The sequence below is a fragment of the Bartonella bacilliformis KC583 genome (genome assembly GCF_000015445.1).
Lineage (GTDB): Bacteria > Pseudomonadota > Alphaproteobacteria > Rhizobiales > Rhizobiaceae > Bartonella > Bartonella bacilliformis.
Genome location: NC_008783.1, coordinates 255001 through 312671, shown reverse-complemented (window position 1 = coordinate 312671; position 57671 = coordinate 255001). Strand labels below are relative to the sequence as shown.

Sequence of the window (57671 nt, the reverse complement as noted above, 5' to 3'; positions counted from 1 at the left end):
AAGCCCATTTGGACGTGTCCATGCATTTATAACTTGTCCAACAGGATCGGGCAAACAAGCAATCTGACGAACACTATCTATCATTGCACATAGACGTAACTCATCTAATTTTAGCCGATCAATCATTGCTGCTGCCATATTATTTTGTGCAGCATTGATTAAATCTTGATTGTTAGCACATAAAATCTCATCTGCTTGAGATTCCAAACTGAGAGCTATCATTTCTAACGCATGTTTTTTTTGTTCAGCAGAAACAACCGCAAGTACTAAAGCAGCATTACGTGCTTTTTTCCCCATGATTTTCATTTTTTCTTGCAAAGTCATGCAATCATCCATTTTTCCAAAATGCAGTGAGAAATAACTTTTTTAAATAGGATCAGTCAAGCAGCGTAAAACCATATCATTGCGATGTACTACAGCAGAATGCGGTTCATACCCAAGAATTTGTTCTATTTCCTCGCTTTTATACCCCATAATATTCACAGCGTCATCTTTATCATAGCTTACAAGACCACGAGCAATCTCAACCCCACCTTCATCAACAATTGCAACCGTATCTCCTCGAGAAAATACACCTTCAACCGCTATAATCCCTACGGCCAATAATGATTTTCCATCTTTAAGAGCTTTAACCGCTCCTTGATCAATAGTCAAAATACCGGATGGATCTAAATGACTAGAAATCCAGGTTTTCCATGCATTTACTGATTTTTCATTAGGAGCAAAAAAACTGCTGCGTTCCCCTTGGTCAATTGCTGTAAGAGGATTCATACGCTTTCCTGAGGTGATGATCATAGCTGTTCCAGCAGAATTAGCTATTTTTCCAGCATCAAGTTTAGTCTTCATTCCACCCCGTGAAAGCTCTGAAGCAGCAACACCTGCCATTTTTTCAATATCACTTGTGATGGATGCAATAAAAGGAACAAATTCAGCCGTTGGATCTAAATGAGGAGAACATGTATAAAGACCATCGATATCTGACAAAAGAACCAAAAGATCAGAGCCCATCATCGTCGCAACACGTGCAGCTAAACGATCATTATCACCATACCGAATTTCGCTTGTTGCAACGGTATCATTCTCATTAATCACAGGAACTGCTCCAAAACGTAAAAGCGTATTCATAGTAGCACGCGCATTGAGATAACGTCGACGCTCTTCCGTATCTAATAGTGTTAGTAAAATCTGTCCAGTTTTCAATCCATGCTGAGCAAGCACATCAGTATACGCTTTAGAAAGTTCAATTTGACCTAAAGCAGCACATGCTTGACTTTCTTCCAATTTTAAAACCCTTTTAGGAAGATGTAGCAATGTTCGCCCTAAGGCAATAGCACCAGAAGATACCAATAAAATTTCAACACCCTTTTGGCGCAATACAGCCACATCATTTACTAAACTTTTAAGCCATTCAATGCGCAAACCTGTTTGAGGATCAACCAAAAGTGCAGAGCCAACTTTAATGACAATGCGCTTATATTGTTCAAGTTTTTGCAATTGAACAACCATCTTCATCAATCCTGATGTTTGTTGATCATATCTGCACGCGCCATTTCAATAACGTGCGCGACAGAGCGCAAAACATTATCTAATCCTTCATGACTTACTGCAGAAAACATCATAACAGGCTGACCAACACTCTTTTGTAAAGCCTCTTGTTTCGCTTTACACTCTTCAATAGGAAGCGTATCTACCTGACTTAAAGCTACAATTTCAGTTTTATCGCTCAAATTATTTCCATATGTCTCAAGTTCTCGACGGATAATTTGATACGCTTTTACTACATCTTCCTCTTGAATAGAAATTAAGTGCAATAAAACACGACAACGTTCCACATGCCCTAAAAAACGATCACCAATCCCTACACCTTCATGCGCTCCTTCAATTAAGCCAGGGATATCCGCTAAAACAAATTCACGCGCATCAATGCGAGCAACACCAAGATGAGGATATAAAGTCGTAAAAGGATAAGCAGCAATTTTTGGCTTCGCAGTTGTTACTGATGCCAAAAAAGTTGATTTTCCAGCATTCGGCAAACCAATAATCCCACCATCAGCAATCAGTTTCAAACGTAACCAAAGCGCACGCTCTTCTCCACTTAAACCTGGATTTGCACGGCGGGGTGCCCGATTTGTAGATGTTACAAAATGAAGATTCCCAAAACCGCCATTTCCCCCTTTTGCAAGACAATAACGTTGACCAACCTCTGTTAAATCACAGATTAATGTTTTGTTATCTTCTTCAAAAATTTGTGTTCCAACTGGCACTCTCAGAACGACATCATCACCTTTTGCACCTGTCATATTGCGCCCTTTGCCATGACCACCGTTTTTTGCTCTAAAATGCTGTTGGTAACGATAATCGATCAACGTATTAAGCCCATCAACAACAAGAGCCCAAACATCACCTCCACGCCCTCCATTGCCTCCATCGGGCCCTCCAAACTCTATGAATTTTTCACGACGAAATGATACCGCCCCTGCTCCGCCACTACCAGAACGAACATAAACTTTAGCCTGATCAAGAAATTTCATAGAAACGCTCACGACATTATTGTTATAGACAATGCCCTTTCTTAACAGTCTTTCATGATTTACAAAAGAAAAACCGTACACAATATCATTGACAATTATTTGAAAACACTTTTACATTTCGATAGGCTTCATTATTTCCAACTCTTTTATATAACAAAGACTATTGCTATGTTTCATCTTTTTCTTTAATCGGTTTTTCCTTTAAATTGAAGAGCTAAAAGATAAAGCTCTACAGACTCTGCTCGACTTGCAGGAGGTTTAACATGATGCACTTTCTTAAAATTCTGTTTCAATGTTGCAAGAAGATTGCCTTCTGCTCCTCCTTGAAAAGTCTTTGTTAAGAAATGCCCACCAGGCTTAAGAACCGAAATAGAAAAATGAACAGCAGCTTCACATAAAGCAATTGTCCTCAGATGGTCAGTCTGACGGTGACCTGTCGTTGGCGCAGCCATATCGGAAAGCACCACATCTGGTTTTGATCCCAAAGTGCTTATTAATTCTTGTGGGGCATCTTCGTGAAAAAAATCCATTTCTAGTATGGCCACTCCTGGCAGTGGTTCCATATGTAAATAATCAATACCAACCACGCTAGGATTGTAATCTTTTGATTCCACAAGACGCGCTGCCACTTGACACCATCCTCCAGGTGCTGCTCCTAGATCAATGATCTTTTGACCTTTTTTGAGTATCTTATAGCGCTCATTTATTTCGATTAATTTATAAGCTGCACGCGAACGATAACCATCTGCTTTTGATTGATGGACATAAGGATCATTCAAATGCCTCTCTAACCATCGCCGCGACGACGCCTTAATCGTTCCAGCTTTCTTTTTAACCCGCTGATACAATTCGTGCGATCCTGCACCACCGCGCCCACCTGCTGTTCTTCTTGTTGTTTTTTTCATTACTGTTCATTAATTTCTATATTCTAATCACTCTAAGCGCTTAAGACATATTTTTTATGATAACATCATACACTTGTCGCTTAGTAAAACTTTATTAAAATCCTTGTTTCAATATCAAATAGCATGATCGCATCGGTATCGGTGTATTTGATTTAATGAACATTCTACACTTTGAAACAGTAAAATACTCTTCTGTTTTTTATCAACAACTTGCAGTTTAAGGCCAACCTCACTCAAAACATACCTAAACACATGTTGACTATCTTCAACCAAATGCAAAGCTTTTTTGTCATCAAACGGTACATTTATAAACTTGTATTCTCATTTTAAATGCATTCATATTCCATTTGTTCAATTTAAAGCTTTGGCATTGAGAAGTCTATGACTAAACAACTTTTTCTTTAACTCTACAATAGCTGAAAAATATCAAAAACTTAAAAAATGCGATTTTACAATGAAACATAAAATAAGCAAATGACAAATCTTTGTACATCAATCAAAAGCAGTATAAACAAAGAGAAGACTTTCATGGAAAATCATATAATCGAAAAAGACTCTATCACCCTGCATATCAGTGCCTAACCATTGCATCTTTTATCGTCTTTATTTTGATTTAACAATAAACTTAAGCATTGGTAAATTTTAGTTCTGCACATCAAATCACTGCCATATTTTATTGTTGTAAAGATAAAAGTGCTTCACTCAATCCCTCAAAGGGAGCAACAAAAGAAAATATCTTACCACTTGTGACCTGATAAGAAATACGCACTTTTCCCCTCTGCTCTATTTGCTGACGCAAAATCAGACCTAAAGGCGATTGAGCTAAACAAACCTTAGCATCGCACTGCGTATAACCAATAACTATAGGATCTGAAAATCCCTCTACTGATACCCGGATCGGAACACTGATATCTGCGCTGGGTAACATCCGTAAAAGCATAACTGCCTGACCACTGGTCGTTAACACAAGAGACCAACTAAAAATCGTATGACCTTCTTGATCATGGATTGCCTGTGTCACATTACAAACGCCTCGCTTAACCGTTTGGCTTTCATCGCAAATCAAAGTCCAATCACTAAATTGCATAATGATCCGGCGTGTTTCACCTGGTAAACCACCAGGGACAGAAAGTTGCGGTGGATGCACTGTATAAAGATTGCTTTGTTCATCAGCAAAGCTTTCGCCCTTGTTTAACAAGAATAAAACAAGGGCGAACAAAAAACTGGCTATACTCTTTCGATTGTTCATCATCAATTTAGTGTAAGGCTTAGCCCTGCACCTACTCCCCAATGACCTCCGCCACTAGTTGCGGATAAGTTAGAGCGGACCCTACCATTTTCAGATGTATAAGCACTACCTAAAGCAACAGCAGATTCACCGCGCCACATACCAGCTCCAAACGCAAGACTGAACTTTCCAGGTGTATCATCATAACGCAAGTTAGATACGGCCAAACCAATTGCTGCACCTTGTCTGGCCTCTTTGCGTGCACCATCAATTTCATAACTCAAAACATTGAATTTCTGATCTGTATAGTCTTTAGCTTTTGCAACAGCTTCATCAACAAAATCAACAACGATATTCTTTATCTTTTCATCAGTATATTTTTTTGCATCATCAAGAACAAGTTGCATTTTCTCCTTGGTATAGTCATGCAGCTGACCACCATTGACTGCTTCTTGTGATCCTTTTTCAACTTTACCATCAGCTACATTATCAAGTGTTACGGGTTTGCTTTCATCTCCACCTTGTAAAGTGATTTTGTTAGTCTTTTTGCCGTTTTTATCTTTGTCATAGCTCACGACACCATCCGTAGCATCCTTAATTTTATCCTTCATATCATCAACTGCATTTTCGATACCGTTTAGCTTATCATCAAAACCATTCACCTTATCCTTAAGATCGTTAACTTGATTTTGAACACCTTTAACATCTTCTTTAACATCCCATAGCTGACCACCATTAATGGCATCTTTTGACCCTTGTTCGACCTTACCATCAGCTACGTTGGTGACTGCACCAGGCTTACCATTATGACTAGCATCAAAAGTTCCTATATTTTCATTCCAATTTAAAGAATCTTTACCCCCATTTTGAGTAGCCTCATTAACACGATTATTAATATCTGCCATACTCTTATTAACGCCATCAAAAGCATCGGCAACATTATTGTAGGTCTTCTCAGCAGAATAAGAGCCATTATTACTAAATTGAGCAACCTTGAAAGTAGGAGCTATCCATTGGCCATTATTATATCCAGCACCACCACCCAGATACAAAGCAAGCTGATTGCTTACAACATAAAGTTGATTCCCTGTGATCGCTTCTGTTGAACCTTCAGAAACATCTCCATCTAAAAGAAATTTTAGTTTGCTATTTTGAGATTTTTTCCCTTTTTCTGCAGCATGAAGAGCAACAAAAGCATTTTCTTCATCGCTCCACAACAAAGCATCTTGTTCCAGATTTCCAGAATTAATTTTTGTGAGAAATTTATCAACACCATCAAAAGCAGAACTAATATCACGATATGTCTGACCCTGGATTTCGTAAATTGGGGCTACACCTTTTAACACATCTGCATAACCGCCTAAATACTGCGATATATTCGCTGCAGCATTATTTACATTCGTTTCAAGTATCGACACATCACCTTCTAAAATTGCTATATCAAGAACTGCAGCTTTTATATTTGTATCCAGCGCATTAACCTTCTCTCTAGTTGTCCAAAGCTGCCCACCTGTTACCGCATCAGTTGAATTTTGAGAAATTATTCCAGCCTTTAAGCCTGTAAGCTGTCGAGTTTCTTGCTTACTATTTGCAATGTCAATTACAGTGCCTTCTTTTTCACTACCAATAGTAATAATACCCGTCTTAACATCTTGCTTAACAAGGCTATCACCCATCGCACTGGAAATATCATTTTTGATTTCCTCGATAGACTTATCAAATTTGCCGAAAGAGTCATCAACACCAGCAAAAGCAGCCCCAACATCACGATATGTCTGACCCTGGATTTCATAAATTGGGGCTACACCTTTTAACACATCTGCATAACTGCCTAAATACTGCGATATATTCGCTGCAGCATTATTTACATTCGTTTCAAGTATCGATACATCATTTTTTACAATTGCTATATCAAGAATTGCAACTTTTATATTTGTATCCAGCGCATTAACCTTCTCTCTAGTTGTCCAAAGCTGCCCACCTGTTACCGCATCAGTTGAATTTTGAGAAATTATTCCAGCCTTCAAGCCTGTAAGCTGTCGAGTTTCTTGCTTACTATTTGCAATGTCGATTACAGTGCCTTCTTTTTCACTACCAATAGTAATAATACCCGTCTTAACATCTTGCTTAACAAGGCTATCACCCATCGCACTGGAAATATCATTTTTGATTTCCTCGATAGACTTATCAAATTTGCTGAAAGAGTTATCAACACCATCAAAAGCAGCCCCAACATCACGATAGCGATTCCCCTGAATATTAAAAATTGGTTGTTTATCCCCAAAACCGCCTACCCCGAATGATGCACCACCACCTAAAAATTTTTCCACTGTCTTATAGGCACTATAGAGTTGTCCTCCCGTTACTGCCATACTTGAATTTGATGCAATGACACCATCTCTAATGCCCTCAATATAGCGTTTATTGCCATTCTTATGATTCACACTTATTGACTGAACAGAAGCCTTATCCCAACCAATAGAGATTTGGCCAGATCCGTACACATTAAGTAAACGGAACTGAATGATGTCACTTATATCTGTATCTCTCGTTTGCACCCATTTTCTTAATGCTTTTAACTGTGCAACATTCACTGCTTCGTTATCTTCACGCCCAGCCGCTACTCCTGTAATTTGTCGTGATCTCTTAATGTCCATATTACCGATACCAAGCTCACCATGAGTACTTTTCCATAAATAGTCACTGCTGGTTGAAATCCCATCAGTTATAGGATCGTAACCAGCAACATTAGGGCCACGGATAGCCTGAGATCCATAGCCTAACGCAACAGAAGCAAACCCCTTCGCTGCAGTAAGCTGACCAATACACAATATATCCTTAGAAGCGGTATTACATAACAAATCATCAAGACTTCTCGTCTCAGCAATTCCAAACCTGCTGTAAATTTTATCACCAGAAGAATTATTAGCACTAATAAAAACATCTCCTCCACCGAGATTAGGCTTATCTTGAGTCATGAACGTTGTTACGATAGGAGTGTCATTTAAAATATCCGCTAACTTTGCACCCTCCTCTAGATATGTCTTTTCCTCGCCTTCTGCTTCTTTTGACAAACTTCTTGAACTATCCGACTGTACATCCCCTTCTTTTGAGGCTTTATCGATTTGAGAACCATAATTATCTGAAACACGATTGTCATAAGAGTGAGCATAATGCGCTAAAGAAATAGAAGGCAAATCTTGACTATCCATACGCTCTCTAAAACCAAAACACATAGCAGTTGGTGTATCAAAACTGATAGCACAATTAATGGGCGCATCCCTTCCTTCATAATTGCTATGCATTATTGAAATTGAGTCTGTCGCCATTCGATCAGCTGCATTCATCAATGAACCAATAGTAATATTTTCTTTTAATAATAAATTCCTTGTAGGTGCAGCCACATTCAGCGTTTTATGCTTGGCTTGCGCAACACCATCCATCAAAGCGATATTTTTATTCAATCCCCATAAATGAGATGTATCAGCTCCCTTCTTATTTTGGGATCTATAATCCTTTAAACTTTCAGATTTTTTTGCATTTTGAGCTGTTTCTTCTATAGAAGCAGAGTGCACAGGAAAAACTAATGCAACACTCGATAAGAGTGCTGTCATTGCAGTCCCCAATATTACAGCTTTGAACAAAAATGACCGATAAGGGAAATGACAATCATCCAAATCATTCCCTTTTGCATCCAAATTATTTCCCTTTGTTGTTGAATTTTTTTTCATAACAAACCCCCTCAATGAAAATAAATCCTAAAAATAGAACAAGCATTGTTTCAGAAAAAGTTTTCCCCTTCGCAAAATTGTTTTTGCGCATCTACCAAATTAAAAAGATAAGCAATTATAAATTAGATACCGAAGCTTATTGCGGCATCACTCTAAAATCTTTGAAATATATTGGAGCTCAGAAAAGATGATCGCTCGCTTCTAACTAAAAATTTTTAAACCCAGAAAAAAATAATTTTTAAAATACTCTGTATAATTTAAGCTTAAATTATAAGCTCCCTAATCAAAATAATGCAGCCCGCTCTTTTGATAAAGACGAACTTTACTCTTATCATAAAAATAAAATGGATAATCTTCAAAGAAAAATCAGATCTGAGAGAAAAATAAAGCCTCTTTACTCGAAGGTTTCGAAATAAAGAAAAACAATAAAATCTCCCCAATGGCATTGCCCCCCCTTTTAATCATAATAGCTCTTCCTTTTTACAAAAAAAAAGCCCTATAAAAATTACTTCGCTCTTTTATAAAGAACATAAAGAAAATAGCAAGAAAAAAAGTGTAAACTTTTAGTTGTTTTCAAAAATTCATATTGAAATACATTTTGATTATAAAAAAATACAAATTGATATTTTAAAATTCTAATATTTCAAGAACTAAAAAATAACCGCATTATAAATAACGTCTAGTAATAGCTTGGGAAAAGCTTTATTAATTCAAAAGTACCGTAACTGCCTAGATAAAAATAAATACATTAAAGAAAAGACTCTTAATATTTCTACCTTATAATAAAACACCTACTCATTAACTTAAGAAACACTGCTTTTATCAATCAAAGCTCTCTTTGCTAAAAACCAGAGAAGTATTTTGACATATTTCTCTGAAATTCTGCACTTATTTATGCTTTTTGTCAGTAAAATAATCAAAAACGAATCGAATATATTATTAAAAAATACCTTTAGAGTCTAAAATGATTGAGCAAAAACTTTATAAGCCTAACACGGTGTATACCTAAATCTTGACTCTCTCTTATTCTAGCGTAATCCATAAAATCTCTTGTTGCTCAATCAATATAATCTCTACAAATAGCCTTTCCCTTTTTATTTCCTCACTATAAAAATTTTTAACCACTCGTTCAACAAAAGTTCACAAGAAACGAACTATCTTTTCTGTTTTCTTTCCATGTCATTCTTATTATCTCCTTGTATTGTTAAAAAGGAAAGTGCTTCACTCAATCCCTCAAAGGGAGCAACAAAAGAAAATATCTGACCACTTTTCACCTGATAAGAAATACGCACTTTTCCCCTCTGTTCTATTTGCTGACGCAAAATCAGACCTAAAGGCGATTGAGCTAAACAAACCTTAGCATCACACTGCGTATAACGAATAACTATAGGCTCTGAAAATCCTTCTACTGATACCCGGATCGGAACACTGATATCTGCGCTGGGTAACATCCGTAAAAGCATAACTGCCTGACCACTGGTCGTTAACACAAGAGACCAACTAAAAATTGTATGACCTTCTTGATCATGGATTGCCTGTGTCACATTACAAACGCCTCGCTTAACCGTTTGGCTTTCATCGCAAATCAAAGTCCAATCACTAAATTGCATAATGATCCGGCGTGTTTCACCAGGCTTACCACTGGGAACAGACAATTGTGGTGGATGGACTGTATAAAGATTGCTTTGTTCATCAGCAAAGCTTTCGCCCTTGCTCAATAAAACAAGGGCGAACAAAAAACTGGTTATACTCTTTCGATTGTCCACATTAATTCAGCGTAACACTGACTCCTGCACCTACCCCCCAATGGCCTCCAGCAGTAGCGGCGGATACATTAGCGCTAACCTTTCCGTCCACAGACATAAACCCTGCACCAACAGCAAAGCCATATTGATGACGCCACATACCCGTTCCAAATGCAAGACTTAAACTCCCAGGTGTATCATCATAACGCAAGTTAGATACGGCCAAACCAATTGCTGCACCTTGTCTGGCCTCTTTGCGTGCACCATCAATTTCATAACTTAAAGCATTAAATTTCTTATCCGTATAGCCTTTTGCATCTTTCAGAACACGCCTCGTCTGTTCCTTTGTATAGTCCGTCTGTACTTGCATAAAATCATACAGCTGTCCACCATTGACTGCTTGTTTCGATCCTTCTGTGACGTTACCATCAGCAAGATTGTCAAGGGCTACAGGTTGGCTTGGATCTCCACCTTGTAAAGCGATTTTGTTTGTCTTGTTACCGTCTTCATCTCTGTTATACAGAACAGTGGCATCTCTTAATGCTTGTAGCTGCGCAACATTCACTGCATCAGTATTTTGAGTACCTGCTGCAACTCCTGTAATCTGCCGTGTTATATCTCTCTCAGCATCACCAACACTAACCGCACCATACCTACTCTTCCATGCAGAATTAGTGTTTTTCGTTTCATCATTACTTCTAGGATCGTAACCCGCAACACCAGCTGGCGTATTAACCCTGGACCCTACCCCCAAAGCAACACCCTGGTTAACATCTACGTGCGAATTCCTACCTAAAGCAAGACCACCTTCCGCACCCTCAGCTACAAAAGCTCCCCAGCCCAAAGCGACACCTCCTGGACTTCCATCTCGCACCTGCGCACCTAACCCTACAGCAATAGCTGCTTCAGAATTTTCTCCAGTATAAGATTTAGCACCCATAGAAAGAGAATTCGTAGCCAGTGCCCTTGCTCCAAATTCACTATCAGGATCACCACCGATTGCAACAGAACCATCACTGTAAGCTAAAGTTTGCGGACCTAAAGCAAGACTATTTTTTCCCTTTGCACTTGCAATCCCACCAACAGCAACCGCTCCCATATTTTGTGCATCCGCTCCTATACCCACAGCAATAGTTGCAGGCGCCATCGCACGCGCACCAAAACCATAGGCCTGTGCTCCAAAGGCATTTACAGCCGTTGCGGCCCCCACACCTAGAACCCCTGAATAATGCCCAAGTCCAACTGAATAAACCTTAAATTTACCAGAATTACCTTTATGAACTCCAGTCCCTTCAATCATATTTAGTGCCTGTAATGAAATACCATTTGAATCACCCAAGTTGTGCAACCTTTCGACGATAGTTTCACAATATTTCTCCTCTAATTCTAATGGCAACACTCGTCCATCGCCTACTTCCCTACTCAACCTATTAATCACCTCATTCATATTTCTACAATCGCGGTCACCGCTATTTGAACTTTGCTGAAGCTCAAAAGCACCATCAACTATAGGAACACCATTGTGTTCACTTAGAGTCACGTGCTCAATAGGTTGCCCTTCAGCAGGAAGAATAGTTGATAAAAGCGCAGCTATTGCAATTCCAAGAAATCGCTTAAGCCAAAAATAACTAACGAGGACACAGCCCACTGCCCCTCTCTGAGGTTGAATTTCCTTCATGATAACCACCTAGTTTTACAGAGTCCAACGCCCCTCCCACCAGCAGTAAACCACCCTCTTAAAACTACAGTGCATCAGAAATTAATAACACGGCAGCACAACGCCAAACCGCACTGCAAAATCGCTTAAGAAGCTTCAAAAGAGATACAAAAATCCCACGGAAGATCATTAATCAAGAATATTTACTTGAAGAAAGATTCACTCCTCCTTCAAGAGCATCATCCAACAGTAGGAATAAACTCTCTTCTAATAAAAATGTTCTTCTCTCGCGACAAATTGATCACCTCATTAGAGTCTCCAGCGACCAATCGATTGTGTAGGTAGAGTGCACTAAAAAAATGACAAGGGTCACAACGAATAATTTTTTAATTTATTTTCAAATAATGTCTTTTTTCAATATTGCGTGGATAAAACTACATAGCTTCAATTACAAACTCTATTCTCTCACCTCGCAAAGAGAGAATATTTCAAAAATCTAAACATAGAAAAAACAAAATATTTGTAAAAAAGAAAAATCGACAGCCAAGAGACACAATTTAACAATGCATGTTTTAAAATCATGCTATTGTGAAATACAAAACAACTCACTTTAAGTTAACGGTAGAGAAAAAAAGATCAAACTCTCGATACAAATTTTATATATAAGCGCCCCAGTTATACTCCACCTACTTAACGACCTCTCCCAAAATCGACATGATACCAAAAAAGAAACACACGCTTAAATTTTACAAAAATTCAAAAAATATAAGAAATACCCTCTTTATCCTGAACGCAGATGCTAGCCATAAAGAAATTCAGTGCAGTCTCTCATTTTATCCAGCTTTATACAATTTCTACACTTATTATATCATTTTATATCATTCCAACATAACAAAAAAGCAGTAAAAAGAAGATTTTCATCCATCCCTTACTGCTTAAAAATTTACAAATAAGTCTAATAGAACGACTGGCTTATTTTAAAGAATATTCATTCTACTTTGCTTCTACTGCTGCAGGAATAACAGAAACGTAGGAACGATTATTAACTTTCGTGCGAAAAGAAACCGTCCCATTTGCAAGGGAAAAAAGAGTATGATCTTTTCCAATGCCAACATTTTCACCGGGATGCCAACGTGTACCACGCTGACGAATAATGATATTGCCAGCAATAACAGCTTCACCACCAAATTTCTTGACACCAAGACGTTTCGACTCTGAATCGCGACCATTACGCGAGGATCCCCCAGCTTTTTTATGTGCCATGGATATTCTCCTTTAATCTTTTTTACTCTCTGACGCAGCTTCTACCTTTTGTGACACATTCCGTTTCTTAACAGTTTTTGTAGCGGTTTCTTTAACAGAATCAGCTTTCACTTCCTTTGGCGCAGCTGCTTTCTTTTCATTCGACTTCACAGTTGCTGTTTTGGTCTTTAAACCGCCAGTCAAAATCTCTACAATACGAAGTGTTGTTATTTCTTGGCGATGACCGCGGGTGCGCTTAGAATTTTGACGACGGCGTTTTTTAAATGAGATCACTTTACGAGCACGCTCTTGCCCTATAATTTCAGCTGTAACGGAAGCGTCAGCAACAATAGGCGCACCAATAATCGCATTATCGCCTTCACCGACCATCAATACATCACTGAAGTTAACGACATCACCAGCATTGCCAACAATCTTTTCAACTTTTAATACCTGATTAGCAACAACGCGATATTGCTTACCACCAGTTTTAATGACTGCGAACATTTTTTATCCTTTCGTTCGATCCAGATCTTATTTTTTCACTGTGATTAATGGAAAAAACGTCTGCTTTTTATCAGTCTTAGTAATTTTACAAAGGAACGGAAAATATCTTTTGAAACACAAATATGCACAGATCTCCCCATGCTCCTCTCGCATATATGATAGAATTTTTGTTTTCTGTCAAGAAAGGTCACTAAAAAAGCAAAAAGGGGTTGTACTTGAAGCGATTGAAGGTTATCTAGCCGCCATACACTTAACGATCACACAACGAAAAATTTTATGCTTTATTGATATGGAGAGATGGCTGAGTGGTTGAAAGCACCGCACTCGAAATGCGGCATAGGGGCAACTCTATCGGGGGTTCAAATCCCTCTCTCTCCGCCACACTATAACCTGAAGCGGATAGTGCTTGTAGTTCCTTCATTCAACATATCTATTCTGAATATGTTTTAATAAGCCTAATGTTGAACCATCTCGATTATCAGCTTCATTTTCTCCGCGAATAACAGGTAACAATTCATTGGCGAATTCTTTTCCAAGCTCAACGCCCCATTGATCAAATGAATTAATATTCATCAAAATACCTTCAACAAAAATACGATGCTCATAAAGCGCCATCAAGCGACCAAGTGTAAAAGGCGTCAATAAATCCTGAATGAGCATAATGCTCGGTCGATTCCCTTGCAAACTTTTATGGAATGCTAAATTATCCGCTTCATCACTCTCTCCGCCATCATTCATGAGAGTATGATAAACATCTTCATGACTGCGGCCTTTCATCAAAGCTTCTGACTGCGCTAAACAATTCGCCACCAATATATCATGCATATGATTTAAATTGGGTTCATGCCCTTTGACAAATAAAATAAATTCTACAGGAACAATATCTGTTCCTTGATGCAAAAACTGAAAAAAAGCATGTTGCCCATTTGAGCCTGAATCTCCCCAAACAACAGGACCAGTTGAGAAAGTTATAGGTCGTCCCTCTAATGAAACATGCTTCCCATTTGATTCCATATCAAGCTGTTGTAAATAAGCTGGGAAACGCACTAAACGCTGTTCATAGGGAACAATAGCACGCGACGAATACCCACAAATAACACGATGCCAAAAACCCAAAAGTGCAAATCGGATAGGAATATTCTGATGCAAAGGTGTATCTTTAAAATGTTGGTCCATTTGCCGAGCTCCCTCGAGAAACTGGCGAAAATTCTGGTCACCTATTGCTAACATAACAACAAGACCAATCGCCGACCAAATGGAATACCGCCCTCCTACCCAATCCCAAAATTCAAAAATTCTTGAAGAATCTATGCCAAATTCTATCGCTTTATCAATCGCACTCGAAACAGCAACAAAATGAACTCCGACAGCGTTTTCTCCTAAATGTGAATGAATCCACTGACGTGCAACGCGAGCATTTTCTATTGTTTCAGTTGTCGTAAAAGTTTTGGATGCAATGATAAAAAGTGTTGTTGCCGGATTTAAATCAGCAAGAATATCCGTAATATGCGCACTATCCACACTAGAAACAAAATGACAATGCGGACCATCATGATAAGGCTTTAAAGCACTCGTAACCATTGCAGGTCCAAGATCAGAGCCTCCAATGCCAATATTCACAATATCAGTGATCCTCTCACCACTGTATCCCTTGTAACTTCCATCACGAATCATTTTAGAAAATTTTACCATACGGGCAAGAACAGATTGAATATCTTGAACAATATCACGATCATTCAATATAAAAACTTTATCAGCAGCAAGACGTAATGCAATATGAAGAACTGAACGTTTCTCTGTTGTATTAATGATCTTTCCTGAAAACATCGCCTCGCGCTTGCCTAATACATCTGCCGCGATAGCAAGATTATCTAAGAGTTGTAGTGTATCCAATGTTACACCACATTTAGAAAAATCAAAAAGAAGATCATCAAGCCTTATAGACAAACGAGCAAAACGCTGCTCATCCTCTGAAAAATGCTGACGAATATCACATACCTTATCCTGGGTGACATGTTTTTTTAAAGCTTTCAGACTTTCCTTAAAGGCTTTCTTATCGGGAAGCATCAAGTATATCTCCTATAGCCATTGACAATAAAACTTTAAATATAAAAGGCAAAAGAACAGAGAACTTCCTCTTTCATTGCAACCAAATTGTCTCCTATTCATACATAAAATAATACAATTATAATCAATAAAAATACCAACGCGACATAAACAAAAGCTTTAAAATTTATCGGCCTTGCATTCTATAAAAATCATGTAGCTTGGTTTAATTCTCTTTCTAATTGCTTGGCTTCTTCTATTTTTGGTCTTATAAAACGCCCAAGCAAAAGGTAAACAACTGGTGTTACATACAAAGTAAAGATGGTCGCCAAACCCAAACCACCCACAATAACCCAACCTAAAGCTATACGCGCCTCTGCACCAGCACCTTTTGCTAAAATTAGAGGAATTCCCCCTAAAATAGCGCAAATCATCGTCATACACACTGGACGCAAACGGACATTAGCAGCTTCTTCTACAGCTTCACGCACGCTTCTACCTTGATCACGCAATTGATCTGCAAATTCAACAATCAAAATACCATTTTTAGCCATAACACCAATCAATAAAATTAAACCAATTTGACTATAAATATTAAGGCTAACACCACTCAAAAGCATAGCAATTACTGCGCAACCTAATCCTAACGGAACAGTAGCCATTATTATAAAACCCGAAACAAAACTTTCAAACTGTGCCGCCAAAATTAACAAAATAATCAAAAAAGCAATACCAAAAACAACCATTAAATTAGAAGATGTTTCACTAAGAGTGGCGACTTCTCCTAAAGGAACAACATAACTCCCCTCTGATAAGAGAGGAGAAGAAATTTCTTGTACAATTTGATACGCATCCCCTAAAGTAATATTTGGAGCAAAATTCGTGCTTAAAATAACAGCATTCATGCGTTGCTCCCGTTTTAATTGAGGCGCAATAGCTTTTTCATGCAAATGTGCAATCATTGATAAAGGCACATATTTGTTATTTTTTGCTTTCAAAAGAATATTTTCTAAATCAGCAGGATTATCAATAAACTTTTCACGCGATGTCAGTTTGACATCGTAAGAATGATCATCCACATAAATGGAACCAATTTTTCTTCCATCTAACATTGTCTGCAATGTATTACCTAAATTAGTAATATCAACCCCCAAATCAGTGGCTTTTTCTCGATTAATTTCAATAAAAAATTGTGGTTGTGTTGCATCACTAGCAAGCTGTGGACGAATAAAACGTTGATCAGCCTGTAAAGCATTTACAAGCTGATCAGCAATTGATTGTAATTTTTCATAATTATTCCCAAGAATTGCAAACCGTAATCCTTGGCCGGTTCCCCTGACCCCAAGAGAATTACCTTGTGCAGCAAATACAAATACTGCTGGGAATTGCCTAATCTTGGAATTAATATCGTTCACAATTTCTTGTTGACTACGCGAGCGTTTATCCCAAGATGAAAGCAACAAGATAAGAAAAGCATTATTAGATGCGCCTCCAGCTCCTGCAATAGAATAGCTGTTAACAATTTCACCAGCATCACGCAACGGTTGTAAACTCTCTTCAATTTGCTTTACTTGCTCATTCAAATATTGCGTTGAAATACCCTGGGGCCCACGAATGACCAAAAAAATCATTCCTCTATCTTCTGCTGGTGTTAGCTCCTGTTGTAATTTCATATAGCCTCCAATACAAAGGCCAAAAAAAACAAATGAAATAAGTATAACAGTCCAGGGCCGTCCCAAACATTTATGCAAATAATAAGCATAATTCCTGCTAAAAAAAGCACCCAATTTATCCAATATAATGAAACGACGTACGTCTTCTTTATTCTCTTCAACATGTTCTTTAAGAAAACGCGCAGCAAGCATAGGACAAAGAGTTAAAGCAACCACTGAAGAAAGTAGAACAGAAATTGCCAATACAAAACCAAATTCCCTAAAAAGCCCCCCAACTTGCCCAGGAAGAAAAGAGATAGGTACAAAAACAGCTACCAATGTTAATGTTGTTGCAACAACAGCAAAAAATACTTCACGTGTTCCTAACACCGCTGCAGACCGAGAACCGTGTCCCTTATTGCGCCACCGAACAATATTCTCCAGCACAACAATTGCGTCATCTACAACAAGCCCTGTTGCTAAAACAAGCCCTAAAAATGTAAGAATATTTAAGGAAAAACCTGCAAGATAAATCGCAGCAATTGTTCCAATTAAAGCAACTGGTATCGATAAAGCAGGAATCAGCGTTATACGAATATCTCTCAGGAAAATAAAAATAACAAAAATAACACTCAGCACAGCAATCACTAACGCAATCTCAACCTCATGAAGAGCGCTCTTAATAAAAATAGAATCATCACTGATAATACTGATCTGCACAGAAGGAGGAATAATCATTTTAAGACGGTCAAGAGTTATTCGAACATCTTTAGAAATATTAAGAGTATTAGATTGTGCCTTACGCACAATACCTAGCCCTATCCCCTCTTCGCCGTTAACACGCAAAATAACTGTTTCTATATCAGGCGATAAAGTAACACGGGCAACATCGCCAATAAGCACATGTGGCTTTAATAAAACTCGCTCAAAATCTTCCGGTGTTGCCAAATGAGCTGTAGCACGAACAATTAAGGCCTGTTTAGCATTACGCAATGACCCCACAGGCACATCAACCATCATATCAGAAAGAGCACTTGAAATATCTGCTACACTTAATCCATAATTAGCAAGCTTTACTTGATCGATATCAATCTGAAAAATTTTTTTGCGAGCACTATCAACTTCTACATCAGCAACCCCCTCAACAGCGGAAAGAACGTCAACAATTTGATCATTTACAATGGTCGTCAGATCATCAATATTCATTGTCGGTGAGGTCACAACCAAATACATCATTGCCGCTGCATTCGAATCGGCTTTAATGATTAGAGGTGAATCTGCATCTTTCGGTAAAGAATAAGCAACACGAGAAAGAGCATCACGAATGTCAGATGCTGCAACATTCAAATCAACCCCAACATTAAACTGAATCTCTACACGAGAACGGCCAAAAGAAGACGTTGAAGAAATCGTTTTAACCCCCGAGACACGAGAAACAGCATCTTCTACAATTTTCGTAATTTCACGATCTATTGTTTCCGCTGAAGCACCAGCAAAATTCGTCATAACCGTTGTTACAGGAATATCAATATCGGGCAACTCACGTACATCAACGCCCATCCATGCCGAAAAACCTGCAATCATAATCATGGCATTTAAAACAAAAGTAAAAACCGGCCTACGAATAAAAAACGCCATGATATCGTTTTGCTGCAACTTTGCTAAAAGCTGTTTTGTCTCAAGTTGTTGACTCATTGTACATCCTGTTCATTGGCTAATGACTTTTGATGAGCCTTTGAATCTTGAATAAGAACACTCCTACCTGACTGGAGCATTTGTACCCCTTGGATGACAATTTGATCATCTTTTTCTAAATCAGCCTTCACAAATACCTGATCTGCCTTACGTTGAATAATAGATACTGGAACATATTCCACTTTACCATTTTTCACACGCCAAACGAATGATCCTTTACTGTTCCATTGAATTGCAAGAGGATCAACAACTGGAAATAGCCCTTCAAAAAATTGAAAAATAACGGAAAAAGACATACCAGGCATAAGTGTTTCTTGTTCATTCTGCAATTCAACTTGAACATGCAATGTACGGCTTTCGGCATCAATCATATTATCAATCGCATAAATACGACCAACAAAATTCTTGTCTGATTGCACTGTTGGCGCTATCGTTACTTCATCTCCTTTATGAAGATACGATGCATACTGTTCAGAAACCCACACATCAACAAGAATGCGCTCTCTATTCTCAATACGACCTATCACACTATTAGAAGATACAGCATTTCCCACACCAATAGGTAAAATACCAACGGTCCCGCTAATCGGCGCACGAATTGTCCTCTGATCAAGAGCCAAATTAGCATCGAGCAAAGCTAAATTTGCATTCTCTAACTCTAAACGTGCAGTAATTTCTTGAATCTCTGTTGCTGTATTGCTAGCACGCAACTTCATAATACGTGAAAGCGTTAATGCACTATTGTCATGGTGAATTTTTGCTTTTGCAACAGCTATTTCTTCCTTCTCAGAATCAAGCTTTGCAATCAAATCACCTTCTTGCACTTTAGCTCCAGATGACACAAAAAACTTATCAAGAACACCCGCTGACCAAGGGGTTAAATCTACTGCTGCAATAGCTTTTCCACTACCAACAGTATGAAGCTGTTTATAAAAATTTTGAACTTTAACAAGATCAACAACAACGTTCGCCGGCGGTATTTCCGCAGACGATTTCACTATTGTATTCGATGTATTTTTTGTTTCATTTGCTGCAGATGTGGTTTTTTCTGAATTATATTTGAACCCCAAATAAGAGGCAATCAGAACGATACTTAACAGCACGAATGGAATGATTTTTTTTAACAATCCCATACATCTATCCTTGCTTTACTTTACAATAATATAATAGGAATTTTTTCCTAAAATGATCTTCGACAGGAATATTTAGATTTTATGCAAAAATGAATTATAGACAGTGCATTACCCCCCTCTATAAAAACATATCTCATCTATCTATTTTGTTAGCTTGACTATCTTTAGGAGATAAAATCGTCAAGTTAACTATCGTTCATATTGAACTTCCACCGTAAATTTCAGGAAGAAAGCACTTCGCAAAACCAAAAATAATGTACAATGTCTTGCAAAAAATATATATCCTACTCATTAGAAGACAAAAAAATCACCAAGTTTCACTTGCAATTCGTCAACGAAACGATTAGGAACCCCATATCCTAACTGATAAAAAATTAAGTGCACCCGTAGCTCAGCTGGATAGAGCACCAGACTACGAATCTGGGGGTCAGGAGTTCGAATCTCTTCGGGTGCGCCACTTTATAAATTTCAAAAATCTCTCGACATACTTTCTGGCTACACCGTCAATTACATGATAAATCCATCAGGATAAAATTATATCATAAAAAATTTTCCTCTTGATAGAATCAGAGTCTATCGTTTGCAGAATAATCATGATCATGCTTAATTCTTTACTCTACCGCATCGTTAATTTTTGTTTGAAAATGAAATGAAGATTTTTTAAATGAATATCTGTAAACTCAATCATCAATCAAAAAGCTATTTATAGCAAAAAGAATAAGAGTTTTTTTAAAACCAATATAGACAAGCATCTCATTTATATGGTATGCGCCCTTTGTATATTCTTTTGACTTTGTTCAAAGGAGAGTAGGTTTTTGCCTATTTATTGATGACAATCAAACAAAGCAGGGTAAACTGTGCAAGTACTCGTTCGTGATAATAATGTTGATCAAGCGCTACGTGCGCTGAAAAAGAAAATGCAGCGTGAAGGTATCTTCCGTGAGATGAAGATGCGTGGATACTATGAAAAACCATCTGAAAAGCGCGCTCGTGAAAAAGCTGAAGCTATCCGCCGTACACGTAAATTAGCTCGTAAACGTGCCCAACGGGAGGGTATTGTGAGCAATGGTCGAACTGCTTCTGTACGATAATACTTTTTGTATTGTTGATATATCGTAAAAAGAGAGCACGAATGAGGGGGATATACACACTCAAAGTGCTTGCACCAGATAGCAATGTTTAGGTGATTTTTTACTTCAGGTTTGTTTTGATACTTTACCTAATTGTGGTGGTTGGTTTTTATTTATCATTGAAACGCTTCTTAGGATTCACGAATAAGTAAAAGCAAAGAGTGATTGTGAATTTATCGTTCTGTGTCCAAAGCAGCTTGCTAATATCGGTGATACACATTGAGAATTTGAGTTTCATACAATTCGATATCTTATGTCATTTCAATCAAACACACAGATATTTTAGAAATCATTCAAATCATAAATGACTCAATTATTATATAACAATATTACTCCTGATTTCACTTTTCTTATTAAAACTGCTCTCGACAAAATATCTACGCAATTATTATCTTTGAGAAGGTGAAAAATCTTCTTATCTCAAAAAATCTAATAGGCGTGCTCTACAAACAATGGCTCTGTAGACTCGCCCCAAATAGAGTAATAATGAGATAAAAACTTATCAGCGCTCGTCTGACCTGTTGTAATCACTTCTTCTAAAGGATCAAGAAAATTCGTCTCATCAAAACCATCAGAACCATATTGTTTGCGACTTTTTAAACCTTTGCGTGAAATAGCAATAGCCTGACTTGCTAATTCCAAAATTGTAGTCTGACGGAAAGGTGTTTTTATCCCTTCTTTGGCAACACGGTTACGCATATCTAAAACTTCTTCATAACACCAATCTTTCGTCAAAGCCTCAGCCTCACTTAGCGCTTCACTGTCATAAAGAAGCCCAACCCAAAAAGCAGATAAAGCACAAATACGCTGCCAAGAACCACCATCAGCACCTCTCATTTCTAAAAAGCGTTTTAAACGCACCTCAGGAAATAAAGTTGACAAATGATCAACCCAATCTCCCATAGTCGGAGTTGAATCTATAATCTGTCCTTTTAATGCTCCATTCATAAATTGACGAAATGTCACATGCGTACAATCGTGATAATGTCCATCGCGTATAATAAAATACATCGGAACACCAAGTGCCCATTCAACGTAATCAGCAAAGCCAAAGCGATCAGAAAATATAAAAGGGAGGATCCCAGTTCTCTGATTATCAGTACCGCACCAAATAGCAGAACGCCAAGACAAGAAACCATTTGGGCGCCCCTCAGTAAAAGGAGAACTCGCAAATAATGCTGTCACAATTGGCTGTAACTTCATAGATACTTGCATTTTCCGTCGCATATCTGTTTCAGATGAAAAATCAAGATTAACCTGAATAGTCGCTGTTCTATACATCATATCAAGACCATGATGACCAACCTTTGGCATATAGTTGGTCATAATCTTATAGCGTGACTTAGGCATTTGCGGCGTTTCAGGTAAAGTCCACTTTGGGCTAGCCCCCATCCCTAGAAAACCAATACCTAATGGCTGAGAAATTTTTTTGAGGAGATCCAAATGTTCCATCACTTCACAATAAGTATGGCCAACTGTTTTTAGCTTTGCACCAGATAATTCAAACTGTCCCCCAGGTTCTAAGGAAATAGCGCCTTGCCCCTCTGAGCCTACAAGGCCAATAATATTCCCCTCATCTAAAATAGGTTTCCAGCCTAAAACTTCTTGCATTCCTTCCAAAAGCACACGAATACCCTTTGCGCCTTCATACGGAACAGGATGAAAACCATTTATATAAAACGGAAATTTTTCGTGTTCTGTACCAATACACCAATCATTTTCTTCTTTACAGCCTTCTTGAAAATAGCCAATTAAAGATTCTAAATTATCAATTCTACCTTCATCAGTGGTATCAAATGCCATCAGTTCTCTTATCCTATTATGAGTTCTATCATTTTAAATGAATCTTTTTAAATGATATTGCAAGCCTTAATCGACGGACCAATCTCCCACGGTAGTATTAATAATTGCTAAAGCTGCAACAGCTGCAGTGTCAGCGCGTAAAATACGTGGCCCTAAAGATATAGGCACCACAAAAGGATATTTTTTCAATAAAATCCGCTCCTCTTCACTAAATCCACCCTCTGGTCCAATAAGAACGCCTACCGGCATTGCTCTATATTTTTTTAAAAGAGGTAATGGATTGTGAAACTCATGCGACTCATCACAAAAGAACAAGGGGCGTGCTTCATCCCAACTTGTTAAGAGCGCTTCTAAAGATACAGTTGGTGCACATTCTGACAAAGACAAGATACCACATTGTTCAGAAGCTTCAATAATATTGGCTTCTATACGTGCCATATTGATGCGCGTAACTTGAGTGTGATGTGTTATAACAGGTTGTAAAACAGACACCCCCATTTCTACAGCCTTTTGTACCATATAATCTAAACGAGCAGATTTGATCGGAGCAAAACAATAGACGAGATCTGAACGCACTGTTTGCACCCTCTCCTGATGGATAATCCGAACCACCACAATTTTTTTCTTAATCGTGATAAGCTCAGCAAGCCACTCGCCATCACACCCATTAAACAGCAAAATTCTTGCTCCTTCTCTCATGCGCAAAACATGTATAAGATAAGAAGCCTGCGAACCCTCTATAATCACTTCTGCATTCAAAACGAGAGGCTGCTGAATAAATAACCTTTGAAACTTATAATTTGCACGCATAAAAAATTTGTGCCAGAGCCAATTGTAATCGTCAAGAGAATGAAGCCACAAACACAATCAAAATTAAATGCGTATAACTGTAATATGAAAAACGACAGGATTTTTTATCTATATTAAATAATAATTTAAGTAAAATAAGCAGAGTGTGAATCGATTCTGTTTTCAGAAAAATCATACAATATCATTCACCATTGCACTCAATCGTTCACTATGTAAGAAGAAAATATGTCTGCTAAAAGAGCTACAGTTATTACTATTTCCACAATTTTAGCTTTTATTTTCATCATTGTAGGAATTGGTTCAGTTGGAGCAGATAGAAAGCACACAATAGCTGAAGATGGTTATGGAATTTCCATAAAACATCGATAGATGAACGCTGAATATTAAAATTTTTAACAAAAATCATATGCTTTGGTTATTTTTTATCTCTGTTGATTATTATGATTAACCATAAAGAACAAAAATTCAATTTTCATGAATATTTTTCTTAACAAAAAAATTACCCAAAGCCTGCTCCGTAGGGTCAAGGGAAAAAGCAAGAGACCATACGAGACTATTCGTAAGACACTGAATGTCCTTACACACAGTTTCTGAACGATTATTGCTTTGCAGTTCTGCTCGCAATATCTGTTTGTTTTGTTTACTTTTAGCTACAGAAAGTGTAGTGGGTTTCTGAATAAACAAGTTCCAATTCGTCGTATCCATTGATAGTGTTAGCGTTGTTATTGCGTCACTTGCAAACTTCGCTTTAACATCTAGGCGATCAAAAACTGTTGAGACCCCACCATCGTTAACTAAAAGAAATTTTTCGTTTTTTAGAAGTTTTTTCTGTAAATTATCCAAGTCATATCCAATTAGTCGACCAGTAGACATATTTAATGTTAACTGGCCTTGCATTTTTGCCAGAATCTCTGACCAGCGACCAGCCAGCACCTGTGTTGTCATAATAAAATTAGTTTTAGCCTGTACAAATGGAATAAATCCTAAAGTATCCGAAACAGCTTTCGTATCAATAGAAGTTCCCGAAGTCCGTCCTTCAATGCGCACTTTTTTATCATTGGGTATTATCTGGATGTTGCTTTGAATAGATCCACCAAAAAGGTTAGCATTTCCGAGATCAAAAATACCACGTCCATTTTTAAGTTGTATTGCTGCCGCTAAATTTGTAAGTTCTACATTACCTACTTTTGCTCGTGGTGCTGAAAGTCGCACGTCCAATCCAATGCGATTGAAAATTGTTGTATCAAAGAATTTATTCTTCTCTTCAACTGATAACAATGTCGATTCTAATAGGCTAAGATCTAAATTATCAAAAGCCAAAGATCCAATGATAATCGGTACGCTATTTTGAAAATTAAATTCCAAAGCGCCACGTGCATTTGCTGCTCCCATTGTAAATGTAACATTGTTCATTTGAATACAGGTTGGTTGCGCTAAAAAATGAGATTCCCATACAATAGGTATCTTAAATTTGTGTCCAAAAAACTCACGACCACCAATCCAAGCCAATGTCTGATCCCAACCAGGAGAACGCACTGATACTTTCCCATCAACAACATAATATTCAGATAGTTGTGCCTGTCCTACAAATGTTATACCACCACGCAATGAGTTCATACTGATCTTAAGCGGACTTTTTCCTCCTGCTAAAAGTAATAAAGCTTGATCCGCATTAATTATTAATTCTGTCAACTCCCCACGCCAATGAGCATTTGCCCGAAAACGCGCTGCTCGTGTTGATTCTGGCCAATCCATCGTTGCATTTAATCCCGTTATTTTTTCTGCTACATCAGAAACGCTATCACGATAAACTAGGACTCCATTTTTAATAACAACACGCCCAAAAGGTTGGCGTAAAAGATGTTCCACATCCGGTTGATCAGGGTTATGCATAACAACTTCACGAGCACTGCGTATTGTTAACCCCAACGCGCCTTGTGACTGTGAAAGTGTATCAAAAAAATCAGCTATTGTTTTGACAGGCTTTTCTATAACAAACTGTGGACGTATGATCCGCGTCTCTGAAAAAGAAACGCGCTTCCACAGAAGATCAATCAAAGAAAGATCCACTTCTATTGATTCAGCCTCCATCAAAGGTGCATTATCATCAATTTTTTGTGTTAAAGTAACACCAGAAAGAAATGCTTTTGGGTAAGGAAAAAGATCCAATCGTGGAGGATCACGCAATTGCACATTATAGCCTGTCCATGCACTTAAATCCTGCGCCAAACGGATACGAATTGCATCTGTCGAAACGATATAGGGAAGAATGATAACAGCCGCACCAAACAAAAAAACAACCGCAAAAAAAATCCCGCTCAAAAATTTTACTATTTTAGCACGCACAATTTCCTCTACATTTCTCTATACAGATAAAATTAGGCTAAACGAGCAGAAAAAAGGATTTTTATAATCCTATAATCGGTAATATTTATATAATAGTCTAAATTTTATCCAGACTCTATTAGCACAACAATGTTGCTACCTTTTTATAAAACAATTATTTTTTAATATTCTCTCAAAATTAAAGATGCATCAAAACTATTCAATTACTTTTACCATGCTTACTTCAATATCGCCATAACACTCTGTTTATTACCCCAAAATGCTTTACAGAAGAACAGAATGGTTCGACCGAAAGGATTGCCCTAATGGATAATATTATCGACGGAAAAAAACTTGCTGAAAATGTTATTGCTAAAGTAAAAAACGAAACAGAAAAGCTCAAAAACAGCCATAACATACAACCAGGAATTGCTGTTATCATCGTTGGAGATGACCCTGCAAGTCAGGTTTATGTCGCATCAAAGAGTAAAAAAGCTGAAGAATGCGGTTTTTTTTCAATGAAGCATGTACTTCCCAAAGAAGTGGAAGAATCAGAACTCCTTCAACTCATCGAAATATTAAATTCTGATCCCAAAATCCATGGTATTTTGGTACAACTTCCTTTGCCTGCGCACATTAATACAGATAGAGCAACACAGGCTATTGCTGTTGAAAAAGATGTTGATGGTTTCCATTATATCAACATCGGCAAGCTGGCAGCAAATGCAATTAAAGATGCCATTATTCCATGCACACCAGCTGGTGCCATGATGATGATTGAGCAACAATGTGGGCAAGATTTATCCGGTCTTAATGCTGTCATCGTTGGACGTTCCAATATTGTTGGAAAGCCTATGGCAGCCCTACTAACAGCAGCCAATGCTACTGTAACACTTGCCCACAGTCGAACCCGTGACCTTGATGAAATATGCCGTAGAGCGGACATTCTAATCGCAGCTGTTGGCCGTCCACAAATGATAAAAAAACACTGGGTTAAAAAAGGTGCAATTGTTATTGATGTTGGTATTAACCGAATTGCAGCACCAGAAAAAGGCCCTGGGAAAACCCGTCTTGTTGGTGACGTTGACTTTGAAGAGGTTAAAGGAAAAACCCTAGCTATCACTCCTGTACCAGGGGGAGTAGGGCCTATGACTATTGCTATGCTCATGGTCAACACACTCAAAGCGGCAGCCCGATCCCTTAAGCTACCCGTACCAAAATTCTAAACATGCTGCATTTGATAAAGCTCTATAAACACGCTTTATCAATTTTTTTCAACAAAGGACACTATACTAAATTCTATGCAATATTTATGATGAACGAGTACAAAAATCTATCAATCAAAGTAAGATATTGGGAAAGAAGATATTAAAATACTCTCATCAACCATTGGCTCATCCATTATCCTATTCAAAATCAAAGCTTTTCTACTTGAGAAGAAAGATTATTCACTTTTTGCATCTCAACAATAACGAATTAAAAACGATCCATCAAAGAAAACCAATTCATTGCCAAAAAAACGAGCGGATAACGCAATATTTTTCCACCTGGAAAAGATGAAATCTTTAAATCTTGAAAAGATTTAAAACGTTCATGATTGCCAGACAACCACTCAGCGTATAATTTCCCCATAAAGGGAGCGAGTATAACTCCATGCCCTGAATATCCACCACAATAAGTGACACCAGGCATAATTTGGCGAACATAAGGCATACGTTCAACCGTAATTGCTACTGTTGCACCCCAACGATGCGTTAAATTTATAGAATGAAGTTGAGGATAAATTTCAGCAATTTGCTGACGTATACGTTCATCCAAATCAGCCGGACACTGATTATTATAACTTTCTACACCACCAAATAATAAACGATGATCAATGCTTTTTCGAAAATAACGAACCATAAAGCGAGAATCATCTACTGCTTCTCCCCCTGAAAGAATTGAATGATGCTCTGGTAATGGTTCAGTTGCCCCAATATAAGAACGAATAGCAACAACATTATTTTCAACAAAGTTTTTGAGTCCAAAATGATAAGCATTGGTTGCTAACAAAATATTTGTAGCTGTTATATTGCCTTTTTTTGTTGTTACAAAACACTGACCATTATTGCTCCTTATTCCTGTAACCTTCGTCTTTTCATAAAGTTTTACACCAGCCTTTTTTGCCTGTTTTGCTAACCAAACAATCAACTTCAAAGGATTGATATGGCCAGTTTGTACATCATAAATACCACCGTAATAAAAAGAAGAGCCAAGCCTTTCATCTGTTTCAGCTTTATTCATAAAAGTGAGACCATGATAACCATAGCGCTGCATAGTCTCAACATGTTTTTGATAGGTTTTGCTATGACGTTTTTTATGAATAACTGAAAACTGCCCTGCCATAAAATCGATATTACAATCAGGCATTGCAGACCATGATAAAATATCTCTTTTAGCTTCTTCAGCTAAATCAAAAAGCATTTTACTGCGTTCAAAACCATATTTTTTCTCCAGCGTTTCTACCCATTGTCGCTGACCTGTTCCTAATTGACCACCATTACGCCCCGAAGCACCATCACCAAAACGTGATGCTTCTAACAAAACAACACTGAGCCCAATTTTAGCTAAATGATAAGCAGCTGAAAGCCCTGTAAACCCTCCTCCAATGATAACAACATCGCACTGTGCTTGTGCATCAAAACATGGATAAGAGGGACGCTCTCCTATAGTATCTTCATACCAAGAAACACCTGGAGAAATTGAATTATAATGAGCCATAGTAATAATAGTTAAACATTAAGTAGAAGATACTCACGCTCCCAAGAACTAATCACGTCCATAAAAGTTTCAAATTCTTGTCGCTTAATAGCAGCATAAGTGCTCACAAATGCATCCCCTAAAATATCCCGTAACGCTTTATCTTGTTCAAATAAACTAACAGCCTCAATCAATCCACGGGGCAGTTCAATGTTATTAGAATTCACCGTTTTTTCTGTTGGTTTATCTGGTGTAAGCTTTTGCTGCAAACCAATAAGACCACATGCCAAAGAAGCTGCAATAGCTAAATAAGGATTAGCATCTGATGAAGGAAGTCTATTTTCAACACGTCGCCCTTGCGGAATAGAACGTGGTACACGAAAAGCTGTGGTACGATTATCGTACCCCCATTGCAAATTAACTGGCGCTGAAACATCAGGCATAAGACGCCGATAAGAATTAACATAAGGGGCAAGCATAACAAGCGCCCCAGCCATATGTCTTTGCAACCCACCAATAAAATGGCGAAAATATACACTTTCTCTGCCATCTTCCTCTGTAAAGATATTGGCACCAGTTTTTTGATCAATAATGGATTGGTGAATATGCATCGCAGACCCTGGTTGCCCTTGAATAGGCTTGGCCATAAAAGTTGCATACATATTATGTTTGAGCGCTGCTTCACGTAGCGTTCGTTTAAACATAAACACTTGATCAGCTAAGGTAATCGGATCACCATGACGTAAATTAATTTCAAACTGGCCGGCCCCTTCTTCATGAATGAGGGTATCGATTTCTAGCCCCTGTGCTTCTGAAAAATGATAAATATCATCGATCAACCCATTAAATTCATTAACACCCGCAATGGAATAGCCTTGTCCTCCACCAATAGAACGTCCAGAACGACCAACTGGAGGTTCTAAGGGATAATCAGGATCAGGATTCTTTTTCACCAAATAAAACTCAATTTCTGGTGCGACAACTGGTTTCAAGCCCATTTGATTATAAAAATCGATCACTGTCTGCAATACATTGCGCGGTGTATACTCAACAGCCTGCCCATTTTGATATCTAATATCACAAATTACTTGGGCTGTAGGAGCCCCTTCCCATGGCACAATACTCAACGTAGAGAGATCAGGATCAAGACGTAAATCACCATCTGTTGTGGGATATTCAAAACCATTGCCATCTTCAGGATAATCTCCTGAAATTGTCGTCATAAAAACTGCTGAAGGTAATGCCAAAGATGCTTCTGATGTGAATTTTTTAGAAAGCATCATTTTACCCCTTGCTACACCTGCTTGATCAGGCGTAATACACTCAATATCTTCTACTCCTCGAAATGCAAGCCATTGTGACACTTGTTCCCAATTGTTGACACCACGTAAATTCTTCAAAAAATCAGAAACAGGCTCACATTTTTTGCGTTTCATTTTTTCGCTACTATTCACAGCCATCAGATATCAACTTAAAAAACAATTCAAGCTCCCCCATTTATAGTATCACTTTACTTTATATGTAAGATGCCACATAAAAATTCCGTTAATTAAATTTTCTAAAGAACACTATTATACACTAAACTTTAATCAAGACAAAACATGCCTTGTGATCTCTAAAAATTTTTCATCGTATCAAAATCGTGGAAATTGGTACGGTTGGTGGGATTTGAACCTACGACCTCTGGTGCCACAAACCAGCGCTCTAACCAGCTGAGCTACAACCGCATTATGCAAATACTTAACCCTTTGCCCTGTGTGACATACGGAAGATCAAAAGAGTTTGCAAGCCCCCTTAAAAAAATCCTGCATTTTTTTTGCAAAAAAGCAATATCTTTATTACAAATGAAGCTCGAACTTTGCCCACTTCTCAACATGATGATCCCGGTAAGCTTTTATGGTATCAACACCATCTTGCTGCATCATCTGCAATACATCTTTTGTAATATTTTTAGCAAGATCTGGTCCTTCATAAACCATCCCACTATAAAATTGCACTAAATCAGCACCAGCCTTAATTTTTTCCAAAGCTGTTTGAGCATCCCACACACCACCAACACCAATGATTGCAATATCTTTACCCAGTTTTTGACGCATTTTTGCAAGGACAATAGTAGAACGCTCAAATAATGGACGACCAGATAACCCTCCCCCTTCATTCATAAACGCGCTCTTCTTAAGACCTTGGCGAAAAAGTGTTGTATTAGAAACAACTAAACCATCAAAATCAGAAAGACTTAATTCTGCAGCGACATCATCCAATTCTTGTTCTGTCAAATCAGGCGCAAGTTTTAAAAAAATCGGAATAGAAAATCCATGTTTTTTCTTGTTTTCACTCCGTGCTTGCGAAATTTCCTTAATCAAAAGACGTAAATTATCACGTGCCTGTAAATCACGTAAGCCCGGAGTATTAGGAGAGGAGATATTGACTGTAAAATAATCAGCAACATCATAAAAACAAGTAATACCTGCTACGTAATCACCAATTCTATTAAGCGTATCTTTATTGGCACCAATATTAACTCCAACGATATCAGACTTTTTACGCCCTTGCAGCCTATCGTGAACAATTTGGTGTCCATCATTATTGAAACCCATTCTGTTAATAATTGCTTCATCTTCTTTCAAGCGGAAAAGCCGCGGCTTAGCATTGCCAGCCTGCGGTTTTGGTGTCACTGTACCAACCTCAGTAAAACCAAAACCGAGACGAAAAACAGCATCGACAACCTCTGCATTTTTATCAAATCCTGCAGCAAGACCCATAAAGTTTTCAAATTTAAGACCTGCAACCCTTACAGACAAACGCTTATCGACAATTCTTTTATGACTATTCAATCCACTTTTCAGCCACAAAATAGCCAAATTATGTGCATGCTCCGGATCCAACATAAATAAAGCAGAACGACCAATACACTGAAAGAAACTCACAAACTATACTCCATAAAATGAAAAATTTTCCTCTTTATATAATTTACATTCCCTAACATTAAAAACTATCAACAAAAACAAATACATCAAAAAAATAAAGAAACAAATTGCTACTGTAAAAAGCTCATCATACAATAGTTTAAGAAGCCATTTTGATAAACACTAATCTATCAGGAAATACCTCGCTTTTTTCTAGCCATTGCTCAAACATTAAGAAACGCATTGACATATCAACTGATTCCTAACACACATTTTCTCAATATCTTTCCTTAAAATATTTAAGTTGCATAGGCCAAGGCCAATCCAAGTATATTTCCGCACTTTGTAATTGGAAAGAAAATAAAATTCATTTATTCAAATTCTATAAATACTATTCTTATTCAATAGAACAACGCATCTCATAGATAACTTTCACCTATTTTATTGCTATTAGAGTATTTATACTTGCGCTATAATTTATCCAAAAATTTAAAATCACTCTTTCTTTTTTCGTTAAAAGCGATAATTAGGAATTACTATGTGTAGCGTACATAAACAAAGGAACACAATGCTTAAAGAATTCAAACAATTTGCCTTAAAAGGAAATATGGTCGATCTAGCCGTCGGTGTTATTATAGGAAGTGCTTTTGGTGGTTTAGTTAATTCAGTTGTGAACGATATTTTTATGCCAATCATTGGTCTTATTACAGGTGGTATTGACTTTTCTAATATGTTTATTCAGCTCGCTGGTGATAAGAAAGCTACATTACTTGCTGCAAAAGAAGCTGGAGCAACCCTTAGCTATGGAAACTTTATAACACTTTTAATTAATTTTCTGATTATTTCCTGGATTCTCTTTTTTTTGGTCAAGGGAATGAACAAAATGACCCAAAAACAAGAAGAAGTAGAAAAACCAAAAGAAATGTCTCCAGAAGGAAAGCTTCTTACTGAAATCAGAGACTTACTAGCCGCTCAGAAAGAATAAATTCACACCTAATTTCATTGCTTGAGCATAAGAAATAGTATTTCTGAAATTGTCCCTTAAGATATCGGAAATGAATGGAAGGTAGGAGTCAATCTCCTTAACCATTATATACATGCTGATAAGTGCAAAACAATGCCAGCAAATGTACTATCATCACATTGACCATTCTTCGCTCTACTCTCTAATAAAATGAAAATTCTTTCGTAATCGATGAGTCAGAAACATATATGTTCCTTACAGTGACAGGCTACATGCTCATTAATTATAACAACAGATGATGCTGTTGTCAGCCCAACCAGGAATGAAATGAAAAGAATAATTTTCTTTAAGCAAAAACATTTTGTTTAAACTAAAAAATTTCAATAAAAATCAGATACTCTTATCCCTATTTAATGGCATCCATAAGAAAACGAAAAAGCGAAAAACGCTGTAAAACTAATTTACATAAAGAGTCTTATGATCATTCGACGAAAAAATAAGAGCGGAAACAATGCCCACTCTTAATACAGCAAAAACAAACTTTAATCTTTGCAACTGCTACTTTGATATACTTTTGAATTAGCTTAATTAATTAGCTTAATTATTGCCACTCATTACATAAAATTTCACGTTTACCTACATGATTAGCAGTCCCAACAATGCCCTCTTCTTCCATTCGTTCAACAAGAGAAGCAGCCTTATTATAGCCGATTGAAAGACGACGTTGAATGTAAGATGTTGAACACTTTTTATCACGCATAACAATTTTAATAGCCTGATCATAAAGCTCGTTACCCTCCTCATCCAAATTTCCATTTTCAGCAATAGATTTAGCATCCTCTGCGCCATCATCGCTCTCACTGTCTGTTACTGTTGATAAATACTCAGGTTTTCCTTGTCTTTTAAGATGAGCTACCACAGTTTCAACTTCTTCATCAGAAACAAAGGGGCTATGAACACGAATAATACGCCCACCACCAGCCATATAAAGCATATCTCCCTGCCCTAGAAGGGTCTCTGCCCCCTGTTCTCCCAAGATTGTTCGACTGTCAATTTTTGATGTTACCTGGAAAGAAATACGGGTAGGAAAATTTGCTTTAATCGTGCCCGTAATAACATCAACAGAAGGACGTTGCGTTGCCATAATAAGATGAATCCCCGCAGCACGTGCCATTTGTGCTAAGCGTTGAATGGCACCTTCAATTTCTTTACCAGCAACCATCATAAGATCAGCCATTTCATCAACAATAATGACAATATAAGGAAGCTGTGTTAGGTCCATCGTTTCTTCATGATAAAGCATTTCCCCTGTATCTTTATCAAATCCGGATTGTACAGTGCACGTAATTATCTCGCCTTTTTCTACCGCAAGAGCAACCCGTGCGTTAAACCCATCAATGTTGCGAACACCTAACTTAGCCATTTTGCGATAACGCTCTTCCATTTCACGAACTGCCCATTTGAGAGCTGTTACTGCTTTTTGGGGATCAGTTACAACAGGTGTTAAAAGATGTGGAATGCCATCATAAATAGAAAGCTCTAGCATTTTAGGATCAACCATGATTAAACGACACTGCTCTGGTGTCATTCGATAAAGAATGGATAAAATCATCGTGTTAATAGCAACTGATTTTCCTGACCCTGTCGTCCCTGCAACTAATAAATGAGGCATTTTGACTAATTCTGCAATTACAGGTTCACCATTAATCCCCTTCCCTAAAGCAAGAGCTAATTTAAATTGACTATCACGAAAACTGTTTGATTGGATTAATTCTCGTAAATAAACAACTTCACGTACCGTATTTGGCAATTCAATCCCAATTACATTGCGTCCAGGAATCACGGCAACACGTGCAGAAATAGCAGACATAGAACGTGCAATATCATCAGAAAGACCAATAACGCGCGATGATTTGACCCCAGCAGCAGGCTCAAATTCATACATTGTTACTACTGGTCCTGGACGAACATGGATAATCTCACCTTTAATTCCAAAATCTTCTAAAACATTTTCCAAAATCCCAGCACTATACTCTAATGTTTCCTCCGAAATGACCGTGTCACTCTGAAAAACGGGCTCCTGTAACAAATCAATCGGAGGAAATTCATAAGTGCCATAATAAACGAATTGAACGTTTGATACAAAGCCAGTATTACGGCTACAAAGCGGTGTATTCGTAGCTTGCAATGCTTTTCTTCCTGCTTTTGTCGAAGAAAGATCTGATGCACTCTTTGCTACATTGCCTTTCATATAATCAATAATATTATTTTGATTATTATTAACCGCAATCTCCATCAGCCCATCACCAACCTCATGAGCAGGCGCATCAACCATAGATAACTCTTGGATCTCTTGAACATTTTCTATTTCTTGGATCTTTTTAACATCCCCATCACCCCTAAAAATAGGCTCAGTACTCTGTATTTGAACTTCTCTAGAAGCTTTATTGTTTGTAAAACTCAAATCAAAAATTGGTTCAATATCTTCAACACTCTCTGCAGAAATTTCTGACACCGTTGAATCATGAGACTGCGGGAAACGGCATTTAAGCACACGATAAAGAGAAGTAATTGACATATCAGAAACAGCTTCCGATAAAGTCTCATTATTTGCAGAATCAATAGATGTTGCTTCTCTTTGTGGATCTTGCACCTTGATTTGTTCTAGCATCAAAGGCTCGCATTCAAAAAATGCGGTATCAGAAAGATAGCAAAAAGGCTTTATCCCTTGCTCTACGCTCTCTGCTTGCACTGCATGCACATATTGAGTTGAAGCATGTTCAGTTCGCGTAGCAATAATCTGTTGCTCTGACTGTTTAAGAATTGTTGAAGAATAAAATGACGATTTATTATCAACTGATTGAGCATTAAGCTCTTTCTCTACTAATGGAAGCTTTATTGATTCTTGGTCACATTTTATAATATCTGTCAGCTTTTGTGATTCTTGCTGTATAAAAGCTTCAAATTGTTTTGCAAAAATCGGATCTTTTTCTATACGACGGCGCAGAATCTCAACTTCCGGTGTTCGAGTAAAACGCACATTTTGTCCAAGAGTAAATGCCTTTTCCCACACGGCTGGATAAGAAAACATCTTAGAAATATTAGAAAATGAATTTTCTTCTGATGCGTTTATACTTCTTTCTGATACGCTTTCTGCATTGTTGTCAGAAAAAAAAGATACTGAATCGGATTGTGTTTTTAAATTACGCATAGCACCCAACGAAATTATAACAATGAGAATGATTTCTTTTTCAGAGAAAATACGTAAGTGCTATACTATGAAGGTTAATAATTTTTTTCCGACAATTAATTTTGAATAAAAAAATAATTTTTGAAAACAATAAATATAGTTAAAAAAGCTATATTAGATTTCATAAAAACATAAGACTTTCTAAAGTTATCAAATGCTAATCTTAAATAGAGCGTTTTTATTGTCATAAGCATTGCCAAAAATTATGCTTTTCTTTTTAATTTGGCACAAACATCAACTATCCCAATATTTTTTCACGTATAATGGCAATAAAACAGTCGATGCTATTCACTTTCAATGACAAAGCTTCGTTATAAAGAATTTTCATAGTATAGAATGTAAAAGCAAAGAATAGAAAGTACGTTATATGCTCAGTAAGCGAAAATTTTATATCAACGGTCTCTGGGATGATCCGAGTGTTGTCAATGATTTTCATGTCATTGATCCATCAACAGAAGAGGCCTTTTCTGTCATTAGCATGGGAAGCATTAAAGATGCCGATAAAGCAATTACAGCTGCTAAAAAAGCTTTTCAAAGCTGGAAAACAACTACACCGAGTCAGCGTCTTGCTTTTGTTGAAAAGATTTTAAAAATCTATGAAAGACGCCTGGAAGATATGGCAAAAGCTATTTCAATGGAAATGGGAGCACCTATTGATATGGCGCGTAATGCACAGGCGACATCTGGTATTCAGAATATTCGAAATTTTATCACAGCGTTTAAAAATTTTTCTTTCCAAGAGGCTTTAATAGAGAAAAACGAGCACGCAATCCTTCAATATGACCCTATAGGTGTTGTAGGATTAATCACACCATGGAATTGGCCCATACACCAAATAACTCTTAAAGTGATCCCTGCCTTATTGGCGGGTTGTACTATGGTCTTAAAACCTTCTGAATTTTCTCCTTTATCTGCCATGATCTTTGCTGAAATTATAGATGAAGTTGCTCTCCCCGCTGGTATTTTTAATCTCATCAATGGTGATGGAGTTCATGTAGGCTCTTACCTATCCTCTCACCCAGATTTAGAAATGATCAGCTTTACTGGTTCAACCCAAGCAGGAAAGGCTATTTCTAAGAACGCTAGTAATACTCTAAAACGAGTCTGTCTAGAATTGGGAGGGAAAGGAGCCAATCTTATCTTTGCTGATGCAGATGCCAATGCAGTACAACGTGGTATCCAGCATTGTTTCTATAATAGCGGGCAAAGTTGTAATGCACCAACACGTATGCTTGTGGAACACTCAATTTACGATAAAGCTATAAGAACAGCACAACATATTGCCGAAAATACAAAAGTGGGCCCAAACCATCAAACAGGAGATCACATTGGCCCCGTAGTTTCAAAAAAGCAGTATGATAATATCCAAGCCCTCATCCAATCCGGAATCGACGAAGGTGCAACTCTTGTTACAGGTGGAATAGGTTTACCCAAGGGAATGAAACGCGGTTATTACGTGCGCCCAACAATTTTTTCCGATGTGAAACCGAATATGCGCATTTTCCGAGAAGAAGTATTTGGTCCAGTTCTCTCAATACTTCCTTTTAGAACAGAAGATGAAGCTGTAGCCTTGGCTAATGATACAGAATATGGCCTCACAAATTATATACAATCACAGAACCGAGAAAAATGTCGACGTATTGCCACACAGTTGCGTTCTGGTATGATAGAAATTAATGGATGTAATTTACCTGATGGAAGTTATTTTGGAGGAGTTAAATTTTCCGGACGGGCTCGTGAAGGTGGACGATGGGGAATTGAGGAATTTCTGGATACTAAAGCAGTTTCATATTGGTAAAATTTTATACATAAAATCTGAACAATAGGGTCGCGTCGTGACACAGCAGATAACAGATGAGGATGCTCTTGGACAACGAATTGATCAATGGCTTGCCAAACATTATCAAAATGAACTCTCGCGTTCACGTTTACAAACCTTAATCCGAGAGGGTTATCTTAAAATTGATGGCAAATTAGTAACGGAACCGAAAACAAAAATAAAATCTAATCAAACAATTGAATTAACAATACCTACACTCAACAATGCCTACCCAGAGGGTGAAGCCATCCCCCTTCATATCTTATTTGAAGATGATCATATCATTGTTGTTAATAAACCAGCAGGACTTGTTGTACATCCGGGCCACGGCAATTGGACGGGAACTTTGGTCAACGCTCTTATTTATCACTGTGGTGATAGTTTATCTGGCATCGGTGGTGTTAGACGCCCTGGCATTGTTCATCGTCTTGACAAAAATACAAGCGGCGTCATAGTAGTTGCTAAAAATGACCTTGCTCATAAAGGACTCAGTGCTCAATTTTCTGATCATGGACGTACTGGTGTATTAGATCGGCGTTATCATGCCTTGATTTGGGGTTCCCCTAATCGCAATATTGGGGTCATTACTGCCTCCCTTGGCCGCGCACGCTATGACCGAACAAAGCAAGCCGTCATTCATAGCCACAATATTTATGCACGCCATGCCGTTACGCATTTTTCTGTCATTGAAAAATATCAAACTTGTGCAGACAAAATACCTTTCGCGAGCCTTTTGGAGTGTCGTTTAGAAACTGGACGGACACACCAAATCCGCGTTCATATGGCTCATATTGGACATCCACTTGTAGGCGATACAGTCTATGGAAATGCTTTTAAAACAAAATCAAATAGATTTGATTCTACAATTAAAGAAGCCATTGATCTTTTCAACAGACAAGCACTTCACGCAGCTAGTCTTACCTTTGAGCACCCTGCAAAAGGGAACATCATGTCCTTTTCTGCACCACTCCCCCAAGATATGGCAGAACTTATCAATCATTTTAAAAAACTTAATACAAATTATTAATGATGCCGTAATTTTACGATAAAGTATTCTTTTTGAACAAAATTATAAATTATGGTAATGTAAATGCAATGAAAGATGTTTATATAATATCTGGAAGTAGAATTCGCCTTATGAGGGGATTCGTATGAAAGGAGGGTGCTATATGGCCCATATAAGTTTACCATCAATCGCTGCAAATGATGGAGGTTTGAGTCGTTACTTGGAAGAGATACGTCGTTTCCCAATACTTGAACCAAAAGAAGAATATATGTTAGTGAAACGCTACAATGAGCACAACGACCTGAAAGCTGCACATAAGTTGGTAACCAGTCATTTACGCCTCGTGGCAAAAATTGCAATAGGATATCGAGGTTATGGTTTACCTATGGGGGAGGTTATTTCAGAAGGTAATATTGGGCTGATGCAAGCTGTTAAACGTTTTGAACCAGAGCGTGGATTTCGCCTTGCAACCTATGCAATGTGGTGGATTAAAGCATCAATCCAGGAATATGTTTTACGGTCTTGGAGTTTAGTAAAAATCGGGACAACGACTAATCAAAAGCGCTTGTTCTTCAATCTGCGTAAACTAAAAAGTAAACTTCAAGCCTTAGATAATGGTGAGCTTAATACAGAACAAGTCAAAGAGATTGCAACTCGATTAAATGTCACAGAAGATGAAGTCGTGTCAATGAATCATCGACTTAGTGGAGATACTTCTCTCAATGCTCCTCTTCGTACAAATGAAGATGAGCATAGCGAATGGCAAGATTGTTTGGTTGATGAAGCAAGCAGCCAGGAACAAGTTTTAATTGAGAAAGACGAATTAGAAAATCGGCGTTCCCTGTTAATACACGCTATGGCTAATCTTAATGAACGTGAAAAACGCATATTTGAAGCGCGTCGTTTGAGTGATGAAGTGTTAACTCTAGAAGAACTCTCGAGTGAATTTAACATCAGCCGTGAACGTGTAAGACAAATTGAAATGCGCGCATTTGAAAAAGTGCAAGATTTTGTTAGAGCTTCCGCTTTATCTCAAAAACAAGCACAAATTCAGCATTGTTTGCACATTTCTTAAAATTAACCAGAATTAAAGCCTCCTCTATAAACTTAAGCCTTAAATTTAGTTTATAGAGGGTCTGTATCTGTAAATTTACTGCTTTTCATCCCATCTATATCAGCATTTTTCTTTGTTGATTCAGAAGCTGTTGATTTATTTGTTTGCGCAAGCCATTGTCCAATAACCTGATTAAAGATAGCTTCTCCTGTCTCCCCTTTTGCAAAGGTTAATTCGTTCACACGACCGTTTTTATCATTCATCACCAAACGTATCCAATCTAATTCACGTATTAGTTGTAGATTTCGGTTAAGAAACGGATAATGACCACTTAATGCAACAAGAAAAAAATCATCATCAATCTTAGCAACAACAGTCCTTGTTAAAGCCTGACCGACAGATTGTTCACTTGCCTTAAAAGTTAAAGTTTTAATATCACTGATTGCTTGACCTGAAAATTTATCAGAAGTGATAAAAATAAGATCCATAATATAGGCTGCAGGTAAAGACAGATCGGTATTACGACGTAGGGTTAACCGTAATGACAATCCCTCATCTGGAATCTTTATATCACCTCGTATAGCTAATTCTTCTGACTGACCATTAACAGAAGTTTCCTTTACAAGTGACCACAACGCACTTCCTGTTGCCACCTTTTCTGCATCATAATCTGTACGGGATTGATAAAATACAACTTCACCTGCATGTTTCATCGAGTTTATATCGTTAGCAACAACTGTTGAGGTTCCTTTTTCACCTTGAGCTTCCTCTTCCTCAACTGGACCAACATTAATTTCACTCCCATCCTCCAATAAACGTTGCGTTAATTTTGGGTTAGCCTGGACTACTGTCGATGATAGATTAGGAACGTAAGTATCATCCTCTTGTAATTGATGATCACTTGATACAAACACGCGTTTACCAACAAAAAAAGCACTTATGAATACAAAACAAAAACTAACAAAGACACAAACACCTATCACAATACGCTTTCGTACAGATGCCCGATTAGCACGCTGCAAAGCCTGAGCAAAAATATGCGAAATAATATGAAAATTATCTACCTGCGCAGAAGAAATTGCATCGTTTTTGGACTTCTTTTTCTCAATATTCTGATTTATCTTATGCTCAGAAGCAAAAAAACTATCCATATTGACAAGCTCAGCATCTGGTATACTCAATATTTTTGAAGATTTGTTCAATATTTCATTTTTTATCGATTCAGTAACAAATGAGTGTTGTTGTTTTGTAACAAAAACCGACATCACCTTAGATTTTAAGAATGCGGTGCTTGGTGTTCGTTTATGATCATCAAATTCATTTGTAAATTTCCACCCAATAACTGAAGAAAGTAACTCCTTTTCAACCGCCAAATATTCTTCTTCAACAACAGAAATAGCACTTTGCAAAGCCTGCCTTTGCGCATCTATCACTGTTTCTGGCATGTTTGCTTCTACAAGTTTATGTTCTAATGTTTCAATCGCCCGTTCATAAACTTGTTTACGCACTTGGGGCGTAACATTATTTTGCGCATCAATCGTCTTTTTTAAAATTCCAACGAAATCCACCATATTTTATATAGTCTTTCTCAAACTTAAGGGGGAAATTTTCAATTTACAAAGATTAAAACACTCTCAGTGTCTTATTTCACTCTTCTCATAATTTTCCAGTTTCTACCATTCAATAATGAATACTAACTCTGTTAGTCGTTGAAGTGAATATGTACTTATTGCCTCTCTGTTTCCTATTCCTCAAGCTATAATAATACGCTCACTAAAAAACAGAAAAAATTCAACCCAACATCGAAGTGTAAAAACAAAAATTAATCTGCAAAGGGATCAATGATAAAGATTGTATCTTCACGCTCAGGACTGGTTGACAATAAAGCAATTGGTACACCGATCAACTCTTCAATACGGCGCACATATTTGATAGCCTGCACCGGTAATTCTTCCCAATTCAACGTGCATGCTGTTGCTTCTTTCCAGCCCTCTAATGTTTCGTAGATTGGCTTTACACGAGCTTGTTCCTCTATACAAGACGGCAGATAGTCAATCTTTCTACCATCTATTTCATAGCCAATACAAATCTTAATTTCATCTAAACCATCTAAAACATCAAGTTTTGTCAGTGCAATACCACGAACACTACAAATTTTTACCATCTGACGAACTAAAACAGCATCAAACCAACCACATCGACGTTTTCGCCCTGTCACAACGCCAAATTCATTCCCACGCATCCCCAAAAATTCGCCAACATCATTCACCTGTTCTGTTGGAAACGGCCCTTCTCCTACACGTGTTGTATAAGCCTTTGCAATACCCAAAACATAATGAACCGAACCAGGCCCCATACCTGAACCAATAAAAGCTTGCCCAGAAACTGTGTTAGATGATGTTACATAAGGATAAGTCCCAAAATCATTATCCAAAGATGCGCCTTGCGCTCCTTCAAAAAGAATACGCTGTCCCATTCGATGTCTTTCATCCAAAAGGCGCCATGTACAATCCATAAAAGGCAAAATTTCATCTGCGACTTGCATCAATTCATCATAGAGCGTTTTTGGATCAATTTCTGCAATGCCCATACCGCGACGCAAAGCATTATGATGTCTCAAAAGACGTTCAATCTTAGCCATAAGCGTATTAGTTTCTGCTAAATCTATCATACGAATAGAGCGACGACCGACCTTATCTTCATAAGCAGGACCAATACCACGCTTTGTCGTTCCAATTGTCAGACCCGAAATACCATTTTCCCGAGCAGCATCAAGATCACGATGCACAGAAAGAATTAAAGAAGCATTTTCAGCAACACGCAAAACTTTGGGTGTAATCTCTACACCTTGATCACGTAGTTTTTTTAACTCTGAAACAAAATGATGAGGATCAACCACAACACCATTACCAATAACTGATAACTTTCCACGAACTACACCAGATGGCAAAAGTGACAATTTATAACTAATTCCGTTAATAACCAATGTGTGACCTGCATTGTGCCCCCCTTGATATCTGACTACAACGTCTGCCTGCTCTGATAACCAATCGACGATTTTACCTTTGCCCTCATCGCCCCACTGTGTACCGACAACTACTACATTGGCCATAATTTTCTCCATCGTGTTTGGCAAAATAACGCTAACATTTAAAAATAAACGGTTCCTTATAGTGAAACCTCTTAGCAAGTGTGATTCTTCATTTTAGATTTTTCTAATTTTCATATTATTCAGCTCAAAATTTCTTGATAATTACATCACACTATAAAATATATTTTTATTTATATATCAGTCATTTTTATTATAAGAAAGGAAAGTTTAAATCTTTAAATCCTTATCTTTTCTAATATTTGATAGCTCATAAATTTACATACAATAATCTTTAAAATATATACAGCAACTAAAGAAAATTTACCTAAAGTTCTGAAAAGAAGTTTCGCCATATCATCAGACATTTAACAAAGCACGATTATCTACCTGACTATCATATAAACTTTAACACCGAAACCGATGTAGTGATGTTCGTTAATCGGGGTACAATGCCAGAAAAATCTCTTATACAGCAATCTGTTCCTAGTGATCTCAATGCAGATACAATGCAAGAAGCCAGAATTGTAGCTCCCGGATGGGACGTATATTACTTAGAGCAAGAATGGCGAAACTGGATGGTTGATGGTGGTTTTGATGCGCCACGTAATCCAGATAAAGCATTTCTCGGTTTTTGCCGCAAATGGTTTGAAAAACGCGGTCGTCCTTAGACTATTCTCTATACTTAATGTCATTATATGAATAATACTCTACGGCTAACAATATTCCACAGCCGGCTTAATAACTAAAGCCGTTAAGTAAAAATTGACCCAGGACGCAAAGCGTCTTAATGGACAACTCCGGTCATAGAAAATTGTTATTTTCTTCAACGCTTTGGCTTGCGGTCAATGCGTGGTCACTAAGGCGCTCAACGGGTTACGCGTTCCCCTCCCTCTCTTCTTCTTCGCGTCGCGTGCTAAAAGATACCTTTAGATACTGTAGAGTACTAATTAGTACAGTATAGTACTATACTATATAGTATCTTTTGGTACTATACCTTATATAACGAGGAATTAAATGCCTGTTATTTCATTTGCTAATTCAAAAGGGGGAAGTGGTAAAACAACTTCTGCTTTGTTGCTTGCTTGTGAGCTTGCTAATACTAAACCTGTTACTATCATTGACGCTGATCCTCGTCATCCCTTGAGCACATGGTCTCAATTACCAGGGAAACCAGAAAATCTTACGGTTATTACCAATGAGTCAGAAAAGACTATTTTAGATGAAATTGAAACTGCTGCTGCTCGTGATCCATTTGTAATTGTCGATTTGGAAGGGACAGCATCTCGTTTAACGAGTTATGCTATCAGCCAGTCTGATTTAGTTATCATTCCGATGAAAGAACAACAACAAGATGCTGAAACCGCCATTGAAATTATAAAAAAAATTCATCGAGATATGAAAGCTGTGCGCCGGCCGATTTTTTATGCTGTACTATTTACTCAATCTAAAGTCATTGCAAAATCACGAACTTCTCGCTTTGTATCCTATCAATTTAAGGAAAATCCTCAAATTGATACCTTTGAAACAGAGATCCATGAACGAGATGCATTCTCGGCAATTTTTTCAACTGGTGGTTCCCATCGGAACCTCAATCCCAAAGAAGTTAATAACCTCAAAGCAGCTATCGATAACATTGAATTATTTACAGCAGAGGTTGTTACTAAATTGAAAGCAAATCAAAACAAAGAGGAATCTGTATAATGAATAGTGAAAGAAAACCTTTAGATTTTGCAGCACTCGATGAGTTCAAACCCAAAAATCCTACATCAAATATTACAGAACGCAAAAAGATTGACAAGATGGTTGCATTTCCAAGCCGTGAGCAATCAGATGATGCACAAATCAATATCAAAACTAGTACAGCTATTCTTAATCGTTTTCGTACTATGGCAAAACAAAACCGTTACCACCATGGCGCATTTTTAGAAGTGCTTATGAATGCTTTTGAACAAGGGCAGGGCATTACTAAATAAAGCTCTTATAACGATCACTTTTATCATGTGAAAGAGATACATCGAGAACTTTATCTTGCATTTTTTCATAAAGTTTTCGAGCCATTTTCATATTTTTTGCGTGCATCGATAATAGATTTTTCAGCTGTCATTAAGCGAGATTTATCCAAATTGCTTAACCGTGTAAAATGTGATGCCAGTGCTTGGCGTGCCTCGTCATAAGGCAAACCATTTTTTCGACGTCTGGATACACTGTGTCCTCTATTGATTAAGCGACGCGCAGTGCGCAGTGGAGAAAGGGAAGGGAACGCGCAACCCATTGAGCGCCGTAGTGACCGACCTGCATTGACCACAAGCCAGAGCATCAACAAATAACAATAATTTTCCTAGTATCCTAACGTTCTCTAGAGATTGAGTACATACAAGGTACCTTTGGATACTGTATAGTACTATATAGTATAGTACCTTTTAGTACCATATATAACGAGAAATTAAATGCCTGTTATTTCATTTGTTAATTCAAAACGCTCTTACAGCGATACATCTTTTTCGTGTGCTTTTTGATAGAGTTTATCTCAATTAATGCCGTTTCCAGGCTACTAATCATTCCTGGACTGTTAGCATATCGCTTCAAATCCTCTATAATAATGTTATATTCCGCTTCAATAATTAACGACAAATCGCCACTCTGCCCAATCGATAAAACATGATTACAGAAATCAGTCCGCAACTCGTGTAACGCTCTGACTTCGACAGTCTCAACATTCATTTCCATTAACGTATATTCTTGGGCTATGAATTTAGCTAATTTTCCAATCAAAAGTGAACGCCCGCTATAATTATATCTCTATCAAGCCAATCTGGTCCATATTCAGCATCAGCCTTTTTGGTTGGAAAGCCCATATCACGAATGAATTGTGCACCACATCTTTTTTTAAGACCTAAAAGCGCATGGGCTGGAAGTTCCCCCATAGCTAGCCATTCCCACGAGGTCTTTTCGTCATTGGCTTTATCGGCTGCTCGTGATTCAAAAACATAAATGTCACTTGGAGAGATACCCCTTGCTTTCAATTTTTCGCGTTCTTCCTCGCTCATGTAGCTTTTGGGGGGTTTTTTATTCATAGAAAACACATCCTTATACTGTCTTTATCAAGATAGAGGCTTATTATACTAATTCTATCATTAGAGTTCAATTTTTGACTATTGTTGCCGCTCCATTGATTAAGGACCGCGTAAAGGAAAAACAAAAACCATCCAATGGTAGCGCCGCGGCCTTAGCTTATTCGTTAGGACAGGAGTTTTGCAACCTGCCTTTTTGTTGTAATAATAATGCACTTTCCTCCTGAAGAACAAGATCATTGTGCGCAATGATTCAGTTGGATTTTGAGAATTGTTACTTGACTTTTCGTTTATAAACGATAATATACTTCATGATAGAGATAAAATACTATATCGACAAAACTGGCCGCAATATTTTCGCCGATTGGCATAGTGAAGTACGTGATATCAAAGCCAGAATTGCCATTGACCGCCGCATCATGCGTGTCGAGTTAGGAAATTTTGGTGACCATAAGCCTCTACGTGAAGGCATTTGGGAATTACGGATCGATGTAGGACCTGGATATCGAGTCTATTACGCCAAAGCAGACCTTGCTGTTGTTTTGCTGCTTTGCGCCGGCGATAAGCGAAAACAAGAGGCCGATATAGATCGAGCATGTAATTACTGGCGTGACTGGCTTAGCCGAAATAATTAATGAAGTAAGCTCCAACATAGGAGAAAAACAATGAAAGACAAACCATATGATGAGGTAATGGCTGAAGTGTTTCGCAATGATCCAGCTTATGCCGTTGAGTTGTTAAACGACATCCTCGAAGATGGAGAACCAGCGGAATTACTGATCGCCCTTCGCCAAATGGCTAAAGCGTTTGGTGGTGTGCGAAATGTAGCTAAATCAGCTGAATTAAATGCTAATCAGCTCTACCGCACTCTTTCGGAGAAAGGCAATCCAGAAATTAAGAGCCTATCTGCAATTTTGCGAGTTATGGGTCTTCGTCTCGCTGTGCAACCCCTTGCAACTCATCGCTAATTCTCTTCCTTTGTCATATATAAAATATATTCAAAACTCTATTGAACATATTGAGATATGTTTGATTATAGATAAATAGGCCTCTCTTCTTTTTGGTAAAAAAGTCAGAAGAAACTTCTCCATCTTGTAAATCTTTGGATGACATAAAAACGTGGTACTAAATAGTATAGTACTATACTATACTGTATCCAAAGGTACCTTTTGGTATCGTATCTTATATAACGAGGAATTAAATGCCTGTTATTTCATTTGCTAATTCAAAAGTGAACGCCTGCTATAATTATAGCTCGATCAAGCCAATCCTATCATTAGATTTCAATTTTTGACTATTGTTGCCACTCTATTGATTAAGGGACGCGTAAAGGAAAAACAAAAGCCATCCAATGGTAGCGCTGCGGCCTTAGCTTATTCGTTAGGACAGGAGTTTTGCAACCTGCCCTTTTTGCGTTAACAGATCGATCGCTTGTTTATCAAATGAAACAAAAGTTTCACCGCCTAGCCAATTACCTTCATAGGCCATGATCCCATCAGCAAAATCTCCACCCGCTTCAAGGATGGCAATTCCTGCTTCAACAGCGGGTCGATTCATTACTATATTATTGGTTGTTAGCAGATCACGTAACATCGCAGCTACATCTTCTTTTGATAATTTTGCACCTCGGCGTAGTATCCAAACAAGTTCACATAGACAAGACAAAGAAATAGCTATTAGCGAAGCTTCTTTTAAGATCTTGCTTGCCACCCTGCCCTGCTTTTGATCGTCTTGTAAAACAGCGCGGACTAAAACGTTCGTATCTACCGAAATCTTCATTTTTCACCCGCCCAACCAGAAGCAGCAATTTCATTCATTTCTGCAACGGTTAGTGGTTTTTTTACCTTACCAGCAAATCGTCCGATGAAATTATCAATTGTGCCAACAGATTGTGCTGCCTTTATGCGAAGTTCACCGCCAGGCAACTTATCAAAGTTGATCCGTTCCCCTGGTTTAATCCCAAGATGCTGTAGTAAATCCCGCTTCAGTGTGACTTGTCCTTTTGCTGTAACAGTTAATGAAGGCATAGAAAAATCCTCTTACTATAAATGTATTTATTGAGTATATGGAAAAGTAATGTAAAATTCAATTACTTTTTAAGAGCCATAAAAACTGTTTGTTTGACTATGTCATAAATTGTAAGATTTGACATAGTTAAAAAATGAAGATAAAACTATATCATAAATCATTCTTTTTGCATTATGACATATAGCCTATGTCAAAAACGACTTTTGGTATAAAAATGGCATTACTCGGCTACGCGAGGGTTTCAACCAACCAGCAAAAATTAACGCTTCAGATTGCTGCCCTCAAAAAGGTTGGTGTACGAGAAGACCGTATTTTTTCTGATATTATGTCAGGATCAACAGATAAACGTGAAGGGTTACAGCGTTTGTTGGGGCGAGCAGAAAAAGGCGATGTTATTGTTTGTACAAAAATGGATCGATTAGGACGGAATACCTCTGATATGATCCATATTATTGACGATTGTTACAAGAAAGGAATTGTCGTTCGTTTTTTAGAAAACGGTCTCAGCACGGAAGGAACAGCAGGGAAAATGGTTATTCAGATTCTTGCTGCTGTAGCAGAAGCTGAGCGTGCACGTATTTTAGAACGCACGAATGAAGGTCGCGATGCTGCAATGGATAAGGGTATAAAATTCGGACGGAAGCCTCATCCAAAAGCAGAATTGGCATTGGAGCTCATTAAACAAGGTTTCTCATCTACAATTGTCAAACAAAAAACAGGGATTTCTCTTTCTACTCATTTTCGATTGAAGAGGCAGCTCCGTTCAAAAAAGACAGCTCAACCTGGTAAAAATGAAGATCATTTAAACAATGAATACCAAACAGATATTGAGAATTTCACAAACAAAACATCATAAGATTGCAGTTGTTTACATTAATTTTTGGTGTCGATAATGTACGAATTTTAAGATAGAAAAAAGTTTCAATTAAAATCCCATTTTTGGGGGGAATAAACAGAGGGGAAAATGAAAAAAATTATTTTGTTGTGTATGGTTGCGTTTGCTGTTGTTTCTTGCGGAAAAAGTGAAAGAGAAATTAGAAAAGTTTTTTGGAGACAAACCTGTCTTCAGAGATGCGGATAAGGGATTTTAAAAAATTAAATCAAAATTTTAGTCATTAATAATGCGTCAAATGTGTGGATTTTATAGCAAATGAATTCATTCAATGGGGGGAGAAATTGGTTGTTAAGTCCACACATATACCTAAAAAAACATCTCGAATTATCTTTATATTGTTTTTCGGTTTGTATTTCCTTGTTCTTAATCAATAGAGTGGCAACAATAGTCAAAAATTGAAATCTAATGATAGGATTGGCTTGATCGAGCTATAATTATAGCAGGCGTTCACTTTTGAATTAGCAAATGAAATAACAGGCATTTAATTCCTCGTTATATAAGATACGATACCAAAAGGTACCTTTGGATACAGTATAGTATAGTACTATACTATTTAGTACCACGTTTTTATGTCATCCAAAGATTTACAAGATGGAGAAGTTTCTTCTGACTTTTTTACCAAAAAGAAGAGAGGCCTATTTATCTATAATCAAACATATCTCAATATGTTCAATAGAGTTTTGAATATATTTTACATGTAACGAGGGTAATGCATTAGTGATGAGTTGCAAGAGGTTGCACGGCGAGACAAAAACCCATAACTCGCAAAATTGCAGATAGGCTCTTGATTTCTGGGTTGCCTTTCTCCGAAAAAGTGCGATAAAGCTGATTAGGATTTAATTCAGGCAACTTAGCTACCATTCCGTACACCACCAAACGCTTTAGCCATTTGGCGAAGTGCGATTAGTAATTCCGCCGGTTCTCCATCTTCGAGAATGTCTTTTAACAACTCAACTGCATAAGCTGGATCGTTGCGAAACACTTCAGCCATTATCTCATCATATAGTTTGTCTTTCATTGCCTTTCTCCTATGTTGGAGCTTACTTCATTAATTATTTCGGCTAAGCTAATCACACCAATAGTTATATGCTCGATCAATAATTAGGGCTTGAAGAATTGGGGCTTGAAGAGCAACAGATCATGACTAAAATAAATTTAACTGACAATATTCTCTATGTTTTTCAAAACAGAGAAGATGTGAGTGTGTGTTAATATATGTGTTAAGGGAATTTCATGACTCACTAATTAATTGAAAATATACAATAAAACCGCTAAAAATTATTAAAGATGTGCCTTTTCAACCTGAAATGCCCACTCTAACCATTCTGTTAATAATTCAAGATCAAAAGCTTCAATCGTTGCTCCAACCCAAATGCGAAACCCTGGGGGAGCATTTCGATGAGCACCAATATCATAAGCAGCACCTTCTTTATCAAGACGAGCTACAATTGCCTTCACAAAAGAGGCCTGAGTTTCAGTATCCAAAGCAGTAATTACTGGATCCACAATGACTAAACAAACAGATGTATTAGAACGTGTTTGTGGAATCTTCGCTAAATGCTCTAACCAAGGTGTTCTATGAACAAAATTATCAAGAATAGCAAAATTTTTATCAGCTCGTGCCACTAATGCCTGCAAACCACCCAATGATTTTGCCCATTTCAAAGCATCAAGATAATCTTCTACACAAAGTAAAGAAGGCGTATTAATCGTCTCTCCATTAAAAATACCTTCATTTAATTTTCCATCTCGTGTCATACGAAAAATTTTTGGCAAAGGCCAAACGGGAACGTATTGTTCAAGGCGCTCAACAGCACGAGGACTTAAAATCAACATACCATGCGCTGCTTCACCACCTAAAACTTTTTGCCATGAAAAAGTAACAACATCCAATTTTGAAAAATCAACATTTTGTGCAAAAATCGCTGATGTCGCATCACAAATCGTCAATCCTGCACGCTTTTCTGGAATGAAAGACGCGTTAGGAACACGTACACCAGAAGTTGTCCCATTCCAGGTAAACACAACATCACGATCAAAATCAATTTGTGCTAAATCGGGCAATTCACCATAAGGAGCTTTTAACTGACGCACATCAGAAAGTTTTAATTGCTTAACAACATCGGTAATCCAATCTAAACCGAAACTTTCCCATGCTACCATATCAACCCCCCGTTCTCCTAATAAAGACCACAGAGCCATCTCAACAGCTCCTGTATCTGAAGCAGGAACGATACCGATACGATAATCAGAAGGAACTTCAAGAACGTCACGCGTTGAATCGATTGCTTCCGCAAGCTTTAATTGTCCCACTTTTGTGCGATGCGAACGCCCAATAATTGCATTTCTCAAAACTTCAACAGTCCAGCCAGGTCTCTTTTTACAAGGACCTGAAGAAAAGTTAGGATTATTTGGACGACGCTCAGGTTTCTTCAATATCATTGCTATTCTACCTTTTCAGATAACTTTCCTTTCATGAAGGCAACATCGATCACTGAAGAACATTATGCTAATCAATTCTTGACGTGGACGCAAAAAGCGTTTTTATTTATTGAAAATACAAAAATCATTGTGAAAAACATTTCAATCAATCATGCTTCTCAATGAATTTTTTGTCTTCTCATCATAAAAAGCAGTATTCCAACTACAATAATTGGTATGTCACATAATATTTATCAGATTAATTTCACAAAATACTGTCCAGAATATCAAAATAAACTTATAAAAAATCGGTTATTTTTATTTTGACGGCTAGACAGCAAGAATTTTAATGTTATAACCGCACACATCTCATGTGTTTATTAAAACGTGCCCAGATAGCTCAGTTGGTAGAGCAGCGGACTGAAAATCCGCGTGTCCGTGGTTCGAATCCGCGTCTGGGCACCACCTTGCTTTTTAAATGTTTAATGCATTGATTTTATTGATCTTTTTTAAAGGTGAGGGAATAGGATTTTCCAATTTGCCTCTGCAAATTTTATCAAGATTGATCTTTCAGAGTAGAATGCAAAGCAATAATTAACTCTTTTACCAAATAAATCTTGGTAACGCTCCTCATGCTCAATCCTTACTTCCCTCATGCTCAATCCTTACTTCATTGTCAGTAAAGACATAATCCCTTCGGCATTACCTTTTAAAAAATCACCGCTTTTTTCTGAAAAATACATTTATTTTGGCATCGTAAAAGCTTGTTTTTCATGGTGATGAGTATATTAAATTCCGAAATTCCTTGATTTAACCAATTTGGGACTATTTTGCATAAAAGTCAGGATAAATCGGTGAAGATTATTAAAATCCGTACTTCAATCTTTTTGGATGCAATATCCTGATGCTGAGCAACCATTAAAAGCGTGGGTAGATGAAGCTAAAAATGCGCAGTGGCGCTCTCCTCATGATATTAAAGAAAAATATAAAAATGCAAGCATACTCAAAAATAATCGCGTCGTTTTTAATATTAAAGGCAATGAGTATCGTTTAATTGTATCAATCTTTTATCCAGCGGGATGGCTTTATATAAAATTCATAGGCACGCATAAGCAGTACGATACTATTGATGCCAATATTATAGAATTAAAGGAGTTCAAGAAATGAACATCAAACCTATTCGTACTGAAGAAGATTACCAAGAAGCTTTAGAAATTGTCTCTGCACTGTTTGACAATCCACCCGAAGTTCATACAGAAGAGTTTGATAAAATGGAGATACTTGTTTTGTTAATCGAAGCTTACGAGACTGAGCATTATCCAGTTTCTCCTCCCTATCCAATTGAGGTTATTAAATTTAGAATGGAACAAATGAACTTAAGCGCTCAAGACTTAGTTCCTGCGATTGGTCACTTAAACCGTGTTTATGAAATATTAAGTGGCAAAAGAAAATTAACACTACGCATGATTAAAAACTTGCACCAACAATTTAATATCTCGTTGGAAAGTCTTATCGCTTAAACATTTAGCCTTAGCACGACAATCGCTAAGCATTTTTTGATCCAAACCATATCCTAAACAGTAGGGCTTGTCATGCAACGGGTTAAGCCATGCATTATTTGTCTATTTTGGCAAATTCTTCTGCTTTTTCCGCTTGCAACACATTAACATCATAAGCGAGCTTGCGTGTTAAGACAAATCGGCTGTAATACCAACAACAAGCTAACCTTAGTGCTGTATCAGGGGTTACGGGGCTATTTCAGAGACAATACGCTCTATGCACATGCCTGGAATATTTATGCTTTTACAAGCGCATAAGTCGAAAGAGCATACTCTTCACTTACTTCAGTATTTTCAATGAGGTTAAGAATACCAAGATATAGGACCGCAAACAGCTTATTTTACTTTATGTGCTGTAGAAAAACTTCTTGACTAAAGATCAAAATATCGTGCCAATAAATGTACATTTATAATTATTTCCATAAGCTATCCTTATTCTTAATTATAACACACTTATGAAAATTCAGTAAGGAAAAACAGAAGATAAATCTAACTCACTCTGTTTTCCCTAAACCTCAGCTGCTAACACAATGGTGTTTCTTCATGAGACTGCGAATCTCGCGCAGCAGGACTCTTGCTTTTCCAAGAGCCTCTTTTATTATAACGACGCTTCACAATTACTTAAACTCGCATGACATCCATCTTTGGCCACTATATCTGTCCGGGTTTAACAACCCACAACTAACCCTCAACCCAAGAGCGGAAATAATACTACGATAGCGTTCTTGAATTTCAAACGCTTTATCTTTGTATTCAAACAGGTTTTTTCTACTAGGAACAACAATTTTTTCAAGAATGGCTCTCCCTCCTTCTCCCAAATTACCTTCTGTTACAAGTGCACCCACTACTTTATCCCTCACAGTACCCCAACCACCCCCCACCGGCAGTGCATTAGCGGTTACTGGTACTATTACTGAAGACAAAGCAGAACATAAAGCTGCAACGAGAACGATACGTTTCATGAGATAAATTCCTCCATAAATAATTAAATTTACAAAGGATCCCATTGAAGGATCCCATTGAAGGATCCCATTGAAGGATCCCATTGAAGGATCCCATTGAAGGATCCCATTGAAGGATCCCATTGAAGGATCCCATTGAAGGATCCTGATTACGGATTAATCAGTACACATTTCGGCCATAATTGTCAATCAGATAATGTCTCTTTTGTGTTCTTTTTTTGTCTTTATTATCGGTTTTGTATTCTATATCTTTCAGTCTCTTACCCCCTTATTACGCCTCTTCCGCGTGTTTTTTAGAAAAATAAAAAACTGCAACTTCTTGCCTTTTGCCTTATTCTTCATGTCAATGCTTAAACTCTCTAGTATTCTTCTGCATAAAAATCTTTCTCCTAGCGAATCTTGAAGTTCCTGTTACAGAAGTAGAGGGAGAGAATAGTCAAAAATTGAAAGATTCTAATGATACAATTAGTATTATAATAATATTATAAGATAGTATCATAAGCATTTAGATTAATGGAAACAGCATAAGGAGATGTGTTCCATAAATAAAGACTTCCCAAAAGTTATATAAGGGATTCTGGATGTGAAGAGTTACGCGCAAGGGGCGTTGCATTTCTTATAACCGCATCTATCCATATGAATCAGAGACAGCAGACAAAGCTAAAGCTAATGACAGAAAAATGTCATGATGAATGATGTTTTCGGAGCTCAAGGTAAGCTACGTCCCTAGTATAAAATATAAAATTTAATTTTTCGGTTACCAGTGTTTAATCAGTGAAGCGCCAATTAGAGAATAGAGAATAGAGAATAGAGAATAGAGAATAGAGAATAGAGAATAGAGAATAGAGAATAGAGAATAGAGAATAGAGAATAGAGAATAGAGAATAGAGAATAGAGAATAGAGAATAGAGAATAGAGAATAGAGAATAGAGAATAGAGAATAGAGAATAGAGAATAGAGAATAGAGAATAGAGAATAGAGAATAAGGTGCTTCTTTTGCTTTTAGGTATGCAAGCAACAATTTCTGGAAATCAGTATTTATACTCAGTATTTATACAATGAGAAAGTACCCCACAAGCTGAGATGTTGATGAAAGAGAGCTGCACACACCCTTGTAGGGACTTGGTTTTGGTGTAGGGGCTTGGTTTTGGGGAGCAGAACGCCAATGTTAAACACTAACATTGTTCATGCTTTTTGCGTTAGGAAGGAGAGAAACTGTATGCGGAGTAGATAAAGAGAGAAGATGGAGATACTGGTTGCGGGGGCAGGATTTGAACCTGCGGCCTTCAGGTTATGAGCCTGACGAGCTACCGGGCTGCTCCACCCCGCGCCATGAAGAAGATACGGCCCTATTTTGGGTGTTTTTCTTCTTTTTGTTGTTTGTCTTTTTTAAATTGGCTTCTTTTAAAATGACAGAATTTTTTGAAGATTGTGAGGATGTTTCTATGCCCTTAGCAGACCTGGCAGCGACTTACTCTCCCGTGCCTTAAGACAAAGTACCATCAGCGCTGGAACGTTTCACGGCCGAGTTCGGGATGGGATCGGGTGCAGGCGTTCCGCCATAACCACCAAGTCAGCAAAGGGCATAGAATTGAGAAACTGGTTTTGTGCTTTTATTAAGTTTTAGTTTTATTCATTAATTGAGTGTTTCATCATGAATGAATAGAGGAAATGAGAACGATCAAGCCAATCGAACTATTAGTATCAGTAAGCTTCATGTGTTACCACACTTCCACGCCTGACCTATCAACGTGGTGGTCTACCACGGTTCTCAAGGGAATACTCGTTTTCAGGTGGGTTTCCCGCTTAGATGCCTTCAGCGGTTATCCCGTCCGTATATAGCTACCCTGCTATGCGGCTGGCGCCACAACAGGTCCACCAGAGATACGTCCATCCCGGTCCTCTCGTACTAGGGACAGATCCTGTCAATATTCCTACACCCACGGCAGATAGGGACCGAACTGTCTCACGACGTTCTGAACCCAACTCACGTACCGCTTTAAATGGCGAACAGCCATACCCTTGGGACCTGCTCCAGCCCCAGGATGCGATGAGTCGACATCGAGGTGCCAAACAACCCCGTCGATATGGACTCTTGGGGGTCATCAGCCTGTTATCCCCGGCGTACCTTTTATCCGTTGAGCGATGGCCCTTCCACACGGGACCACCGGATCACTATGACCGTCTTTCGACTCTGCTCGACTTGTCAGTCTCACAGTCAGGCAGGCTTATGCCATTGCACTCAACAAACGATTTCCGACCGTTCTGAGCCTACCTTCGCGCGCCTCCGTTACTCTTTAGGAGGCGACCGCCCCAGTCAAACTACCCACCATACACTGTCTTGAATCCGGATAACGGACTGCAGTTAGACATCCATGTCGGTAAGGGTGGTATTTCAAGGATGACTCCACAAGGGCTAGCGCCCCTGCTTCAAAGTCTACCACCTATCCTACACATGCCGACACAAATGCCAGTGTAAAGCTATAGTAAAGGTGCACGGGGTCTTTCCGTCTAACCGCAGGAACCCCGCATCTTCACGGGGAATTCAATTTCACTGAGTCTACGTTGGAGACAGCGGGGAAGTCGTTACGCCATTCGTGCAGGTCGGAACTTACCCGACAAGGAATTTCGCTACCTTAGGACCGTTATAGTTACGGCCGCCGTTTACTGGGGCTTCAATTCAATGCTTGCACATCTCCTCTTAACCTTCCAGCACCGGGCAGGCGTCAGACCCTATACATCGTCTTGCGACTTCGCAGAGCCCTGTGTTTTTGGTAAACAGTCGCTACCCCCTGGTCTGTGCCACCCTCTAACGGTTGCCCGCTAAAGGGTCACGCTTCTTCCGAAGTTACGCGTGCAATTTGCCGAGTTCCTTCAACGTAGTTCTCTCAAGCGCCTTGGTATTCTCTACCTGTCCACCTGTGTCGGTTTCGGGTACGGTCTATATGTGGGAGCTATTTCCTGGGATTATTCTACTGCAAGATCAATCCAATAAGACCTTACAATATTCCTAATCCGTCACTTCCCACAGGTCCACGAATATTAACGTGGTTCCCATCGACTACGCCTTTCGGCCTCGCCTTAGGGGCCGACTCACCCTGCTCAGATTAACTTTAAGCAGGAACCCTTGGACTTTCGGCGAGGGAGTCTCTCACTCCCTTTATCGTTACTCATGTCAGCATTCTCACTTCCGATACCTCCAGGAGCTCTCGCGAGTCTCCCTTCACAGGCTTACGGAACGCTCCGCTACCACTTACTCATAAGAGTAAATCCACAGCTTCGGTGTATGGCTTTAGCCCCGTTACATTTTCGGCGCAAAGACCCTTATTTAGACCAGTGAGCTGTTACGCTTTCTTTAAATGATGGCTGCTTCTAAGCCAACATCCTGGTTGTTTTGGGATCCTCACATCCTTTCCCACTTAGCCATAACTTGGGGACCTTAGATGGTGGTTAGGGTTGTTGCCCTTTCCACGACGGACGTTAGCACCCGCCGTGTGTCTGCCAGTCAGTTCTTCCAGGTATTCGGAGTTTGGTTAGGTTTGGTAATCCGGTGAGGACCCCTAGCCCATCCAGTGCTCTACCCCCTGGAGAATTCAACTAACGCTCTACCTAAATAGATTTCGCGGAGAACCAGCTATTTCCGAGTTTGATTGGCCTTTCACCCCTAGCCACAAGTCATCCCAATCTATTGCAACAGATACGGGTTCGGCCCTCCAGTAAGTGTTACCTTACCTTCAGCCTGCTCATGGCTAGATCACTCGGTTTC

45 protein-coding genes, 5 tRNA genes and 2 rRNA genes (2 of these 52 only partly in view) are annotated in these 57671 nt (G+C 38.1%); 18 read left to right on the top strand and 34 right to left on the bottom strand.

Annotated features, from left to right (window positions below):
* From BARBAKC583_RS01535 to rplU, 10 genes are all read right to left on the bottom strand, one after another.
* Positions 1-306 carry the start of a glutamate-5-semialdehyde dehydrogenase gene (locus BARBAKC583_RS01535; RefSeq protein ID WP_005766233.1) on the bottom strand. It extends 933 nt beyond the left edge of the window, so the window shows 306 of its 1239 coding nt (coding positions 1-306); it begins with the start codon at positions 304-306; its stop codon lies off the left edge, out of view.
* A 60-nt stretch (positions 307-366) separates the two neighbouring features.
* On the bottom strand, positions 367-1506 hold the full coding sequence (gene proB / locus BARBAKC583_RS01530) for a glutamate 5-kinase (protein WP_005766230.1): 1140 nt from the start codon (positions 1504-1506) through the stop codon (positions 367-369).
* Between the two features lie 5 nt (positions 1507-1511).
* Positions 1512-2531: a GTPase ObgE gene (gene obgE / locus BARBAKC583_RS01525; protein WP_005766227.1), complete on the bottom strand. Its 1020-nt coding sequence runs from the start codon at positions 2529-2531 to the stop codon at positions 1512-1514.
* Between the two features lie 185 nt (positions 2532-2716).
* Positions 2717-3436 carry an RlmE family RNA methyltransferase gene (locus BARBAKC583_RS01520; RefSeq protein WP_005766225.1) on the bottom strand — a complete coding sequence of 240 codons (720 nt, stop codon included), beginning with the start codon at positions 3434-3436 and terminating at the stop codon, positions 2717-2719.
* A 673-nt stretch (positions 3437-4109) separates the two neighbouring features.
* The gene (locus BARBAKC583_RS01510; RefSeq protein ID WP_005766222.1) at positions 4110-4655 is read right to left on the bottom strand and encodes an invasion associated locus B family protein; all 546 of its coding nucleotides are present in this window, start codon (positions 4653-4655) and stop codon (positions 4110-4112) included.
* A 32-nt stretch (positions 4656-4687) separates the two neighbouring features.
* Entirely contained in the window at positions 4688-8395 is a 3708-nt protein-coding gene (locus BARBAKC583_RS01505; protein WP_005766221.1) for a Vomp family autotransporter, read from the bottom strand.
* Between the two features lie 1154 nt (positions 8396-9549).
* On the bottom strand, positions 9550-10131 hold the full coding sequence (locus BARBAKC583_RS01500) for an invasion associated locus B family protein (protein ID WP_005766219.1): 582 nt from the start codon (positions 10129-10131) through the stop codon (positions 9550-9552).
* A 31-nt stretch (positions 10132-10162) separates the two neighbouring features.
* Positions 10163-11818, bottom strand: coding sequence for a YadA-like family protein (locus tag BARBAKC583_RS07145; protein ID WP_005766217.1), 1656 nt, complete (start codon positions 11816-11818; stop codon positions 10163-10165).
* Positions 11819-12790: 972 nt separating this feature from the next.
* Positions 12791-13060, bottom strand: coding sequence for a 50S ribosomal protein L27 (gene rpmA, locus BARBAKC583_RS01490; protein ID WP_005766215.1), 270 nt, complete (start codon positions 13058-13060; stop codon positions 12791-12793).
* Between the two features lie 12 nt (positions 13061-13072).
* Positions 13073-13546 (bottom strand): 50S ribosomal protein L21, encoded by a 474-nt coding sequence (gene rplU / locus BARBAKC583_RS01485; protein ID WP_005766213.1) that lies wholly within the window; start codon positions 13544-13546, stop codon positions 13073-13075.
* Positions 13547-13837: 291 nt separating this feature from the next.
* On the opposite strand from rplU, the gene BARBAKC583_RS01480 reads away from it, so the two are divergent.
* Positions 13838-13927: transfer RNA gene (locus tag BARBAKC583_RS01480), tRNA-Ser, on the top strand.
* A gap of 36 nt (positions 13928-13963) precedes the next feature.
* On the opposite strand, the gene pgi is transcribed toward BARBAKC583_RS01480, so the two are convergent.
* The 3 genes from pgi to BARBAKC583_RS01465 all read right to left on the bottom strand — a co-directional run bounded on the left by pgi (position 13964) and on the right by BARBAKC583_RS01465 (position 20072).
* Positions 13964-15613 carry a glucose-6-phosphate isomerase gene (pgi, locus tag BARBAKC583_RS01475; RefSeq protein WP_005766211.1) on the bottom strand — a complete coding sequence of 550 codons (1650 nt, stop codon included), beginning with the start codon at positions 15611-15613 and terminating at the stop codon, positions 13964-13966.
* Positions 15614-15804: 191 nt separating this feature from the next.
* Positions 15805-18939, bottom strand: coding sequence for an efflux RND transporter permease subunit (locus tag BARBAKC583_RS01470; protein WP_005766209.1), 3135 nt, complete (start codon positions 18937-18939; stop codon positions 15805-15807).
* Positions 18936-20072 (bottom strand): efflux RND transporter periplasmic adaptor subunit, encoded by a 1137-nt coding sequence (locus BARBAKC583_RS01465; protein ID WP_005766207.1) that lies wholly within the window; start codon positions 20070-20072, stop codon positions 18936-18938. Before BARBAKC583_RS01465 ends, BARBAKC583_RS01470 begins: the two co-directional genes overlap by 4 nt.
* Positions 20073-20452: 380 nt before the next feature.
* Between BARBAKC583_RS01465 and BARBAKC583_RS01460 the strand changes: the two genes are divergently transcribed.
* Together BARBAKC583_RS01460 and rpsU are read left to right on the top strand one after the other, a co-directional pair.
* A tRNA-Arg gene (locus BARBAKC583_RS01460) sits at positions 20453-20529 on the top strand.
* Positions 20530-20929: 400 nt separating this feature from the next.
* Positions 20930-21163, top strand: a complete 234-nt coding sequence (gene rpsU, locus BARBAKC583_RS01455) for a 30S ribosomal protein S21 (RefSeq protein ID WP_005766206.1) — start codon at positions 20930-20932, stop codon at positions 21161-21163.
* 468 nt (positions 21164-21631) lie between these two features.
* On the opposite strand, the gene BARBAKC583_RS01450 is transcribed toward rpsU, so the two are convergent.
* Both BARBAKC583_RS01450 and BARBAKC583_RS01445 read right to left on the bottom strand, forming a co-directional pair.
* Positions 21632-23005 carry a glutamate--cysteine ligase gene (locus BARBAKC583_RS01450; RefSeq protein ID WP_005766204.1) on the bottom strand — a complete coding sequence of 458 codons (1374 nt, stop codon included), beginning with the start codon at positions 23003-23005 and terminating at the stop codon, positions 21632-21634.
* Between the two features lie 66 nt (positions 23006-23071).
* The gene (locus BARBAKC583_RS01445) at positions 23072-23815 is read right to left on the bottom strand and encodes a 16S rRNA (uracil(1498)-N(3))-methyltransferase (protein WP_005766203.1); all 744 of its coding nucleotides are present in this window, start codon (positions 23813-23815) and stop codon (positions 23072-23074) included.
* Between the two features lie 225 nt (positions 23816-24040).
* On the opposite strand from BARBAKC583_RS01445, the gene BARBAKC583_RS06950 reads away from it, so the two are divergent.
* The gene (locus BARBAKC583_RS06950) at positions 24041-24184 is read left to right on the top strand and encodes a hypothetical protein (protein WP_005766201.1); all 144 of its coding nucleotides are present in this window, start codon (positions 24041-24043) and stop codon (positions 24182-24184) included.
* A 96-nt stretch (positions 24185-24280) separates the two neighbouring features.
* On the opposite strand, the gene BARBAKC583_RS01440 is transcribed toward BARBAKC583_RS06950, so the two are convergent.
* Positions 24281-26161, bottom strand: a complete 1881-nt coding sequence (locus BARBAKC583_RS01440) for an AsmA family protein (RefSeq protein ID WP_005766199.1) — start codon at positions 26159-26161, stop codon at positions 24281-24283.
* A 305-nt stretch (positions 26162-26466) separates the two neighbouring features.
* On the opposite strand from BARBAKC583_RS01440, the gene folD reads away from it, so the two are divergent.
* Positions 26467-27366 (top strand): bifunctional methylenetetrahydrofolate dehydrogenase/methenyltetrahydrofolate cyclohydrolase FolD, encoded by a 900-nt coding sequence (folD, locus tag BARBAKC583_RS01435; protein ID WP_005766197.1) that lies wholly within the window; start codon positions 26467-26469, stop codon positions 27364-27366.
* Between the two features lie 250 nt (positions 27367-27616).
* On the opposite strand, the gene BARBAKC583_RS01430 is transcribed toward folD, so the two are convergent.
* The 4 genes from BARBAKC583_RS01430 to BARBAKC583_RS01415 all read right to left on the bottom strand — a co-directional run bounded on the left by BARBAKC583_RS01430 (position 27617) and on the right by BARBAKC583_RS01415 (position 31806).
* Positions 27617-28900, bottom strand: a complete 1284-nt coding sequence (locus tag BARBAKC583_RS01430; RefSeq protein ID WP_005766195.1) for an NAD(P)/FAD-dependent oxidoreductase — start codon at positions 28898-28900, stop codon at positions 27617-27619.
* A gap of 11 nt (positions 28901-28911) precedes the next feature.
* Positions 28912-30339 carry a glutamine synthetase family protein gene (locus BARBAKC583_RS01425; RefSeq protein ID WP_005766194.1) on the bottom strand — a complete coding sequence of 476 codons (1428 nt, stop codon included), beginning with the start codon at positions 30337-30339 and terminating at the stop codon, positions 28912-28914.
* Positions 30340-30529: 190 nt separating this feature from the next.
* Positions 30530-30606 (bottom strand) — tRNA-His (locus tag BARBAKC583_RS01420).
* A gap of 111 nt (positions 30607-30717) precedes the next feature.
* Complete coding sequence (locus BARBAKC583_RS01415) at positions 30718-31806, bottom strand: quinone-dependent dihydroorotate dehydrogenase (RefSeq protein WP_005766192.1); 1089 nt, start codon at positions 31804-31806, stop codon at positions 30718-30720.
* A 547-nt stretch (positions 31807-32353) separates the two neighbouring features.
* Between BARBAKC583_RS01415 and mscL the strand changes: the two genes are divergently transcribed.
* Entirely contained in the window at positions 32354-32770 is a 417-nt protein-coding gene (mscL, locus tag BARBAKC583_RS01410; RefSeq protein ID WP_005766189.1) for a large conductance mechanosensitive channel protein MscL, read from the top strand.
* A 580-nt stretch (positions 32771-33350) separates the two neighbouring features.
* Here mscL and BARBAKC583_RS01405 read toward each other — a convergent pair.
* Entirely contained in the window at positions 33351-35960 is a 2610-nt protein-coding gene (locus tag BARBAKC583_RS01405) for a DNA translocase FtsK (RefSeq protein ID WP_005766188.1), read from the bottom strand.
* Between the two features lie 406 nt (positions 35961-36366).
* On the opposite strand from BARBAKC583_RS01405, the gene BARBAKC583_RS01400 reads away from it, so the two are divergent.
* The 3 genes from BARBAKC583_RS01400 (at position 36367) to rpoH (ending at position 39899) form a co-directional block, all read left to right on the top strand.
* On the top strand, positions 36367-37797 hold the full coding sequence (locus BARBAKC583_RS01400; protein ID WP_005766186.1) for an aldehyde dehydrogenase family protein: 1431 nt from the start codon (positions 36367-36369) through the stop codon (positions 37795-37797).
* 37 nt (positions 37798-37834) lie between these two features.
* Positions 37835-38845, top strand: a complete 1011-nt coding sequence (locus BARBAKC583_RS01395; protein WP_005766184.1) for an RluA family pseudouridine synthase — start codon at positions 37835-37837, stop codon at positions 38843-38845.
* 142 nt (positions 38846-38987) lie between these two features.
* Positions 38988-39899, top strand: coding sequence for an RNA polymerase sigma factor RpoH (gene rpoH, locus BARBAKC583_RS01390; protein WP_005766182.1), 912 nt, complete (start codon positions 38988-38990; stop codon positions 39897-39899).
* A 50-nt stretch (positions 39900-39949) separates the two neighbouring features.
* On the opposite strand, the gene BARBAKC583_RS01385 is transcribed toward rpoH, so the two are convergent.
* Together BARBAKC583_RS01385 and BARBAKC583_RS01380 are read right to left on the bottom strand one after the other, a co-directional pair.
* A complete protein-coding gene (locus BARBAKC583_RS01385; RefSeq protein WP_005766181.1) occupies positions 39950-41449 on the bottom strand; it encodes a hypothetical protein in 1500 nt (499 codons plus the stop codon).
* A gap of 251 nt (positions 41450-41700) precedes the next feature.
* On the bottom strand, positions 41701-42990 hold the full coding sequence (locus tag BARBAKC583_RS01380; RefSeq protein WP_005766179.1) for an adenylosuccinate synthase: 1290 nt from the start codon (positions 42988-42990) through the stop codon (positions 41701-41703).
* Between the two features lie 407 nt (positions 42991-43397).
* On the opposite strand from BARBAKC583_RS01380, the gene BARBAKC583_RS01375 reads away from it, so the two are divergent.
* From BARBAKC583_RS01375 to BARBAKC583_RS01365, 3 genes are all read left to right on the top strand, one after another.
* Entirely contained in the window at positions 43398-43637 is a 240-nt protein-coding gene (locus BARBAKC583_RS01375) for a hypothetical protein (protein ID WP_146075923.1), read from the top strand.
* Between the two features lie 346 nt (positions 43638-43983).
* Positions 43984-44670 (top strand): ParA family protein, encoded by a 687-nt coding sequence (locus BARBAKC583_RS01370; RefSeq protein WP_005766170.1) that lies wholly within the window; start codon positions 43984-43986, stop codon positions 44668-44670.
* The gene (locus BARBAKC583_RS01365) at positions 44670-44942 is read left to right on the top strand and encodes a hypothetical protein (protein WP_005766168.1); all 273 of its coding nucleotides are present in this window, start codon (positions 44670-44672) and stop codon (positions 44940-44942) included. Before BARBAKC583_RS01370 ends, BARBAKC583_RS01365 begins: the two co-directional genes overlap by 1 nt.
* Before the next feature lie 65 nt (positions 44943-45007).
* Here BARBAKC583_RS01365 and BARBAKC583_RS01360 read toward each other — a convergent pair whose 3' ends face one another.
* From BARBAKC583_RS01360 to BARBAKC583_RS01350, 3 genes are all read right to left on the bottom strand, one after another.
* Complete coding sequence (locus BARBAKC583_RS01360) at positions 45008-45241, bottom strand: hypothetical protein (RefSeq protein WP_011807302.1); 234 nt, start codon at positions 45239-45241, stop codon at positions 45008-45010.
* Positions 45242-45435: 194 nt separating this feature from the next.
* Positions 45436-45690 (bottom strand): hypothetical protein, encoded by a 255-nt coding sequence (locus BARBAKC583_RS01355; protein WP_225866729.1) that lies wholly within the window; start codon positions 45688-45690, stop codon positions 45436-45438.
* A gap of 47 nt (positions 45691-45737) precedes the next feature.
* Positions 45738-46043 carry a hypothetical protein gene (locus BARBAKC583_RS01350; RefSeq protein WP_005766159.1) on the bottom strand — a complete coding sequence of 102 codons (306 nt, stop codon included), beginning with the start codon at positions 46041-46043 and terminating at the stop codon, positions 45738-45740.
* A 308-nt stretch (positions 46044-46351) separates the two neighbouring features.
* Between BARBAKC583_RS01350 and BARBAKC583_RS01345 the strand changes: the two genes are divergently transcribed.
* Entirely contained in the window at positions 46352-46675 is a 324-nt protein-coding gene (locus tag BARBAKC583_RS01345) for a type II toxin-antitoxin system RelE/ParE family toxin (protein ID WP_005766157.1), read from the top strand.
* A gap of 30 nt (positions 46676-46705) precedes the next feature.
* Positions 46706-47008, top strand: coding sequence for a helix-turn-helix domain-containing transcriptional regulator (locus tag BARBAKC583_RS01340; RefSeq protein ID WP_005766155.1), 303 nt, complete (start codon positions 46706-46708; stop codon positions 47006-47008).
* 412 nt (positions 47009-47420) lie between these two features.
* Here BARBAKC583_RS01340 and BARBAKC583_RS01335 read toward each other — a convergent pair whose 3' ends face one another.
* Complete coding sequence (locus tag BARBAKC583_RS01335) at positions 47421-47819, bottom strand: type II toxin-antitoxin system VapC family toxin (RefSeq protein WP_005766153.1); 399 nt, start codon at positions 47817-47819, stop codon at positions 47421-47423.
* Complete coding sequence (locus BARBAKC583_RS01330; protein WP_005766151.1) at positions 47816-48067, bottom strand: AbrB/MazE/SpoVT family DNA-binding domain-containing protein; 252 nt, start codon at positions 48065-48067, stop codon at positions 47816-47818. The genes BARBAKC583_RS01335 and BARBAKC583_RS01330 overlap by 4 nt, the downstream gene beginning before the upstream one ends.
* 188 nt (positions 48068-48255) lie before the next feature.
* On the opposite strand from BARBAKC583_RS01330, the gene BARBAKC583_RS01325 reads away from it, so the two are divergent.
* Positions 48256-48924, top strand: coding sequence for a recombinase family protein (locus tag BARBAKC583_RS01325; protein WP_005766149.1), 669 nt, complete (start codon positions 48256-48258; stop codon positions 48922-48924).
* 889 nt (positions 48925-49813) lie between these two features.
* On the opposite strand, the gene BARBAKC583_RS07215 is transcribed toward BARBAKC583_RS01325, so the two are convergent.
* Together BARBAKC583_RS07215 and BARBAKC583_RS01315 are read right to left on the bottom strand one after the other, a co-directional pair.
* Positions 49814-49981: a helix-turn-helix domain-containing transcriptional regulator gene (locus tag BARBAKC583_RS07215; RefSeq protein ID WP_225866728.1), complete on the bottom strand. Its 168-nt coding sequence runs from the start codon at positions 49979-49981 to the stop codon at positions 49814-49816.
* Positions 49982-50244: 263 nt separating this feature from the next.
* Positions 50245-51405 (bottom strand): phosphoserine transaminase, encoded by a 1161-nt coding sequence (locus BARBAKC583_RS01315; protein WP_005766146.1) that lies wholly within the window; start codon positions 51403-51405, stop codon positions 50245-50247.
* 368 nt (positions 51406-51773) lie between these two features.
* On the opposite strand from BARBAKC583_RS01315, the gene BARBAKC583_RS01310 reads away from it, so the two are divergent.
* From BARBAKC583_RS01310 to BARBAKC583_RS01300, 3 genes are all read left to right on the top strand, one after another.
* Positions 51774-51849: transfer RNA gene (locus BARBAKC583_RS01310), tRNA-Phe, on the top strand.
* A gap of 426 nt (positions 51850-52275) precedes the next feature.
* A complete protein-coding gene (locus BARBAKC583_RS01305) occupies positions 52276-52551 on the top strand; it encodes a type II toxin-antitoxin system HigB family toxin (protein ID WP_005766141.1) in 276 nt (91 codons plus the stop codon).
* Complete coding sequence (locus BARBAKC583_RS01300; protein ID WP_005766138.1) at positions 52548-52904, top strand: helix-turn-helix domain-containing protein; 357 nt, start codon at positions 52548-52550, stop codon at positions 52902-52904. Before BARBAKC583_RS01305 ends, BARBAKC583_RS01300 begins: the two co-directional genes overlap by 4 nt.
* Positions 52905-53560: 656 nt before the next feature.
* Here BARBAKC583_RS01300 and BARBAKC583_RS01295 read toward each other — a convergent pair.
* The 4 genes from BARBAKC583_RS01295 to BARBAKC583_RS01280 all read right to left on the bottom strand — a co-directional run.
* Positions 53561-54028 carry a hypothetical protein gene (locus BARBAKC583_RS01295; RefSeq protein ID WP_005766136.1) on the bottom strand — a complete coding sequence of 156 codons (468 nt, stop codon included), beginning with the start codon at positions 54026-54028 and terminating at the stop codon, positions 53561-53563.
* A gap of 1130 nt (positions 54029-55158) precedes the next feature.
* Positions 55159-55235 (bottom strand) — tRNA-Met (locus BARBAKC583_RS01290).
* 128 nt (positions 55236-55363) lie between these two features.
* Positions 55364-55478: ribosomal RNA gene (gene rrf / locus BARBAKC583_RS01285) — 5S ribosomal RNA — on the bottom strand.
* Between the two features lie 104 nt (positions 55479-55582).
* Positions 55583-57671, bottom strand: a 23S ribosomal RNA gene (locus tag BARBAKC583_RS01280) (it continues 724 nt past the right edge of the window).

Excerpts from the sequence above, each read along its gene's own strand:
- proB (WP_005766230.1), bottom strand. The coding sequence starts at position 1,506 with ATGGTTGTTCAATTGCAAAAACTTGAACAATATAAGCGCATTGTCATT.
- obgE (WP_005766227.1), bottom strand. The coding sequence starts at position 2,531 with ATGAAATTTCTTGATCAGGCTAAAGTTTATGTTCGTTCTGGTAGTGGC.
- BARBAKC583_RS01520 (WP_005766225.1), bottom strand. The coding sequence starts at position 3,436 with ATGAAAAAAACAACAAGAAGAACAGCAGGTGGGCGCGGTGGTGCAGGA.
- BARBAKC583_RS01505 (WP_005766221.1), bottom strand. The coding sequence starts at position 8,395 with ATGAAAAAAAATTCAACAACAAAGGGAAATAATTTGGATGCAAAAGGG.
- BARBAKC583_RS07145 (WP_005766217.1), bottom strand. The coding sequence starts at position 11,818 with ATGAAGGAAATTCAACCTCAGAGAGGGGCAGTGGGCTGTGTCCTCGTT.
- rpmA (WP_005766215.1), bottom strand. The coding sequence starts at position 13,060 with ATGGCACATAAAAAAGCTGGGGGATCCTCGCGTAATGGTCGCGATTCA.
- rplU (WP_005766213.1), bottom strand. The coding sequence starts at position 13,546 with ATGTTCGCAGTCATTAAAACTGGTGGTAAGCAATATCGCGTTGTTGCT.
- pgi (WP_005766211.1), bottom strand. The coding sequence starts at position 15,613 with ATGCTTCCCGATAAGAAAGCCTTTAAGGAAAGTCTGAAAGCTTTAAAA.
- BARBAKC583_RS01470 (WP_005766209.1), bottom strand. The coding sequence starts at position 18,939 with ATGAGTCAACAACTTGAGACAAAACAGCTTTTAGCAAAGTTGCAGCAA.
- BARBAKC583_RS01465 (WP_005766207.1), bottom strand. The coding sequence starts at position 20,072 with ATGGGATTGTTAAAAAAAATCATTCCATTCGTGCTGTTAAGTATCGTT.
- BARBAKC583_RS01450 (WP_005766204.1), bottom strand. The coding sequence starts at position 23,005 with ATGGCATTTGATACCACTGATGAAGGTAGAATTGATAATTTAGAATCT.
- BARBAKC583_RS01445 (WP_005766203.1), bottom strand. The coding sequence starts at position 23,815 with ATGCGTGCAAATTATAAGTTTCAAAGGTTATTTATTCAGCAGCCTCTC.
- BARBAKC583_RS06950 (WP_005766201.1), top strand. The coding sequence starts at position 24,041 with ATGTCTGCTAAAAGAGCTACAGTTATTACTATTTCCACAATTTTAGCT.
- folD (WP_005766197.1), top strand. The coding sequence starts at position 26,467 with ATGGATAATATTATCGACGGAAAAAAACTTGCTGAAAATGTTATTGCT.
- BARBAKC583_RS01430 (WP_005766195.1), bottom strand. The coding sequence starts at position 28,900 with ATGGCTCATTATAATTCAATTTCTCCAGGTGTTTCTTGGTATGAAGAT.
- BARBAKC583_RS01425 (WP_005766194.1), bottom strand. The coding sequence starts at position 30,339 with ATGGCTGTGAATAGTAGCGAAAAAATGAAACGCAAAAAATGTGAGCCT.
- mscL (WP_005766189.1), top strand. The coding sequence starts at position 32,354 with ATGCTTAAAGAATTCAAACAATTTGCCTTAAAAGGAAATATGGTCGAT.
- BARBAKC583_RS01405 (WP_005766188.1), bottom strand. The coding sequence starts at position 35,960 with ATGCGTAATTTAAAAACACAATCCGATTCAGTATCTTTTTTTTCTGAC.
- BARBAKC583_RS01400 (WP_005766186.1), top strand. The coding sequence starts at position 36,367 with ATGCTCAGTAAGCGAAAATTTTATATCAACGGTCTCTGGGATGATCCG.
- rpoH (WP_005766182.1), top strand. The coding sequence starts at position 38,988 with ATGGCCCATATAAGTTTACCATCAATCGCTGCAAATGATGGAGGTTTG.
- BARBAKC583_RS01385 (WP_005766181.1), bottom strand. The coding sequence starts at position 41,449 with ATGGTGGATTTCGTTGGAATTTTAAAAAAGACGATTGATGCGCAAAAT.
- BARBAKC583_RS01380 (WP_005766179.1), bottom strand. The coding sequence starts at position 42,990 with ATGGCCAATGTAGTAGTTGTCGGTACACAGTGGGGCGATGAGGGCAAA.
- BARBAKC583_RS01375 (WP_146075923.1), top strand. The coding sequence starts at position 43,398 with ATGTTCGTTAATCGGGGTACAATGCCAGAAAAATCTCTTATACAGCAA.
- BARBAKC583_RS01370 (WP_005766170.1), top strand. The coding sequence starts at position 43,984 with ATGCCTGTTATTTCATTTGCTAATTCAAAAGGGGGAAGTGGTAAAACA.
- BARBAKC583_RS01365 (WP_005766168.1), top strand. The coding sequence starts at position 44,670 with ATGAATAGTGAAAGAAAACCTTTAGATTTTGCAGCACTCGATGAGTTC.
- BARBAKC583_RS01360 (WP_011807302.1), bottom strand. The coding sequence starts at position 45,241 with ATGGGTTGCGCGTTCCCTTCCCTTTCTCCACTGCGCACTGCGCGTCGC.
- BARBAKC583_RS01355 (WP_225866729.1), bottom strand. The coding sequence starts at position 45,690 with ATGAATGTTGAGACTGTCGAAGTCAGAGCGTTACACGAGTTGCGGACT.
- BARBAKC583_RS01350 (WP_005766159.1), bottom strand. The coding sequence starts at position 46,043 with ATGAATAAAAAACCCCCCAAAAGCTACATGAGCGAGGAAGAACGCGAA.
- BARBAKC583_RS01345 (WP_005766157.1), top strand. The coding sequence starts at position 46,352 with ATGATAGAGATAAAATACTATATCGACAAAACTGGCCGCAATATTTTC.
- BARBAKC583_RS01340 (WP_005766155.1), top strand. The coding sequence starts at position 46,706 with ATGAAAGACAAACCATATGATGAGGTAATGGCTGAAGTGTTTCGCAAT.
- BARBAKC583_RS01335 (WP_005766153.1), bottom strand. The coding sequence starts at position 47,819 with ATGAAGATTTCGGTAGATACGAACGTTTTAGTCCGCGCTGTTTTACAA.
- BARBAKC583_RS01330 (WP_005766151.1), bottom strand. The coding sequence starts at position 48,067 with ATGCCTTCATTAACTGTTACAGCAAAAGGACAAGTCACACTGAAGCGG.
- BARBAKC583_RS01325 (WP_005766149.1), top strand. The coding sequence starts at position 48,256 with ATGTCAAAAACGACTTTTGGTATAAAAATGGCATTACTCGGCTACGCG.
- BARBAKC583_RS07215 (WP_225866728.1), bottom strand. The coding sequence starts at position 49,981 with ATGAAAGACAAACTATATGATGAGATAATGGCTGAAGTGTTTCGCAAC.
- BARBAKC583_RS01315 (WP_005766146.1), bottom strand. The coding sequence starts at position 51,405 with ATGATATTGAAGAAACCTGAGCGTCGTCCAAATAATCCTAACTTTTCT.
- BARBAKC583_RS01305 (WP_005766141.1), top strand. The coding sequence starts at position 52,276 with ATGCAATATCCTGATGCTGAGCAACCATTAAAAGCGTGGGTAGATGAA.
- BARBAKC583_RS01300 (WP_005766138.1), top strand. The coding sequence starts at position 52,548 with ATGAACATCAAACCTATTCGTACTGAAGAAGATTACCAAGAAGCTTTA.
- BARBAKC583_RS01295 (WP_005766136.1), bottom strand. The coding sequence starts at position 54,028 with ATGGGATCCTTCAATGGGATCCTTCAATGGGATCCTTCAATGGGATCC.